49 protein-coding genes and 4 tRNA genes (2 of these 53 cut by a window edge) are annotated in these 56,452 nt (G+C 70.4%); 30 read left to right on the forward strand and 23 right to left on the reverse strand.

What is annotated here, in order from left to right:
* Together AC07DF_RS12060 and AC07DF_RS12065 are read right to left on the reverse strand one after the other, a co-directional pair.
* Window positions 1-473: the 5' portion of a DUF2797 domain-containing protein gene (locus AC07DF_RS12060; RefSeq protein WP_478969674.1), read on the reverse strand. The gene continues 400 nt to the left of window position 1, outside the view; only the first 473 of its 873 coding nucleotides appear in the window; it begins with the start codon at window positions 471-473; its stop codon lies beyond the left edge, outside the window.
* Window positions 474-619: 146 nt separating this feature from the next.
* Window positions 620-1,012: an HGxxPAAW family protein gene (locus AC07DF_RS12065; protein ID WP_478969676.1), complete on the reverse strand. Its 393-nt coding sequence runs from the start codon at window positions 1,010-1,012 to the stop codon at window positions 620-622.
* A gap of 100 nt (window positions 1,013-1,112) precedes the next feature.
* On the opposite strand from AC07DF_RS12065, the gene AC07DF_RS12070 reads away from it, so the two are divergent.
* Window positions 1,113-1,589, forward strand: coding sequence for a MarR family winged helix-turn-helix transcriptional regulator (locus AC07DF_RS12070; protein WP_478969678.1), 477 nt, complete (start codon window positions 1,113-1,115; stop codon window positions 1,587-1,589).
* 117 nt (window positions 1,590-1,706) lie between these two features.
* Here AC07DF_RS12070 and AC07DF_RS12075 read toward each other — a convergent pair whose 3' ends face one another.
* Window positions 1,707-1,973, reverse strand: coding sequence for a LapA family protein (locus AC07DF_RS12075; protein WP_478969680.1), 267 nt, complete (start codon window positions 1,971-1,973; stop codon window positions 1,707-1,709).
* 123 nt (window positions 1,974-2,096) lie between these two features.
* Window positions 2,097-4,397 (reverse strand): peptidoglycan recognition protein family protein, encoded by a 2,301-nt coding sequence (locus AC07DF_RS12080; RefSeq protein WP_478969682.1) that lies wholly within the window; start codon window positions 4,395-4,397, stop codon window positions 2,097-2,099.
* A 499-nt stretch (window positions 4,398-4,896) separates the two neighbouring features.
* Between AC07DF_RS12080 and AC07DF_RS12085 the strand changes: the two genes are divergently transcribed.
* Window positions 4,897-6,264 carry a S8 family serine peptidase gene (locus tag AC07DF_RS12085; protein WP_478969684.1) on the forward strand — a complete coding sequence of 456 codons (1,368 nt, stop codon included), beginning with the start codon at window positions 4,897-4,899 and terminating at the stop codon, window positions 6,262-6,264.
* A 25-nt stretch (window positions 6,265-6,289) separates the two neighbouring features.
* Window positions 6,290-6,556, forward strand: a complete 267-nt coding sequence (locus AC07DF_RS12090) for a hypothetical protein (RefSeq protein WP_388058093.1) — start codon at window positions 6,290-6,292, stop codon at window positions 6,554-6,556.
* Window positions 6,557-6,617: 61 nt separating this feature from the next.
* Here the strand turns inward: AC07DF_RS12090 and AC07DF_RS12095 are convergent.
* A tRNA-Arg gene (locus AC07DF_RS12095) sits at window positions 6,618-6,690 on the reverse strand.
* A 184-nt stretch (window positions 6,691-6,874) separates the two neighbouring features.
* Window positions 6,875-6,965, reverse strand: a tRNA-Ser gene (locus AC07DF_RS12100).
* Window positions 6,966-7,128: 163 nt separating this feature from the next.
* Between AC07DF_RS12100 and AC07DF_RS12105 the strand changes: the two genes are divergently transcribed.
* Both AC07DF_RS12105 and AC07DF_RS12110 read left to right on the forward strand, forming a co-directional pair.
* Window positions 7,129-7,644 carry an SSI family serine proteinase inhibitor gene (locus AC07DF_RS12105; protein WP_478969687.1) on the forward strand — a complete coding sequence of 172 codons (516 nt, stop codon included), beginning with the start codon at window positions 7,129-7,131 and terminating at the stop codon, window positions 7,642-7,644.
* 387 nt (window positions 7,645-8,031) lie between these two features.
* Window positions 8,032-12,633, forward strand: a complete 4,602-nt coding sequence (locus tag AC07DF_RS12110; protein WP_478969689.1) for a PAS domain-containing protein — start codon at window positions 8,032-8,034, stop codon at window positions 12,631-12,633.
* A gap of 70 nt (window positions 12,634-12,703) precedes the next feature.
* Here the strand turns inward: AC07DF_RS12110 and AC07DF_RS12115 are convergent, their stop codons facing one another.
* On the reverse strand, window positions 12,704-13,282 hold the full coding sequence (locus AC07DF_RS12115; protein WP_478969691.1) for a TetR/AcrR family transcriptional regulator: 579 nt from the start codon (window positions 13,280-13,282) through the stop codon (window positions 12,704-12,706).
* A 129-nt stretch (window positions 13,283-13,411) separates the two neighbouring features.
* Here AC07DF_RS12115 and AC07DF_RS12120 point away from each other — a divergent pair, with 129 nt between their 5' ends.
* The gene (locus AC07DF_RS12120; protein WP_478969693.1) at window positions 13,412-14,617 is read left to right on the forward strand and encodes an MFS transporter; all 1,206 of its coding nucleotides are present in this window, start codon (window positions 13,412-13,414) and stop codon (window positions 14,615-14,617) included.
* 180 nt (window positions 14,618-14,797) lie between these two features.
* Here the strand turns inward: AC07DF_RS12120 and AC07DF_RS12125 are convergent, their stop codons facing one another.
* Window positions 14,798-17,878: a helix-turn-helix domain-containing protein gene (locus AC07DF_RS12125; RefSeq protein ID WP_478969695.1), complete on the reverse strand. Its 3,081-nt coding sequence runs from the start codon at window positions 17,876-17,878 to the stop codon at window positions 14,798-14,800.
* A gap of 139 nt (window positions 17,879-18,017) precedes the next feature.
* On the opposite strand from AC07DF_RS12125, the gene AC07DF_RS12130 reads away from it, so the two are divergent.
* A complete protein-coding gene (locus tag AC07DF_RS12130) occupies window positions 18,018-18,560 on the forward strand; it encodes a GNAT family N-acetyltransferase (protein ID WP_478969697.1) in 543 nt (180 codons plus the stop codon).
* A gap of 39 nt (window positions 18,561-18,599) precedes the next feature.
* On the opposite strand, the gene AC07DF_RS12135 is transcribed toward AC07DF_RS12130, so the two are convergent.
* The 6 genes from AC07DF_RS12135 to AC07DF_RS12160 all read right to left on the reverse strand — a co-directional run bounded on the left by AC07DF_RS12135 (window position 18,600) and on the right by AC07DF_RS12160 (window position 24,604).
* Window positions 18,600-20,279, reverse strand: a complete 1,680-nt coding sequence (locus tag AC07DF_RS12135) for a long-chain fatty acid--CoA ligase (RefSeq protein ID WP_478969699.1) — start codon at window positions 20,277-20,279, stop codon at window positions 18,600-18,602.
* Between the two features lie 137 nt (window positions 20,280-20,416).
* On the reverse strand, window positions 20,417-20,977 hold the full coding sequence (locus AC07DF_RS12140) for a SigE family RNA polymerase sigma factor (protein WP_478969701.1): 561 nt from the start codon (window positions 20,975-20,977) through the stop codon (window positions 20,417-20,419).
* A 97-nt stretch (window positions 20,978-21,074) separates the two neighbouring features.
* Window positions 21,075-22,283 (reverse strand): lipid-transfer protein, encoded by a 1,209-nt coding sequence (locus AC07DF_RS12145; protein WP_478969703.1) that lies wholly within the window; start codon window positions 22,281-22,283, stop codon window positions 21,075-21,077.
* 466 nt (window positions 22,284-22,749) lie between these two features.
* Complete coding sequence (locus tag AC07DF_RS12150) at window positions 22,750-23,169, reverse strand: MaoC family dehydratase (protein ID WP_478969705.1); 420 nt, start codon at window positions 23,167-23,169, stop codon at window positions 22,750-22,752.
* Window positions 23,166-24,095, reverse strand: coding sequence for a bifunctional MaoC family dehydratase N-terminal/OB-fold nucleic acid binding domain-containing protein (locus AC07DF_RS12155; RefSeq protein WP_478969707.1), 930 nt, complete (start codon window positions 24,093-24,095; stop codon window positions 23,166-23,168). Before AC07DF_RS12155 ends, AC07DF_RS12150 begins: the two co-directional genes overlap by 4 nt.
* A 182-nt stretch (window positions 24,096-24,277) precedes the next feature.
* Entirely contained in the window at window positions 24,278-24,604 is a 327-nt protein-coding gene (locus AC07DF_RS12160; RefSeq protein WP_382492434.1) for a hypothetical protein, read from the reverse strand.
* Window positions 24,605-24,970: 366 nt separating this feature from the next.
* Here AC07DF_RS12160 and AC07DF_RS12165 point away from each other — a divergent pair, with 366 nt between their 5' ends.
* From AC07DF_RS12165 to AC07DF_RS12180, 4 genes are all read left to right on the forward strand, one after another.
* Entirely contained in the window at window positions 24,971-25,837 is an 867-nt protein-coding gene (locus AC07DF_RS12165; protein ID WP_478969709.1) for a bifunctional DNA primase/polymerase, read from the forward strand.
* A gap of 61 nt (window positions 25,838-25,898) precedes the next feature.
* Entirely contained in the window at window positions 25,899-26,357 is a 459-nt protein-coding gene (locus tag AC07DF_RS12170; RefSeq protein WP_478969711.1) for a hypothetical protein, read from the forward strand.
* A 9-nt stretch (window positions 26,358-26,366) separates the two neighbouring features.
* Window positions 26,367-26,891, forward strand: a complete 525-nt coding sequence (locus AC07DF_RS12175) for a DinB family protein (protein ID WP_478969713.1) — start codon at window positions 26,367-26,369, stop codon at window positions 26,889-26,891.
* Window positions 26,892-26,959: 68 nt separating this feature from the next.
* Window positions 26,960-27,532 carry a GNAT family N-acetyltransferase gene (locus tag AC07DF_RS12180; protein WP_478969715.1) on the forward strand — a complete coding sequence of 191 codons (573 nt, stop codon included), beginning with the start codon at window positions 26,960-26,962 and terminating at the stop codon, window positions 27,530-27,532.
* Window positions 27,533-27,708: 176 nt separating this feature from the next.
* Here the strand turns inward: AC07DF_RS12180 and AC07DF_RS12185 are convergent, their stop codons facing one another.
* A complete protein-coding gene (locus AC07DF_RS12185) occupies window positions 27,709-31,842 on the reverse strand; it encodes an nSTAND1 domain-containing NTPase (RefSeq protein ID WP_478969717.1) in 4,134 nt (1,377 codons plus the stop codon).
* Between the two features lie 380 nt (window positions 31,843-32,222).
* Here AC07DF_RS12185 and AC07DF_RS12190 point away from each other — a divergent pair, with 380 nt between their 5' ends.
* The 3 genes from AC07DF_RS12190 to AC07DF_RS12200 are packed head-to-tail and all read left to right on the forward strand — an operon-like array spanning window position 32,223 to window position 33,762.
* A complete protein-coding gene (locus tag AC07DF_RS12190; protein WP_478969719.1) occupies window positions 32,223-32,696 on the forward strand; it encodes a hypothetical protein in 474 nt (157 codons plus the stop codon).
* Between the two features lie 43 nt (window positions 32,697-32,739).
* Window positions 32,740-32,949: a ferredoxin gene (locus tag AC07DF_RS12195; RefSeq protein WP_478969721.1), complete on the forward strand. Its 210-nt coding sequence runs from the start codon at window positions 32,740-32,742 to the stop codon at window positions 32,947-32,949.
* Between the two features lie 15 nt (window positions 32,950-32,964).
* Window positions 32,965-33,762: a PIG-L deacetylase family protein gene (locus AC07DF_RS12200; protein ID WP_478969723.1), complete on the forward strand. Its 798-nt coding sequence runs from the start codon at window positions 32,965-32,967 to the stop codon at window positions 33,760-33,762.
* Here AC07DF_RS12200 and AC07DF_RS12205 read toward each other — a convergent pair.
* From AC07DF_RS12205 to AC07DF_RS12215, 3 genes are all read right to left on the reverse strand, one after another.
* Window positions 33,759-34,526, reverse strand: coding sequence for a glycosyltransferase family 2 protein (locus AC07DF_RS12205; RefSeq protein ID WP_478969725.1), 768 nt, complete (start codon window positions 34,524-34,526; stop codon window positions 33,759-33,761). The genes AC07DF_RS12200 and AC07DF_RS12205 overlap by 4 nt on opposite strands.
* Window positions 34,527-34,810: 284 nt before the next feature.
* Window positions 34,811-35,128: a hypothetical protein gene (locus tag AC07DF_RS12210; RefSeq protein ID WP_478969727.1), complete on the reverse strand. Its 318-nt coding sequence runs from the start codon at window positions 35,126-35,128 to the stop codon at window positions 34,811-34,813.
* A gap of 211 nt (window positions 35,129-35,339) precedes the next feature.
* Window positions 35,340-35,429 (reverse strand) — tRNA-Ser (locus tag AC07DF_RS12215).
* A gap of 690 nt (window positions 35,430-36,119) precedes the next feature.
* Here AC07DF_RS12215 and AC07DF_RS12220 point away from each other — a divergent pair.
* Together AC07DF_RS12220 and AC07DF_RS12225 are read left to right on the forward strand one after the other, a co-directional pair.
* Window positions 36,120-37,409 carry a DivIVA domain-containing protein gene (locus AC07DF_RS12220; RefSeq protein WP_478969729.1) on the forward strand — a complete coding sequence of 430 codons (1,290 nt, stop codon included), beginning with the start codon at window positions 36,120-36,122 and terminating at the stop codon, window positions 37,407-37,409.
* A 201-nt stretch (window positions 37,410-37,610) separates the two neighbouring features.
* On the forward strand, window positions 37,611-38,144 hold the full coding sequence (locus AC07DF_RS12225) for an NUDIX hydrolase (RefSeq protein WP_478969731.1): 534 nt from the start codon (window positions 37,611-37,613) through the stop codon (window positions 38,142-38,144).
* On the opposite strand, the gene AC07DF_RS12230 is transcribed toward AC07DF_RS12225, so the two are convergent.
* On the reverse strand, window positions 38,122-39,459 hold the full coding sequence (locus AC07DF_RS12230) for a helix-turn-helix domain-containing protein (RefSeq protein WP_478969733.1): 1,338 nt from the start codon (window positions 39,457-39,459) through the stop codon (window positions 38,122-38,124). The two genes, AC07DF_RS12225 and AC07DF_RS12230, sit on opposite strands and share 23 nt — an antisense overlap.
* 113 nt (window positions 39,460-39,572) lie before the next feature.
* On the opposite strand from AC07DF_RS12230, the gene AC07DF_RS12235 reads away from it, so the two are divergent.
* The 3 genes from AC07DF_RS12235 (at window position 39,573) to AC07DF_RS12245 (ending at window position 41,379) form a co-directional block, all read left to right on the forward strand.
* On the forward strand, window positions 39,573-39,815 hold the full coding sequence (locus AC07DF_RS12235) for a hypothetical protein (RefSeq protein ID WP_471954853.1): 243 nt from the start codon (window positions 39,573-39,575) through the stop codon (window positions 39,813-39,815).
* A gap of 206 nt (window positions 39,816-40,021) precedes the next feature.
* Window positions 40,022-40,465 (forward strand): glycine-rich domain-containing protein, encoded by a 444-nt coding sequence (locus AC07DF_RS12240; RefSeq protein ID WP_478969735.1) that lies wholly within the window; start codon window positions 40,022-40,024, stop codon window positions 40,463-40,465.
* A 71-nt stretch (window positions 40,466-40,536) separates the two neighbouring features.
* Window positions 40,537-41,379, forward strand: coding sequence for a protein kinase domain-containing protein (locus tag AC07DF_RS12245; RefSeq protein WP_478969737.1), 843 nt, complete (start codon window positions 40,537-40,539; stop codon window positions 41,377-41,379).
* 1,567 nt (window positions 41,380-42,946) lie between these two features.
* Here the strand turns inward: AC07DF_RS12245 and AC07DF_RS12250 are convergent.
* Window positions 42,947-43,474 (reverse strand): GntR family transcriptional regulator, encoded by a 528-nt coding sequence (locus AC07DF_RS12250; protein WP_478969739.1) that lies wholly within the window; start codon window positions 43,472-43,474, stop codon window positions 42,947-42,949.
* A 170-nt stretch (window positions 43,475-43,644) separates the two neighbouring features.
* On the opposite strand from AC07DF_RS12250, the gene AC07DF_RS12255 reads away from it, so the two are divergent.
* From AC07DF_RS12255 to AC07DF_RS12290, 8 genes are all read left to right on the forward strand, one after another.
* On the forward strand, window positions 43,645-44,004 hold the full coding sequence (locus AC07DF_RS12255) for an SCO3933 family regulatory protein (protein WP_478969741.1): 360 nt from the start codon (window positions 43,645-43,647) through the stop codon (window positions 44,002-44,004).
* Complete coding sequence (locus tag AC07DF_RS12260; protein WP_478969743.1) at window positions 44,001-44,198, forward strand: hypothetical protein; 198 nt, start codon at window positions 44,001-44,003, stop codon at window positions 44,196-44,198. Before AC07DF_RS12255 ends, AC07DF_RS12260 begins: the two co-directional genes overlap by 4 nt.
* Complete coding sequence (locus AC07DF_RS12265; protein WP_478969745.1) at window positions 44,195-45,622, forward strand: FtsK/SpoIIIE domain-containing protein; 1,428 nt, start codon at window positions 44,195-44,197, stop codon at window positions 45,620-45,622. Before AC07DF_RS12260 ends, AC07DF_RS12265 begins: the two co-directional genes overlap by 4 nt.
* 50 nt (window positions 45,623-45,672) lie before the next feature.
* On the forward strand, window positions 45,673-46,368 hold the full coding sequence (locus AC07DF_RS12270; RefSeq protein ID WP_478969747.1) for a DUF2637 domain-containing protein: 696 nt from the start codon (window positions 45,673-45,675) through the stop codon (window positions 46,366-46,368).
* Window positions 46,369-46,525: 157 nt separating this feature from the next.
* Window positions 46,526-48,013 carry a replication initiator gene (locus AC07DF_RS12275; protein WP_478969749.1) on the forward strand — a complete coding sequence of 496 codons (1,488 nt, stop codon included), beginning with the start codon at window positions 46,526-46,528 and terminating at the stop codon, window positions 48,011-48,013.
* A complete protein-coding gene (locus tag AC07DF_RS12280; RefSeq protein WP_478969751.1) occupies window positions 48,010-48,216 on the forward strand; it encodes a helix-turn-helix transcriptional regulator in 207 nt (68 codons plus the stop codon). Before AC07DF_RS12275 ends, AC07DF_RS12280 begins: the two co-directional genes overlap by 4 nt.
* The gene (locus AC07DF_RS12285; RefSeq protein WP_478969753.1) at window positions 48,210-49,604 is read left to right on the forward strand and encodes a tyrosine-type recombinase/integrase; all 1,395 of its coding nucleotides are present in this window, start codon (window positions 48,210-48,212) and stop codon (window positions 49,602-49,604) included. The genes AC07DF_RS12280 and AC07DF_RS12285 overlap by 7 nt, the downstream gene beginning before the upstream one ends.
* A 259-nt stretch (window positions 49,605-49,863) precedes the next feature.
* Window positions 49,864-51,000, forward strand: a complete 1,137-nt coding sequence (locus AC07DF_RS12290; protein ID WP_478969755.1) for an FUSC family protein — start codon at window positions 49,864-49,866, stop codon at window positions 50,998-51,000.
* Between the two features lie 323 nt (window positions 51,001-51,323).
* Here the strand turns inward: AC07DF_RS12290 and AC07DF_RS12295 are convergent.
* A tRNA-Ser gene (locus AC07DF_RS12295) sits at window positions 51,324-51,410 on the reverse strand.
* Between the two features lie 64 nt (window positions 51,411-51,474).
* Window positions 51,475-52,917: a S1C family serine protease gene (locus AC07DF_RS12300; protein WP_478969757.1), complete on the reverse strand. Its 1,443-nt coding sequence runs from the start codon at window positions 52,915-52,917 to the stop codon at window positions 51,475-51,477.
* A 288-nt stretch (window positions 52,918-53,205) separates the two neighbouring features.
* Here AC07DF_RS12300 and AC07DF_RS12305 point away from each other — a divergent pair, with 288 nt between their 5' ends.
* The 3 genes from AC07DF_RS12305 to AC07DF_RS12315 all read left to right on the forward strand — a co-directional run bounded on the left by AC07DF_RS12305 (window position 53,206) and on the right by AC07DF_RS12315 (window position 55,902).
* Entirely contained in the window at window positions 53,206-54,033 is an 828-nt protein-coding gene (locus AC07DF_RS12305; RefSeq protein WP_478969758.1) for a glycerophosphodiester phosphodiesterase, read from the forward strand.
* A 153-nt stretch (window positions 54,034-54,186) separates the two neighbouring features.
* Window positions 54,187-54,825: an ATP-binding protein gene (locus AC07DF_RS12310; RefSeq protein ID WP_478969760.1), complete on the forward strand. Its 639-nt coding sequence runs from the start codon at window positions 54,187-54,189 to the stop codon at window positions 54,823-54,825.
* A 111-nt stretch (window positions 54,826-54,936) separates the two neighbouring features.
* On the forward strand, window positions 54,937-55,902 hold the full coding sequence (locus AC07DF_RS12315; protein ID WP_478969762.1) for a DUF5926 family protein: 966 nt from the start codon (window positions 54,937-54,939) through the stop codon (window positions 55,900-55,902).
* Between the two features lie 245 nt (window positions 55,903-56,147).
* Here AC07DF_RS12315 and AC07DF_RS12320 read toward each other — a convergent pair whose 3' ends face one another.
* On the reverse strand, window positions 56,148-56,452 hold the 3' portion of the coding sequence (locus AC07DF_RS12320; protein ID WP_478969763.1) for a hypothetical protein. 340 nt of this gene lie beyond the right edge of the window; only the last 305 of its 645 coding nucleotides appear in the window; the start codon falls outside the window, past its right edge — the gene reads right to left on this strand; the stop codon is at window positions 56,148-56,150.

Here is a 56,452-nt window from a genome sequence, read left to right on the forward strand (position 1 = left end):
TACGGAATCCGGTCGGGCACCCCCAGCGCGGCCCGCAGCAGCTCCTCGGTACGCCGCGCGGCCATGAGCGGCCCGGCACCCAGCCAGCTGAAGCAGACGGCACCCTGCTCCAGCAGCCGGGCCGAGCCCCGCTCCACCGCGGTGATCCCGACCTTGGTCATGCCGGGCCCGAACCACGCCAGATATACGTGATACGGCCGGGGATCGTCCGCGATCGTGTCGGCGGCCACGGAGTGCGCCCGGTCCAGCCGCGCACACTCCTCGCACCGCGCCCCCGAACTCCGCCCCGGCACGGCCACCCGCGCCGGACACGCATGCCCCCGAGCCCCCACACATGTCCGCACGCCCCCCTCCGCGACCCCGAAGGCCACGCGTTTCCCCCAGGTCAGCGCACTGCGCCGCCCACCGTCCCACACCAGCACGGGACCGTCCGCCGACCATCGCAGCCCCGAGCACTTCCATGCCTGTGCCATCCCTGCCGAGACTAGAGGGCACCACTGACAACGGCCCGGTGGCGCCCGGCCGGGACGGTCAAGGCGGGCTGTGGCGAAACGCCGAGCAAGGGTTCAGGCGCGGAATGGGTTCACCGCGCGGAATGGGTTCACCGCGCGGAATGGGTTCACCGCGCGGAATCGGCCCCGACGGCGGCAGCGGCCGCCTCCGGCTCCCCGCCCGCGCGCACCGGCACCGCGGCACCCAGCTGGGCCGGCCGACGCCGCCGCCCGGCCAGCCGGCACCCCAGGCACTCGTCGTGCCCACCCGCCGCCGACGAGTCCCGCACCCGCCAGCCCCACTCCTCCCGAGGCCGGAGGCCGGGGCCCTTCCCCCACCCGGAGAGGTGCAGCGCCCAGGTGACGAGCAGAGCCACGATCCCGATCGCCACCCCACCGGCGATCAGCAAACCCGAGACCATGACGACCCCGGCTCCCGCCACAGCGGCCGCGACGCTGCCGATCGCGCATCCGACCCACCCCGCGAACGTGTGCCCGTGGTCATACTGATGTGCGCTCACGCGCTGCCCCCTCATCACACATGGACCCGGGGGAGCCCCCGAACCCCTTACCATCAAGCCGTTTAAGGCCCAAACATCTCACGAACTAAGGGAATTGGGAATGCAAGCCAAGCCGCGTCCGGCCGCCACGCCGGAGCAGGCACTGTCGGCGATGGACCACCTCATCGCGACCCACCTGGTCGGACAGCACGAGATCGCCCAGCAGGTCGGCATGAACGTGACCGACCTCACCTGCTTCGCCTATGTGATGGAGGCCGGCGAGAACCTCCTCACCGCGGGCGACCTGGCCGCCCGCGTCCACGTCACGACCGGCGCGGTCACCGGCATCCTCAACCGCCTGGAACGCGCCGGCTTCATCACCCGCCGCCCCGACCCGACCGACCGCCGCCGCATCCGCGTAGCCGCCCGACCGGACGCGGTCGCCCGGGTCCTCGAGGTCTACGAGCCGTACAACGCCCGCCTCAGGGAACTCTTCGCGGACTACTCCCCCGCCGAAATCGCGGTCCTGAACGACTGCTTCACCCGCGCGAGCACCCTGGCGGCGACCTACCTGGAGGAGCACTGCCGCCCCGGCTGACCGGGGACTCCCCGGCACGCGGCACCGCCTGTCAGCCAGTCGTACTGCCCCGGAAACCGAGCGCTCCACCAGTTCGCTCATGGCCCCCGGGATCTCAGCGGGGCTCCGGACCGAGAGCTACTTCGTCCTGCGTGAGTGCCGACTCGACCGGCGGCGCACGGTGAAGAGCGTGGCGAGGATGCCGAGCGCCCAGGCGATCAGGAGGGCGCCCCACAACGGCATGGTCACCATCGGGATGAGCAGACGGATCTCGACACTCGCGCGGTTCTCGAAGATGAAGATCAGAGCGACCGCGGTGATCAGAACGAACGGCAGGAAGCGGCGGACGCCCGGGCGGGAAAGGAACGGCGTGCTCGCCTTGTGGTCTGGGCTGGTCTGGGCCATGGGGTGCCTCTCCCTCACGTTGCCCCTGGCTCCAGCGTCCCCTTTCAGCCCGTAGCCCGCCACCGAGACACCCCGGGCCCCGGATCGCTCCGGAGCCCGTGATCATGATCGTTCGGGCGAGGGCTACTTGATGTGGACGAGACCGTCGGTGGTGACCGTGGGACGGCCGCTGGTCCCGACCACGACGATCTTGACGGTGTGCTTGGCACTGCTGGACCAGGTCTTCGTCCAGATCGCCTGCCGGTAGAGCGTCGCGGACGACTTCAGATCGACGGTGCTGACCTTCACGCCGTCGACGTAGACGTACGCCTGACCGGATCCGGAGGCGCGGGAGACAACCCAGGCGGCGGAGCGGCCGGTGAAGGTCCACGTGAGGGCGGCGCCCTTGGAGCCGCTGGAGTAGGACTTGCCGCCGAGATAGCTGCCGGAGGAACGGGCGGTCCAGCTGCCGGACTTGGTGGCCGAGGTCTCCTGAAGGATCACCGGCGTGTAGGAGGGGGACGACGTGCGGTAGTTGCCGGCGTAGTCATAGGCCCGCATCGACCAGGTGGTGGCCGTGCCGGACTTGGCGGTACGGCTGGAACTCGTGGTGGTCGGGCCGAAGGTGGCCGTGGTGGGGGCCAGCAGCTTCACGGAGCTCAGCGCCGCGTTGTCGGTGGCCTTCCAGCCGAGGGTGACCGGGACGGCGGTGGTGTTGACGGTTCCGGTGCGCAGCGAGAGCTTCGGGGCGGTGGTGAAGGTCGGTGCGGTCGTCTCCGCCACGACGTTCAGCGCGGCGCTGGTCGTCGTCCTGCCCGACTGGTGGACGGCCCGTACGGCGACGGTGTGGCTGCCCGAGAGCAGGGTGGTGCCGACGGAGGTGGCGGTTCCGGAGCCGGTCGCGACGGCCTTGCCGTCGACCAGCAGCTCGTACTCGGAGATGAGCGAGGCCGGTGTGGTGGCCGTCCAGCGCGCGGTGACGGCGCCCTTGGTGTAGTACGTCGAGCCGGACAGGGCCGCTCCGGAGAGCGACGTGACCTTCAGGCCCTGGACCGGGCCGGACGCCCAGGTGCGGATGGTCGGCAGCTGGGCGTAGAGGGAGTTGCCGGGGCACTGGGTGTTGTAGCCGTCGCGGTGGCCCGAAATCCGCTGGAAGGTGTACTTGCCGCCCTGGGTGAAGCCGGTGGCGAAGTAGTTCTTCTGGGTCGCTCCCGCGGTGAGCTGGACGGTTCCGGCCGGGTCGGCGCCGTACTGGCCGAGCTTCCAGGCCGCCACGCGGGCGACCGAGGCCAGAGCGGCGCTGGAGGCGGCGGTGGAGGTGTACTCACCCAGCACGGCGATGCCCGTGGACTCGCGGTTCCAGCCGTAGGTGTGGGCGCCGAGCACCGGCAGGTCGACCCCGCCCTTGCGGCCTTCGAAGATCGTGCCGCACTTGTCGACCAGGAAGTTGTAGCCGATGTCGTTCCAGCCGTTGACCTGTGTGTGGTACGCGTAGATGCCCCGCACGACCGAGGCAGACTCGGCGCAGGAGTAGTCGCTGGCCCCGTCGGTGTGGTGGACGAAGACGGCCTTCACATCGGCGTTGTACTCCGACGGGTCGGGGCTGAGCGACTCGTCGGCTCCCCAGCCGGCGCGTGAGGTGATCGGCGGTTCGGGGACGGTCGACGGCGGCGCGGTGGGCGTGGTGGCCGAGGGGCTCGGCGAGGTCGAGGGCGAGGTCGAAGGTGATGCGGATGCCGAGGCCGTCGGCGTGACGGCGGTGCCGGTCGGTGCCGGAGACGTGGTGGTCTGTCCGTCCGTCGGCGTCGCGGTCGCACCGTCGGTGGGCGCCGTCGATTCGGTGGGTGCCGTGGTCTCGACGGGTGCCGTGGTCTCGACGGGTGCCGTGGTCTCCGTGGGCGTGGCCACCGGAGTGCTCTCCTCGACAGCGAACGCCGCCGGCTCGGCCGCCCTCGTCTCGGCGTCGGTCACCACGCCCGGATCGACCAGGTTGACCTCGAGCCCCTTGGGCAGCGAGCCCGTCCCGCCGTCGTCGTGGACGACCTGGACCTGAACGCCGTCGGAGGGACCCACCCACAGCGGCTCGGACGCGCCGCGCATCCCCGCCTCCGGCTCGTCCGGCGGGTCGATGTCCACCTCGAGATCCCGCCAGGCGCTCCACTCACCGTTCTCCAGGCCGCGGGTGCGCACCTGCGCCGTGCCGTCGAGCCGCTTGACGGCCCCGGTCCAGGAGACGCCGACCAGCGAGAACTGCTCGGTGTCCGTACGCGGCAGCTCCCGCTTGGCGCCCGTGGTCCCCTTCAGCGCGAGGTCGTAGACCTTCCCGGGCCGCTTGTCCCGGCCCGGCGCACCGGAGTCGCCGGACGGGCCGGCGACCGCGTACGTCACCACGCCTCCACCCCCCAGCACCACCACGCCGAGCGTCAGCCACGCCCGTCGTTTCATGCTCAGCGGTCTGTACGCGCGAGACGCCCGACGAATCACGAAGAATCCCCCCACCGAAGACCGCGACAAGCGGCCACAGACGAAAATCACCTGAGGCACACCCGTCACAGCGGCGGCCCACACTTCCAGCGCCCCCGGCCCCGCGAACATCACGGCCGGACAGACACCTGTGACGCAGCTCACCTACGGCGTTCCCGGCAAGGCGTTCTCAGAGGGTGTGCTGGTCAGCGGCAGAACGGTGGGGGGACGGGCGCCCGTAGGTCATTCGGGGGTATCAAGGTGCGGTCACGCATCGGTGTGGTGAATATGGGCAACGGCGCCTGATCCGCATCTGCCCACCGCGCGCTCGGCCTCGGCCGATCCGCCGGCCGAGGGCAGGTCGCAGGGGAGGCCACCCATCGCCTCTCAACGGCTCCCCACCCAGCCGCACCCTCCGCGAGCCGCCGTGGACGAAACGCCGCTCGCGCGCGCTGGATCCCGTCCCCCACCGAGGAGAACCATGCGTGTCCTCATCCAGATGAAGCCCGAACGCGACGTCGTCGAGGCCGTCGCCAGTCCGCAGTTCACGGCGACCACTCAGGATGTCGCCGGGGCGATGCCCGGCGTCGAACTGGACCAGTCGTTCACACCAGTGGCGCTGCCCAGGCCGGTGCCGTCCACGACCGAAGGGGACCCGCTGTCCCTGACCCAGCCGCTCCGATTCTCCATGCGGCCGGAAGACGCCACCGTCCTGGTCCGTGGAGAGATCCACGAGTACGACGCCGCCAGCCGGCTCTCCATGCTGGCCCTCAGCCACCCGCAGATCGTCGGCATCTCCGCCGACGCGGTCATCCAGACGTCACCCACGTGTCCCGGGGACGGACCGGTCGGCAACTGGCAGGACGTGAAGAACTTCCTCGCCGAGCTCGGCGCGGACGAATTGGACGGCAGCGGTATCGCGCTGGCGATCACCGACACCGGCATCAACACCCAGCACCTGAGCAACGAACTGGACCGTCCTGTCACGGTCGACGCGGCACGGAGCTGGAACCCTCCCGGAGTCACCGGCAAACCGGGCAAGTTCCCCGTCGGCCACGGCACCATGTGCGCCTTCGACGCCCTCATCGCCGCACCGAAGGCGACGCTGATCGACGTGCCCGTCCTGCTCTCGCAACAGCAGGGCCCGACGGTCATGAGCGGGCTGCTCTCGGACGCCGTGGCGGCCTACTCCCACCTGTGGAGCGTGCTGGAGACGATGCCGGACGACAAGCGGGCCCTGGTCGTCAGCAACAGCTGGGGTTCCTTCTCGCCCCGGTGGGACTTCGCGCCCAGCCACCCCGGGAACTACTCGGACAACCCCGGTCACCCCTTCAACCTGATGGTGACCGCGCTGGAGAGCGCCGGCGCCGACGTCCTGTTCGCGGCGGGCAACTGCGGCACGGACTGCCCTGACGGCCGCTGCGAGTTCCCCGACCGGCCCATCGTCGGCGCCAACTCGCACCCCCGTGCGCTGTCCATCGGCGGTGTCGACACCCGGGGCAACCGGGTCGGCTACTCCTCGCAGGGCCCCGGCCGGCTCGACCCCAACAAACCGGACATCTGCGCTTACACCCACTTCGAGGGCTCACACGCCTTCGGCGCGGGCGAACCGGACTCCGGGACCTCGGCCGCCTGTCCGGTGGCCGCGGGCGTGGTCGCCGCCGTACGCACGCGGTGGGCGGCCAACGTCATCAAGCCGGCCGAGCTTCGCACCCTGCTGCAGCGGACGGCCGACGACCGCGGCGCCGCCGGCTTCGACCACCACTACGGCTTCGGCATCATCAACGTACCGGCGATCATGGATGCGCTGCGCCGCCGCGCCAAGAACGGGCACGGCGTCCACAGGTAGCCGCCTCGCACCGGAGGAGAGACCGATGGCTCCCGACAAGCCAACCAGCCTCATCACGGTCACGCTCCCGTCGGGAGCCACGCTCGAGGACGCCCTGCGTCAGCTCGGCATCGGCCGCGACGCGGTCGACACCGACTACGGACTCGTCGACCTGCACAACGGCACCTACGCCCTGCTCGTGACCGAGACGGTCGCCGAGCGCGTCCACGGCACCCCCGGTGCCCAGGGGCCGTACGCGAACCCGAAGATCGAACCCTTCGGTCCGCCCCAGCCCCGCCCCGACGAAGACTGAACCCAAGCCACGCACCGGAAACGCAAGAGGCCCCGGATCTCTCCGGGGCCTCTCACCTGTGTGCACTCGGCAGGATTCGAACCTGCAACCTTCTGATCCGTAGTCAGATGCTCTATCCGTTAAGCTACGAGTGCTTGTTCTGTTTTATCGCCGCTCTCGGGCCTTCCGGCTCGCTCGCGGCGACAGGAAGAACATTACATGACTGCCGCCGCCATGTGAAATCCGTTTGCCATACCCCTTGTGAGCTGCGGAAACGGCCGTTTCGGGCGGTACGACAGCGAAGCCCCGGTCGAGTGACCGGGGCTTCGTGATCAGGTGCGGAGGCGGAGGGATTTGAACCCTCGATGGGATTTAAGTCCCAAACCGCATTAGCAGTGCGGCGCCATAGACCGGACTAGGCGACGCCTCCACGCAACATCCTCGCGCGAGCGCGAGGCGGTGCTTGCCGATGATGACACAGTCGAGCGCCGTGTCACCAATCGCCCCCCACGGTACTAGGCAGGAAGGTCGCAGGGCAAAAGCCTTCTCGGGCTGTCGCGCAACGTCCCGGGGCACGCCGCGTTAGTCAGGGCATGTCGACTGCCATCTCCCGGGCCACCGCCCGAACCGCGCCCCGGACCACCCCCCGCCCCGGTCTGCGGCGCCTCGCCCTCGGTGCCGCCGCCTCCGTCGCCGCCCTCGGGTCACTGGCCGCGGTCTCCCCGGCCGCGTACGCCCAGGCCGGGCTCGGCGACGAAAAGAGCAAGGAGCGGGAACACCTCACCGTCACCGTGCGGAACGCCGGGAACGGGGCCGACGGGACCTTCGAGCTGTACTGCGGACCCGACGGCGGCAGCCATCCCGACCCGCGCGGCGCCTGTGCCGTACTGGAGCGGGACACGCGGTGGGGGCAGGAGGCCTTCGCTCCCGTCCCGAAGGGCGGCTTCTGCACCATGCAGTACGGCGGGCCGGCCACCGCGCACATCACCGGCACCTGGGCCGGGCGCCCCGTCGACGCCACGTACGACCGCCGCGACGGCTGCCAGATCTCCCGCTGGGACCGGCTCGTGCCGCTCCTGCCGGACATGGGGGGCGGGCAGCGCGCCTGAGTCCCGCAGCGGATCACGCATCGGAACCCGCGTCGCATCCCGCACCGGTTCTCCTCATGTCGCCTCCGTCACGACCCTCCGTACCTCGTCGCATCTCGTCCGGATTTCGCCCCTCCCCGTCCTCCATTCCGCCGGTCCGGCCAAAAGGTACAGAAACACCGTCGTCGTAAAGGTCCCGCGAAGGTCCCGCGACGTCGTCGCAGGAGGGCGGGCGTTTGGCGGTTACTCGGTCGTCAGTTCGGGGTCACTTGTGCGTGCGACCTCCCTCTCATCCGGCGTCGCGAGCGCAACCGCAGCCCTTAGACTCCCTCGCGTGACACGCTGCGGGACGGTTGGCAAGATGGCCCGAGCGGTCGGCAAGGTGCGGTAACAGGGAGGAAGCGTCTCGTGAGCAGCAGGCCATCCCGAGGCGCTGCTCGCCTCGCAGCCATACTGGATGCGCTCCCCGACGCGTTGGTGCTGGTCAATGCCAACGGGACGGTCGTCAACGCCAACACCATCGCCCTGGAGGCCTTCGAGACCCCGGGCACCGCTCTGGTGGGTCGCGGGCTGCTCGATCTGCTGCCGCAGTTCGACTCCAAGCTCATCCCCGGCTCCATGCGACGGCCGGAGCACCTCGATCCGCAGGGCCGGACCAAGCCGACCCGGATGATCGCGCGCAGGACCGACGGGACCGAGTTCCCCGTCGAGGTCACCAGTGCGAATCTGGAGAACGGGCAGCAGGCCTACGACGGTTACGGCTACAGCGGTGACGAGCTGCTCATGCTCGTCGTGCGGGACCTGACCGGGACCGTCGACACCGAGGCGGAGCTCGCGCGGTCGCAGCGGCAGACCGAGATGATTCTGCGGGCCGCCTCCGAGGGTGTCGTCGGGACCGACACCGACGGGCGGATCGTGCTCGTCAATCCGGCCGCCGCTCAGATACTGGGTTTCCGGGCCAGCGATCTCGGCGGGCGGGAACTGCACGAACTCGTGCTGCACTCGCGTGCCGACGGATCGGCCTTCCCGTACGAGGAGTCGCCGCTCGCCGACACCCTGCGCTCCGGGCGCAAGCACCGGGTGCGCGGGCAGGTGCTGTACGCCAAGGACGGCGGCAAGGTTCCGGTCGATCTGACGACCGCGCCCGTGCGGGACGGCGACCAGCTCGTCGGCGCCGTGATGACCTTCACCGACCGGCGGCCGTACGACGCGGTCGTCGAGGAGAAGGAAGCGGCGGACAAGCGCCACGCGGAGGAGCTGGAGCGGGTCGCCGAGGAGCACGCCTCCGAGCTGACCGCGCTGCGCCAGAAGCACGTCACCGAGCTGGAGGAGCTGAGCGAGCGGCACGCCGAGGAACTCGGCGCGAACGAGGACCGGTACGCCGCGCTCGGGGAGCGGGAGAAGGACCGGTACGAGGCGCTCGCCGCCCGGCACGAGCAGCTGCTGACCCTGCTGGGGCGGTCGCTGCGCGGGCCGCTCGAGGAACTGCGCCGCGAGCTGGCCGCGCTGGCCGCCGACGACGCCGGGCAGCTGTGGCCCGAGGCCAACCAGGTGCTGCACCACCTCTCCGCGGGCTACTCGCGGATCACGACGCTCATCGACAACGTCCTCGGCTACCAGCGGCTCGACACGGGCAGCGAGAACGTCGCCCGTACGAAGGTGATGCTGGACGCCGTCGTCGCCTCCGGGGTCGACGGGGCCGTCGAGCTCATCGGGCCCGGGCGGGTGCAGTTCGCCGTGCACGCGCCGCCCATCGAGGCCGAGGTCGATCCCCGGCTGCTCGCCACTGCCCTCGCGCATCTCGTCGCGGACGTGGCCGGGGTCGACGCGACCGGCAACACGCCCCTGTCGGCGGGCGGTTATCTGGACAACACCGTGGTCGTGGCGGCGGCGCAGCGCGGCGAGGTCGTGCGCATCGAGGTCCGGGGGCCGTACGCCGGTGGCGACACCGTGCACGAGCCGATCGTGCGGGGGATCGTCCGGGCGCACGGCGGTGTGCTGCAGACGCATGACGTGCCGGGGATGAGCGGGAGCGCGTACGTCCTCGAGGTGCCGATCGGCGGCGGGGCCGGGGCGGTTGCCGCGGATGCCGCCGCCGGGGCTGCCGACGATGGCCTCGCCGGGGCCCCGGGTGAGCAGACCTTGGGTGGGGGGCGGCGGCGGGCGCGGCGCGCCACCACCGATGCCTTCCTGGACGGGGATGTTCCCAGTGAGGGCGACGAGGCCGATGGTTCCGTCGGGGCCGGTGGGTCCGGGCGGCGCAGGAGGCGGACCGCCGGGGAACCGGCCGCTCTTCCGGCGCGGGTTTCCGGTGAGGCCGCCGGGTCGGGCGGTACCGGGCGGCGGCGCGGGCGTCCTGCCGAGGGTGCGGCTGCGGAGGCCGTCCCCGCCCAGGGCGTGGGGAGTGCCGTCCAGGGTGTCGCCGAGGGGGCCGTCGTCACGGCAGCCGAGCACGCGGCCGGGACCGCCGCCTCGGGTACGGGGCTGGGCGGGACCGTCCCGCCGCAGGGCGTGCCCGAGGCCTCCGGACAGCGGGCCCGGCGTGAAGCCGGTGAGCAGCGCGCGCTGCCGCCGGCGCTGCCCGCGCCGTCCGGTGAGGCCGGCTCCGGTTCGGACGGCGCGGCACCGGGACAGGCCCAGCAGCCGACCGGGCGCCGGCGGCGTGCGCTGGCCGCCGCCAATGAGCGGGCGGCGCAGCAGGCCGCGGGGCCGCGTCCGGTGTTCGCCCTGCCGCCGGCCGAGGCCGATCAGACGCCCCTGAACGAACCGGCCCACCAGGGCGCTCAGGCCGGACAGCCCGGACAGGGCCAGAGGACCGAGGCGGTCGCCGCGTCGGCCGCCGCAGGTGACGGGGTGGCCGTGGAGGGGCGGCACGACGCCGTACCGCATGACCAGTCCGCCGATCACACCCCGCCGCAGCCGCATCCCACCAGTGCGCCGACGGGCCGTCGGCGGCGGGCCGTGGTGCCGCAGCAGGGCGAGCAGGCACCGGGGCAGGCGCCCGGTGGTGCGGCTGGTGCCGCGCCGGCAGGTGCCGTGCCGGGTGCCGCCGTACCGCCTGGTTCCGTGCCCGCGGGGCACGGGCAGGGCATTCCCGCACAGCAGGACGCCCCGGGTCAGGTCCCGCCGGGGCAGGGCGCGCCCGTCCAGGTCGCAGTGGCCGCCGCGCAGGCCGCGCCGGGTGCGGCCGTGCCGCCGCAGGGCAACGCCGTTCAGCCTCAGGGGAACGCCCCGCAGGGCAGCGTCCCCCAGCCGCAGGGTGTGTCCGTCCCCGCGCAGGGCGGGCTCGGGCACAGCGTGCAGGCGGCCCTCCCCGGGCAGGCGCTGCGGCCTCCGGCCCAGGGCGCGCAGCCCCTGCCGCAGCAGGGCGTCGCCACACCGGCGCAGCAGCCCTCCGCCGGGCAGCCGCTGCCCGCCGAGGCCGCACCCGGGCAGGGCACCCCGGCCCACGGCAGCCCGGCTCAGGGCACTCCCGCCCAGGGGACCCCGGCTCAGGGCGGCACCCCCGCCCCCCAGTCCTGGCCCGCCGCCGACGACAGCACGGGGGCCGGTGTCGCCGTACCCCCGAACGGCACGCCCCCTCAGGCCCCGCAGTCGAACGCTCAGGCCTCGAACACCCCGGCCCCGAACACCCCGGCCCCGGGCACCCCGTTGCCGCCGGAGGGCGCGGCGCAGGCGCAGCGGGCGGCTCAGCCGTTGCCCGCGGAGGCTTCGGCGCCCGTCGATCCGAACTCGACGCAGGGGCGGGCGATCAGCGTGCGGACGCTGGGTCAGGGCGTGCCGTTCAACCGGCAGGCGGCCCAGGTCCAGCAGCCGGCGGCCCTGTCCGTCCCCCTGCCGACGGCGACGCCTCCCCCGCACCAGCCGGGCGGATCGGGCCGGCGCCGCAAGCTCGGCACACCGCCCGACCCGGCCACGCGTACCGACCAGGCCACGCGTACGGAACCGGCGTCCCGCCCGGACCAGGGACAGCGCCCCGAGCAGGCGGCACGTCCCGAGCAGGCGGCACGTCCCGAGCAGGCCGCACGTCCACATCCGGCCGAGTCGACGCCCCCGCCGGTCGCCGCCCAGGTGCCCGCCCCGGCGTCCGCGCCCGTGCCGGCTCAGCCGTCCCTCGCCGGTCAGTCCCGGCTCACGCAGCTGACCGAGGGCGGCGGCCGGTCGTACGCCATAGGCGCGCCCGACGAGAACGCCGCCGAGGGGCCCGAGCCGCTGGACGGGCCCGGGGGTGCCGTCGAGGTGGCCGATCCGCCGCGGCCGCAGCCGATGGACGACGAGTTGCCGCCGGAGCCGCTGGACAACCCGCGGCGGCTGCTGGTGTGGCCCGCGCCGGACGTCAGCACCCAGCAGGCGCTGAGCGACCGCGGCTACCGGCCGGTGATCGTGAACTCGCGCGAGGAGGTCGACGCCCAGATCGCGGCCTTCCCCGCCGCGCTGTTCGTCGACCCGCTGACCGGGCCGATCACCCGTACGGCGCTGCAGTCGCTGCGGCAGGCCGCCGTTGCCGCCGAGGTGCCCGTCCTCGTCACGGCCGGGCTCGGACAGGCCTCGCGGGACGCGGCCTACGGTGCCGATCCGGCCGTGCTGCTGAAGGCGCTGGCGCCGCGCGACAGTGAGCAGCACCCGCCGCGGGTGCTGCTGATCGAGGAGCACGCGGAGATCGCGCTGGCGCTGACGGCGACGCTGGAGCGGCGCGGGATGCAGGTCGCGCGGGCCGCGAGCGACGCGGACGCGGTGACGCTGGCGAGCGACTTCCGGCCGAACCTGGTCGTGATGGACCTGATGCAGGTGCATCAGCGGCAGGCCGGGTTCGCCGGGATCGTGGACTGGCTGCGCGCGAACGGGCAGCTGAACCGCACCCCGCTCGTCGTCTACACCGCCGCCGTCGACCAGGCCGACCTGCCGCGGCTGGCGTCCGGGGAAACGGTGCTGTTCCTCGCGGAGCGGTCCACCAGCGGCGATGTCCAGAGCCGGATCGTCGAGCTGCTGAGCCGGATCGGGACCAACTGAACCGGATCGGGACCAGCTGAACCGGATCGGTACCGGCTGAGCAGGCGGCCGGGCGGACGGGTGGCCGGTCCTACCGGGCCGTCAGCCTGCGCGCCGCCTCCTTGACCGACTCGCGCAGGCGGTCCTGGGCGTCCTCTCCCTCGCCGACCAGGATGCGCCGCATCTGTGGGACGACGGCGGTCCAGTTGGCCAGGGCGGTGAGCAGGAACAGCAGGTCGGCCGCGGGGAGGGCGTCCGTGATGACGCCCCGGTCCTGGCCGTCCTTGAGTGCGGCGACCTTGCGTACGTAGTGCTCCTGGCGGGCGGACTCGTGGGGCAGTTCGGCGCTGCCGTACTCCAGGCCCTCCCAGAAGAGCAGGCGCAGCAGCTCCGGGTGGGCGGCGTGGTAGTCCATGACGCGGTCGATCCAGCTCTCGATGTCGTCCGGGACGACGGGGACGTCCTCGGCGAGGTGGAGCATCTTCTTCTCGAGGACGATCGCGAAGAGCTCCGCCTTGTTGCCGAAGTAGGCGTAGATCAGCTGCTTGTTGGCCTTCGCCTCGGCGGCGATGCGGTCGATGCGGGCGCCGGCGATGCCGTGCCGGGCGAACTCGGCGACCGCCGCCTCGAAGATCCGGGCCTTGGTGGCCTCGGGGTCCCTTGGTGCCATGGGGGAGAGGGTAGCGCGCCGGGTAACCAACCGTTTGGTTGACAGGGAATCGAAGGGCGGCTCACACTGTTGCCCCATTATCCAACCAACCAGTTAGTTTCTAGAGCCGACTCCAAGGAGTCCCCCTCAATGCCGTCAGCGACCACCACCACGTCCCGCCGGGCCAGCCAGGCCCCTCCGCGGCAGGCGGGCACGCCCGCCCCCGGCCTCTTCCTCACCCTGATCGCCGTGTGCAGCGCGGTCACGGCCGCCAACATCTACCTCGCCGCACCGCTGCTCTCGCTCATGGCCCACGACTTCGGCTCGACCCCCTCGGCCGTCGCCTGGATCGCCTCGGTCGCCCAGCTCGGCTATGCGGTCGGCCTGCTCTTCTTCGCCCCGCTCGGCGACATCGCGAACCGTCGCCGGCTGGTCGCCGGGCTCACGCTCGTCACCGCGGTCGCGCTGGGCGCCAGTGCGGCCGCCCCGGGCGCCACCGCCCTCGCGGTCGCCATGTTCGTCGCCTCCGCCACGACCGTCATCCCCCAGTTGCTCGTCCCGCTGGTCGCCGAACGCGCCCCCGCCGACCGGCGTGCCCGTCATGTCGCGGCCGTCATCGCGGGCCTGTTCACCGGCATCGTCGGGGCCCGTGTCCTGGGCGGACTGGCCGGGCAGGCCTTCGGCTGGCGCTGGGTGTTCGCGGGCGCGGCCCTGCTCACCCTGGTCCTGGGGCTCGCGACCGCGCTCGTCCTGCCGTCGCGGCGGCGGCGGGAGGGCCCGTTGTTCGCCGGCCTCGTCGCGCTGCCGTCGGTGCTGCGCCAGTCGCCCGACCTGTGGCGGGCCTGCGTGCGGCAGGCCGGGATGTTCGGTGCGTGGAGCGCGCTGTGGACCGCGCTCTCACTGCTGCTGACTGGGCCGGAGTACGGGCTGTCCACCGCGACCGCCGGGCTCTTCGGGCTCTTCGGGCTGACGGCGAGTGCGGTGGCTCCGCTGGCCGGCGGGTTCGTGGACCGGTTCGGCGCGGCGCGTGTCGTGCGCTCCGCGTATCTGCTCGCGGCCGTGTCCGTGCCGCTGTTCTGGCTGGGTGGGCACGCTCTGGCCGCCCTGTTCGCCGCCGCGATCGCGATCCACGCGGCGCTCGTCGCCTCCCATGTCGCCAACCAGACCCTCGCCCTGACCGCGACCTCCACCCCCGCCACGGCCAACACCGCCTATGTGGTCGCCGGCTTCGCGGGCGGCGCCGCCGCCTCGGCTCTCGGCGGGGCCGCCTTCAGCCACTTCGGCTGGGTCGGGGTGTGCGCGGTGGCCGGTGTGTGGCTGGTGCTGGGGTGGGGGCTGACCTCGGTACGGCGGTGAGGCCCTTCCGTAGGGCAAGAAGCGCGGTGCGCCGGGCGGTACGGGTGAAGTCCGGCCCGGCGTATGTGATGTGGCCAGGACTTGGCCGGGTCGTTCAGACGGCCTCAACTCTCCGCGATGCGGAGGGCATCGCCCATGGCCGACTGGGCGAAGCGGCGACCGCAGAATCCTTGATCACACTCAGTGGGGAGGAGCCCAGGGGGCAGAGGGCGTGCCATCGGGGTCGAGCCCGTACTGCCACAATCCGTCGTCGCCCGTTCCGGCCTTCCGCCTCACACCGGCGAGCCAGCCGAGGCAGCTGGTATCCCCGGCATCGGCGGCCTGCCGGGCGAACTGCTCGGCTCCTTCACGGTCCCCGGCCTTCTCCCGCAAGCCGGCGAGCGAGGCCAGAACCTGAGGATTCGCAATGCCGCCGGCCTGCCGGTAAAGACGCTGTGCGCCCTCGCGGTCCCCGCTCTTCTCCCGCAGGTCGGTGAGCCAGGCCATGACCTCCGTGTTGCCGGCGTCGGCCGCCCGCCGGGCGAATTGCTCGGCTCCTTCGTGATCGCCGGCGTCTTCCCGTTCTCTGGCAAGTCGGAGCAGAGCCAAGGTCCCACCCGCATCGGCGGACTGCCGATAGAGGATCGCCGCTGCCTCTTGGTCCCCCGCTCGCTCCCGCTGCTCGGCGAGCCGGAAGAGCACAAGGCTTCCGCCAGCGTCAGCGGCCTGCCGGTACAGGGTCTTCGCGTCTTCGTGGTCTCCGGCTTCCTCTCGCCGGCCGGCGAGCCAGAGCAGAGCATCAGGGTCGCCCGCGTCGGCGGCTTGGCGGTACAGGCAGTCCGCCCCCTCCTGATCCGTGGCCCACTCCCGGCCCCTGGCGAGCCGGTACAGGACGTCGGTGTCGCCGGCGCCGGCTGCCTGTTGCGCGAACTGCTCGGCGCCCTTGCGGTCTCCGTTCTTCTCCCGCAGTTCGGCGAGCCGGAGGAGAGCCAAGGTCCCCCCTTCCTTGGCAGCCTGCTGGTACAGGGTCTCGGCGCCGTCGTAGTCCCCGGCCTCCTCCCGAATCCTGCCGAGGCGGAGCAATGCGTCGATGTTCCCGGCATCGGCAGCCCGTTGGTACAGGGCTTCCGCGCCCGCTTGGTCTCCGTTCTTCTCCCGCAGTTCAGCGAGCCGGAAGAAAGCCAGGGTTCCGCCGCCCGCCTCTGCGGCCTGCCGGTACAGGAGTTCTGCTCCCTCGTGGTCGTCGGCCCACTGTCGGTCCCTGGCCAGGTAGAGGAGCGCACCTGGGTTGCCGGCGTCCGCGGCCTGTTGGGCGAGTGCTTCGGCCCCCTCGCGATCTCCGGCTCTTTCCCGAAGCTCGGCGAGACGCTGCACCGCGTCGGCGTTCCCCGCTGATCGTGCTTGGTGGTAGAGGGCCTCCGCGCTTTCGTAGTCCCCGGCTGCTTCACGCCCTCGGGCGAGTTGGTACAGGGCCCAGCTGTTTCCGGCGTCAGCGGCTTGCCGTGCGAGTCGTTCGGCCGCCTCATGGTCGCCCGCCGTTTCCTGCATGCCGGCGAGTTGAACGAGGGCATCACTGCTGCCTGCCTCGGCAGCCTTGTGCCATAGGTGATAGGCCCAGCGGGTGCGATGGCGACGTCTGGCGGCGACAGCGATGTTGGCGAGACTGTCGGGACGGGTGAGGCAGTCATGTGCCGCTTGCCAGAACGAAGCGGGGGGACACAGCATCCGCCGCTGATGGTGTCCATGCTGTTCGAGGTAGTCGGCCAGCCGGTAAGAGGGTTGGTCGGGCTCTGCGGATGTCGAGATCCCGTGGGTGGAGCGTGGGCGAATGTGCCGCAGCGGGGCGAGATTGCCGTGGACCGGGGCGCCGATCTCAGCGAGTGCCTGTTCGAGCCAGTGATCGGCAAGCGTGTCGTACTCGTCGTTGGTGAGATAGTCCGCCGCCGCGTACTCGAGGAACGAGCGGGGCAGGTGGGGGCCGGCACCGAGGCGGCGGGCGTCCATGGCGGCATGCAGCAGCGCCCGCGCCGGCGGGGTGGCGACCTCGTAGCGGTGCAACAGTTCCGGCGCCCCGGCCAGGAATTGCGTAAGCCGCCCGCCACGCACGTGTTCCAGGGCGTGGGCGAGCTGCCGGTCGCCTTTGTCTGCCAGCTTCTTCGTGATGTTGGTCGCGGCATCGTCAAAGCTGTCCGGGAGGGGGATCTGCCGCCCTGACAGCAGCTGCCGCACCTGGAAGTGCGCGTCTTCCATCCCGGGTTTGGGCAAAGCGTTGTAAGCGGCGGCGTACTCCGGCCACAGAGTGCCCAGAATCAGGACAGGTCCACGCTTGCGGTCGGTGAGCAGCGAAGACAGAGCGGCAGCGATCAGCTCCCCGACCCCCTCGCCGGCGCCGAGGTAGTGCTGGGCTTCGTTCAGCCACACGACCGTGCGTGGGGCGACGTGCTCGATGTCGGTCAGGGCTGCTTTGGCGCGATACGGATCGAACGGATGCCACAGTCGCCACCCCCGAGACGCGAGCGGCTGCACGGCCTCCCAGCAGGCACGGGTCTTACCTGTCGACGACGAACCGACCAGCACCGCCATGTCACTGGCTCCCTCCCCGGCGGAGGCGACAACCGCGGCCAGTTCGTCGTCGTGCGGGCGACGCACATAGCTCGGCAGTACGGCTGCTCGTCCCCTGCCACCCCGGCCACGTTCACCGCTGCTGAACACATCGACGGCTGGGTGGACTTCGAGGTCGAGGGGAGCCCAGTCGGAGATCGGCCGCCCCAGCGGCCGACCACCGGACTCGGCTGTACCGGATGCGGTGGCCAACAGGTCCAGCAAGGGCCGGACCTCGAGAGCGAGGGCTCGCGCGAGTGCACCTACGGTCTGCGCCGAGGGGGCAGACGCCGCGTCGCTGAGGGCCTGGCTGACGACCGTGCGGCTCAGGCCGGCGCGGCCGGCCAGCTGGGTCTTGCTGAATTTCTGTGCGACCCGTTCCGCCTCCAGCCGGGCACGCAGTTCGGCGAGCGCGGCCTTCGGATCTCGAGGTTGGTCCGTACCCACGCCGCCCCTGCCCGTGCCGTGTGACTGTTCGTCATTGTTCATCTTCGGCCAGTCGCACCACGGCGAACACTGCTTTCGCGAGATTCGGCAGCGGACCCAACGCCCGTTTCGTTCGAAGGGGAACACACCACCATGTCGGATCGGACCGCCGTGATCCTGCTCGCCTGGACCGTTGTGATCGTGATCGCCGTCCTCGTCGGCGTCGGGGCCGGCTACCTCGCCCGCTGCGACCATGCCTCATATCCAACGGCCCTTACCCGTGCCGCCATCGCCTTCAGCGGAACTCTGACTCTCGCCGCTGTCCTCTCCACTGCCCTCGGGTCACTCATCCAATAGGGCCAGGACCGTGTCAGGGAGCGGACATGATCGTCCCATGCAGCGCGATCCCGTGACCCTCGATGAGATAACCCCCGACGACTGGCCCGCCGTTCACTCATGGGCCTCTCTGGCCGAGGCCTGTCGCTACCAGCCGTGGGGGCCGAACACGCCGGACGAGACGCGGGAGTTCGTGGCGGGCGCGGTCGCCGCCTGGTCGGAGCGGCCCCAGCGTCGGTTCCCCTTTGTGGCCCGTCTCGGGCAGGAGGTCGTGGGGATGGGGGAGCTGCGGGTGCGCAGTGCACCTCGGCGCCAGGGCGAGATCTCCTACGTCGTGCATCCGCGCGTCTGGGGGCGGGGCATCGCCACGGAGATCGGGCGGCTGCTTCTCGCGCACGCCTTCGACGGGATGCGGCTGCATCGCGTCCATGCCACCTGCGATCCGCGCAACGTCGGCTCCGCGCGGGTGCTGGCCAAACTCGGCATGACGCTGGAGGGACGCCTGCGGCACACCCAGCTCATTCGTGACGGCTGGCGGGACTCGCTGGTCTTCGGCCTGCTCGAGGACGAGTGGGACCCGGGGAGCGCCGTGCGGGAGTGAGCCCCTGGCGGTGGCCAGGGGCTCCGGGGGGCGGCGGGGTCAGCCGAGCTTGGTGATGTCCAGGTCGCCCTCCGCGTACTGCCTGCGCAGTACCTTCTTGTCGAACTTGCCGACGCTCGTCTTCGGGACCGCCTCGATGAGAGTCCAGCGCTCCGGAAGCTGCCACTTGGCGATGTGGCCCTCGTCGGCGAGGAAGGCGCGCAGGGTCTCGAAGGTGGCGGTGGCTCCCTCCTTGAGGACGACCGTGGCCAGGGGGCGCTCGCCCCACTTCTCGTCGGGGACGGCGACGACGGCCGCCTCAGCCACGTCGGGGTGTGCCATGAGCGCGTTCTCCAGATCCACCGACGAGATCCACTCGCCGCCGGACTTGATGACGTCCTTGGCCCGGTCGGTGAGGGTGAGGTAGCCGTCGGCGGAGATGGTCCCCACGTCACCCGTCTTGAGCCAGCCGTCCTCGCTGAACTTGTCGGCCGGGCGGAGCGGGTCGGCGTCCGGGCCGTTGTAGTAGGCACCGGCGATCCACGGGCCGCGCACCTCCAGCTCACCGGCCGACTCGCCGTCCCAGGGGAGGCGTTCGCCGCCGGGGCCGGTCAGGCGGCCCTCGACGCCGGCCGGGAAGCGGCCCTGGGTGAGGCGGTAGGCGAGCTCCTCCGCCGTGCCGACCACGCTGGCCGGGGGACGGGCGATCGTGCCGAGCGGGGACGTCTCCGTCATGCCCCAGGCGTGGCAGACCCGCATGCCCAGCTTGTCGAAGGCCTCCATGAGGGAGGGCGGACAGGCCGCGCCGCCGATGGTGACCTGGCCGAGGAAGGAGACGTCACGCGGGTTCGCGGTCAGCTCGGCGAGCAGGCCCTGCCAGATGGTGGGGACGGCGGCCGCGTGGGTGGGCTTCTCGCTCTCGATCATCGCGGCGAGCGGGGCCGGCTGGAGGAAGCGGTCCGGCATCAGCATGTTCACGCCGGTCATGAAGGTCGCGTGCGGCAGACCCCACGCGTTCACATGGAACTGGGGCACGACGACCAGCGAGGTGTCCCCGTCGGTCAGCCCCATCGACTGGGCCATGTTGACCTGCATGGAGTGCAGATAGATCGAGCGGTGGCTGTAGACCACGCCCTTGGGGTCGCCGGTGGTGCCGGAGGTGTAGCACATGGCGGCGGCCTGGCGTTCGTCCAGCTCGGGCCAGTCGTACGACGTCGGCTTGCCGGCGATCAGGTCCTCGTACTCGTGCACCCGCGCGGTGGCGTCCGCGAGCAGGGAGCGGTCCCCGGGGCCGGTGACGACCACGTGCTCGACCGTCTTGAGGTGCGGGAGCAGCGGGGCGAGCAGGGGGAGCAGCGAACCGTTGGCGATGATCACGCGGTCGGCGGCGTGGTTGACGATCCAGGCCAGCTGCTCGGGCGGGAGGCGGAGGTTCAGGGTGTGCAGGACCGCGCCCATGGACGGGATCGCGAAGTAGGCCTCCACATGCTCCGCGTTGTTCCAGGCCAGAGTCGCGACGCGCTCGTCGCCTGCGACGTCGAGGTCTTCCCGGAGCGCGTGGGCCAGCTGGGCGGCGCGGGCGCCGATCTCCGCGAAGGAGCGGCGGTGCGGCTCGTCCTCACCGGTCCAGGTGGTCACCTGTGATGTCCCGTGGATCGTCGACCCGTGGGTCAGGATCCTCGAGATCAGCAGCGGTACGTCCTGCATGGTGCTCAGCACGGCGTCCTCCCGGGGCGACATTGCCAACGCGGTGGTAAAGGTTGCGCTGATTCTGCGCACATACCGCGTGGTATGTCACTAGGACCGGGCGATCGATCACATCACGCCAAGCGGAACGAGAGGTTCAGTGGCGGCCGAGATGGCGTGCGAGGCCGGGCTCAGCTGCGGACAAGTCCCAGCTCAGCGTCCTCGCGGAGCTTTCCCAGCGCGCGTGAGACGGCCGACTTCACCGTGCCCACCGAGACACCGAGCACTTCGGCCGTCTGGACCTCGCTGAGGTCCTCGTAGTACCTGAGGACTACCATCGCCCGCTGCCGGGCGGGCAGCCGCATGATCGCCCGCCACATCGCGTCGCGCAGCGCCTGCTGCTCGGCCGGGTCGTCGCTGCCGGTCACCGGCTCCGGCTCGGGCAGCTCGTCGCAGGCGAACTCGTCGACCTTGCGCTTGCGCCACTGCGACGTCCGCGTGTTCAGCAGCGCCCGGCGCACATAGCCGTCGAGGGCGCGGTGGTCCTCGATACGCTCCCAGGCGACGTACGTCTTGGTGAGCGCGGTCTGCAGCAGGTCCTCCGCGTCGCTCGGGTTACCGGTGAGCGAGCGGGCGGTACGCAGCAGGACCGGCTGGCGAGCCCTGACGTACGACGAGAACGACGGGTACGGAAGAGTCTGCGCCGCTGGTGAAGCGGCCTTCGACGCGCTGGTGCAGACGAGTGTGGTCATGGCTCAACGCTATGAGCGGGGCCGGGTCCGGCGGATCGGCCGCAGGTCCCGAAGCGGGGTCCCCCTCAGGTTGTAGGGGTAGGGCCGGCTGCACCTCCTAGAGGTGGAGCGGAGGGACCGGGGTACTGCGGGTTGTCCCCTCCGGGTCGCCTGTGAGTACGAGTCCCGACGTAGGCACGCCCGTCCCCGCCGTCACCAGGACCCGCTCCGCTCCGGGGACCGGGTTCACCGCCGTCCCCCTGATCTGCCGGACGGCCTCCGCCACCCCGTTCATCCCGTGCAGGTACGCCTCCCCCAGCTGTCCCCCGTGCGTGTTGAGCGGCAGGCGCCTCTCGGCCACGAAGTCCGGTGCCTCGCCGGGGCCGCAGAAACCGAACTCCTCCAGCTGCATGAGCACGAATGGCGTGAAGTGGTCGTAGAGGATCCCCACGTCGATGTCGGCCGGTGCGAGTCCGGAGGTCCGCCAGAGCTGCCGGGCCACCACCGCCGTCTCGGGCAGGCCGGTCAGGTCGTCGCGGTAGAAGCTGGTCATCTGCTCCTGCGCGCGTCCCGCGCCCTGGGCCGCCGCCGCGATCACGGCCGGCGGGTGGGGCAGGTCGCGGGCCCGCTCCACCGAGGTGACCACGAGGGCCTGGCCGCCGTCGGTCTCCTGGCAGCAGTCCAGCAGCCGCAGCGGCTCGACGATCCAGCGGGACGCGGCGTGGTCGGCCAGGGTGATGGGCCGGTTGTGGAAGTACGCCGCCGGGTTGGTCGCCGCGTACGCGCGGTCGACCACGGCCACGTGCCCGAACACCTCCGGCGGCAGCCCGTACGTGTGGAGGTACCGCTGGGCCGCCATCGCCACCCAGGATGCCGGGGTGAGCAGGCCGAACGGCAGCGACCAGCCGAGCGCCGCGCCCTCGGCCGACGGCTCGCGGTGCCGGACCCCGGAGCCGAAGCGGCGGCCCGAGCGCTCGTTGAACGCCCGGTAGCAGACGACCACGTCCGCCACGCCCGCGGCGATCGCGAGGGCCGCCTGCTGGACGGTGGCGCAGGCCGCGCCGCCGCCGTAGTGGATCCGGGAGAAGAAGGAGAGCTCGCCGATGCCCGCCGCCTGGGCCACGGTGATCTCGGGGCTGGTGTCCATGGTGAACGTGACCATCCCGTCGACGTCGGCCGGGACGAGCCCGGCGTCCGCCAGCGCGGCCCGCACCGCCTCGACGGCCAGCCGCAGCTCGCTGCGGCCCGAGTCCTTGGAGAACTCGGTGGCCCCGATCCCGACGATGGCCGCCCGCCCACCGAGGCTGTCGTGCCGACGCGCACTCATGCCGGGCCCGCTGGGGTCATTGCCGGGCCTGCCGGAGCCATCGCCCCGCCCTCTGGGGCCATTGCCGCGCCTGCTGGCGTCATTGCCCGGCCTTCCGGGGCCATTGCCGTACCCGCCGGAGCCATCGCCCGGCCCACCGGAGTCACCGCCCGGCCCGCCGGAGCCATCGCCGTACCCGCCGGAGTCACCGCCCGGCCCACCGGAGACCTAGCCCGGCCCACCGGAGCCATCGCCGTACCCGCCGGAGCCATCGCCCGGCCCACCGGAGCCATCGCCCGGCCCTCTAGGGCCATCGCCGGGCCGGCCGGAGCCATCACCCCGGCCATCGCCGGGCCCGCCGGAGCCATCACCCCGCCCGCCCGAGCCATCACCCCGCCCACCGGAGCCGTAGCCCGGCCTCCTCGACTCATGCCGGGCCGTTGCCCGGGGTTCCCGCGCCGGAGGGCGACCAGCAATCCGTGGCCGGTCATGACGGTCCGCCGGGAGCCGTCGTCGTCCCGGCTCCCGCCGGGACCATGACGGTCACCGTGCCGGTGACGTGCTTGCCGAGACCGTTCGCGCCGACGATCCGGACCGTCACCATGTCGCCGTCGATCTCCTCGACCGTGCCCGTCAGCACCATCGTGTCGCCGGGGTGGTTGGGCGCGCCGAGCCGGATGGCCACCCGGCGCAGCGCGGCCCGTGGACCGAAGTGGTCCGTGATGTACCGGCCGACCAGGCCGTTGGTCGTCAGGATGTTCATGAAGATGTCGGGGGAGCCCTTCCGCCGGGCCAGCTCCGGGTCGTGGTGCACGTCCTGGTAGTCGCGGGACGCGATCGCACCGGCGACGATCAGGGTGCGGGTGACCGGGATCTCCAGGGGCGGGAGCCGGTCGCCGGCGTTCACCGCGTCACCCCCTGGAAGACGGGCAGGACCAGTTCGTCGTCGTAGCGCCGGAACTCGAGCCGGACGGGCATGCCGATCCGCACCTTGTCGTACGGCACCCCCACCACGTCGCTGACGATCCGCACGCCCTCCGCGAGCTCGATCAGCCCGACCGCGTAGGGCGGCTCGAAGGCCGGGAAGGGCGGATGGTGCATGACGACGTACGAATAGACCGTGCCCTCGCCGCTCGCCTCGACGGTGTCCCACTCCGGGGAGCCGCAGCTGTTGCAGCCCGGCAGCCAGGGGAAGCGCAGGTCGCCGCAGCCGGTGCAGCGCTGGATGAGCAGCTCGTGGCGGGCCACGCCCTCCCAGAAGCCGGCGTTGTCGCGGTTGACGACCGGGCGGGGGCGGCGCTCCTCGGGCGGTTCGGGCGCCTGCTTCCTCGGCCGCCGTGCCGGGGCGTACTTGAGGATGCGGAAGCGGTGGGTGCCGGCGAGTTCGCCGCCGGTCCGGATGTCCGTACGCGTCGTGACGAAGTAACCCGCGCCCAGTTTCGTGGTCTTGCGGTCCGAGACCGACTCGATCACCGAATCGAAGGTGATCTCGTCGCCGGGGCGCAGGGGGCGCGGATACTCCTGCTCGCAATCGGTGGCGACGACCGCGTCGTAGCCCGACTCGTCGAGCAGGCGCAGGAGTTCGTCGTAGGCCGCCGTGCGTTCCGGGCGGCGGGTGAGGCCCGCCATGGTCCATGCCTGGAGCATCGTGGGGGGAGCGATGGCGTCCGGACCGGTGTAGGCCGGGCTGGTGTCGCCCATGGCCTCGCACCAGTGCCTGATCATCGGCTGGTTGACGGGGTCCCGGCCGACCCCGGTGGCGGCGGCCGGGCGGCCCTCGTAGGCCTTCAGGCGCGCCTCGAACTCCTCGTGGACCTCCGGCTCACCGTTCACGGTTTCTGACTGTCCGTCAGATTCAGGCCGGCGTCAAGACATACGGCGTCAAGGCATCGCACCCCACGGACGCCGAAACGCCTGCGCGGCGGTACCGAAGCACCGCCGCTCAGACGCTTGTCACCCCACGAAGCACACCCACTCGGACGGCGGGCCGATGCCGGTACACCGGCCCGCTCAGCTCACCACCACAGCGGGGTGAAGCTGACGGCGGTGTTGTCGTTGCCCTGGTTGACGGCCGTGAAGGCGGAGCCGTTGACCTGGGCGGTGTTGCTCTGGTTCGAGGCACCGTCGCCGACGGCCTGCTGATTCGTGGTGGACGAGGTGCCGAAGTTGTCACCGCCGACACCGCTGCCGAGGACACCCGCCTCGGCCTCCGTGACGGACGCGATCGATCCGTTGTCCGCGAAGGAGCCGTTGTCCGCCGTCGCGATGCCGCTGAAGAGGGCGGCCGCGAGCGGAAGGGCGGAGACGGCGGCGATGACGCGGGCGGTACGGATGCTTGCCATGTTGTTGTCCCTCCAAGGACTTCAGAGACTCAGAGACTTCAGAACCAAGGACTGCGTGGAGAAGTACTGCTGCTTCCAGGGAAGTTGGCCGACCGCCCTGGTCCGTTGCTCGACGTCGCGAGTCCAGAGTTGCCCACCGAATCCCCGGCGAACCACACCGGAAGCCCCTATTCGCACTCAAGCGTGATGACATGTCGATAAACCCCTTTGCGTCACTTCAGTACCGGACTGGGGTGGAAGAGGCGGTTCGAACCCTGGTGCGCAAGGGCGGAAGCGTTCCAGCACTTTTCGCACACAGGCCTCAGACCCGGCGCGTCGCACCCGACCCCTCTTTCCTTTTTCGAACGTACGTACGAAACTAGAGGCATGGCCACCACCGACCGGCAGGCCACGACGCTGGCCCTCGCACACGCCCTGTCAGCCGCCGAACGCGGACTGGCCGTCATCCCCCTGTCCCGCACCAAGCTCCCGGCCCTGCGCTCCCCGCACCGCGACGACCCCACGCCCTCCCACTGCCACGGCGCGTGCGGCCGCCTCGGACACGGCGTGTACGACGCCTCCAGCGACCCGGCCCGCATCCGCGAACTCTTCGCCGCCGCCCCCTGGGCGACCGGCTACGGCATCGCCTGCGGCCTGCCCCCGCACCAGCTGATCGGCATCGACCTGGACGTGAAGACCGGCACGGACTCCTCGGCCGCCCTGCGCGAGCTGGCCCTGCGGCATCTGTTCACCATCCCGCCGACGGTGGTGGTCCTGACCCCCTCCGGCGGGCGTCATCTCTGGCTGAGCGGCCCGCCCGACGTGGTGGTCCCCAACTCGGCCGGCCGTCTCGCCCCCGGCATCGACATCCGGGGCGCCGGCGGCTACCTCGTCGGCCCCGGCTCCCGCACGGGCCAGGGGGTGTACGCCGCCGCCCCCGGGACCGCGCACCTGCCGCCCGCGCCTTGCCCGCGCTCACTCCTGAGGCTGCTGCTCCCACCGCCCCGTGCCCACCACCCCACGCCCCCGTCGGCCGGCGGGCACGGCCAGGGCCTGGTCCAGTTCGTCCTCGCCGCGCACGAGGGCCAGCGCAACACACGGCTGTTCTGGGCGGCCTGCCGGGCCTACGAGGACGGCTTCGGCCCGCCGCTCGTGGATCCCCTGGTCGAAGCGGCCCGGAGCGCCGGACTGTCCGAGCGTGAGGCCCGGGCGACGATCGCGTCGGCGGCCCGCATGACGGGGCACCGGCCATGAGCAGGGCCTCGTCCACCAGCACCGAAAGACCTCCATGCACCAGTACGCCAAACCGCCGGCCATGGCGCTCGCACGCCTCGTCCTCGCCTCCGGCCGCTCGGTGGACCTCGCCGAACTGCGGTTCTCGTCGACGTACGGCGACCTGCTCTCGACCTACGGCGGGCCGGTGGAGGGCTATCCGTGCAAGCCGGTCAACGATCTGCGCATCCGCGAGCTGCTGCGCGCCGCCGAGCGGTCCCACCCCGGCACGCCCGTCCACCTCGTCCCGCCCCCGCGCGAGCGCCCCGACCAGTACGCGGGCGGACTCGGTCCCGTCGAGGTCCTGCCCGCCGTGGCCTGCCTCGGTACGTTCCATTCGGCCGCCCTCGATCCGGCCCGCGACCCGGTCCTGTACCGCTCGCGCCTGGCCGTGGTCTGGTTCCAGTCGGCCCCGCGCCTGCCGTCGGGCTGCGACACGGAACGGGCGCTGCGGGACATCGACTGGCCGGGACTCGCCCGGGACGCCCGGGCGCTTGCGTAGGGTCGCCCGATGAGCGTTTCCCGTACGGAACTGCCGCGCTGGCAGTTCGAGTTCACCTGGTCGCTGTTCGAGTACCACCTGGAGCGGCTGGAGCCCGAGGACTTCCTCTGGGAGCCCGCGCCCCTCTGCTGGACGATGCGCCGGGCGTCCGACGGCACCTGGGTACCGGACTGGGCGGACACCGAACCCGACCCGGTGCCCGTCCCCACGATCGCCTGGGTGAGCTGGCACATCGGCTGGTGGTGGAGCGTCACCCTGGACCACGCGAAGGGCCGGCCGCCCCGCGACCGCACGGAGATCGCCTGGCCGGGCGAGGGCGCCCCGACCGTCGAGTGGCTGCGCGACCTGCGCACGCAGTGGCTGGCGGTCCTGGACGACCTCACCGACACCGACCTGGACGCCACGGCTTCGTTCCCGTCGCAGGGCGACCCCCAGTACACCGTCGCGCACATGGTGGCCTGGGTGAACGCCGAGCTGATGAAGAACGTGACCGAGATCGGCCAGCTGCGGATGCTGCGGGCGGCGTCGGCGTAGGGGCAGGCCTCCCCGGCTCCGTCCACCGTGTAGCGGCGAAGGCGCCAGGGGCGTGACATCGTGGTGGCATGAGCATCGACGTCCGTCCGGCCACGGATTTCGAGGACGTCCGGGCCGTGCTCGGGCCGAAGTCGCCCGGGGCGAATGTCTGCTGGTGCCTGAGCTACCGGATCCCCTCGAAGCTCAACAGGGAACTGCGCGGCCCGGCCCGCGGTGACTACGTCGCGGAGCTGTGCGCTGCGGACCCTCCCCCGGGTGTGCTCGCCTACGACGGTGACGAACCGGTCGGCTGGGCCGCCGTCGCACCGCGCTCGGACACCTCCTTCGCCCGCAACCGCAAGATCCCGCACGTCGACGATCTGCCCGTCTGGTCCCTGTGGTGCGTCCGGGTCCGCCCCGGCCACCGCAGGCAGGGCATCTCGCACGCGCTCATCGCCGGAGCGGTCGACTTCGCGCGCGCCCGGGGCGCACCGGCGATCGAGGCGTACCCCCTCGACAACGGCGACGCCAAGGTCGACCTGACCATGGCCTACGCCGGTTTGCGGAAGAACTTCGAGCGAGCCGGCTTCTCCTGCGCGGCACCGACCACATCGGTGCTGGCGGGCCATCCCCGCGTCCTGATGCGCCTCGACCTGCGCTGAGCGGACCGGCATGCGAATGCCCGACCGCTGGCGACGGGGGATGCACCAGCGGTCGGGCTATGGCCAAGGGTAACAAGCGCTTGCCCGGGAAGAGCCGACTGACCGTCAGGAAGGCCGGGTTGTGACTCGTATCACTCAACTTCCCTGTGGTTCCGCCCTGTTGCCGTACACCGGTCTCACCGGTCGGCGCACGGAGCGTCATAGGAGAGCCGGGGCAGGTACTCGCGCCAGGTGTCCGGCGTCAGAACACCCCGGGTCATCGAGCAGATGCGGCGTACGGCCTCCTCGGTGTCCAGGTTCCAGAGCCGGATGCTGTCGGCGCCGCTCGACACTCCGAGCATGTGGCTGTTCGGGCTGAACGCCAGGAAGTTGCCGGTCTTGGCGTTGGGGCTCATCGACTGGCCGATCGCGGTGGCCCCGGCGGGGTCGGAGACGTTCCACAGCCGGACGGTGCTGTCGTTTCCCCCGCTGGCCAGGGTGCGGCCGCTCCGGCTGAACGTCAGGGACACGACCGCTTCCGTGTGCCCCCTGAGGCGCTCCGGCTCGGAAACCTCGGCGGGGCCCTCGATGTCCCAGAGGCGCACCGAGCTGTCGTCACCGGCACTGGCCAGCGTCCGGCCGTCGGGGCTGTAGGCGAGGGCGTTGACGGCTCCGAGATGACCCCGCAGAGGTGCGCGCAGCAGGGTCGGCCGGCCGGGATGGGCCGCGTTCCACAGCCTGATGGTGCCGTCCGCGCTGCCGCTGGCGAGCGTACGGCCGTCCGGGCTGAAGACGACGGCGTTGACGTACCCCTTGTGACCGGTGAGAGGCTCGCCCAGCCGGCGGGGCCGGGACGGATCGCCGATGTTCCACAGCTGGATGGTGCGGTCGTCGGAGGCGGTCACCAGGACCTGCCCGTCCGGGCTGAAGGCCAGCGGGTCGGCGAACTTGATGCGCAGGGGAATGGCGGACCCGTGCGGAACTGGGTGTTCCGGATCGCGTAGGTTCCACAGCTGCAGCGCCCGGCTGCCCGTCACCACCGCGAGGGTGCGGCCGTCCGGGGAGAACTCCAGGGAGCGGACGCCGCCGTCCGGCCGGAACGGCCGGCCCATCCGCACCGGCCTGCCGGGAGTCCGCACGTCCCACAGCCGCACCCGCCCGTCGAGCGCCGCCGTCACCAGCACCCGCCCGTCCGGGCGGAACACTCCGGTCCGGCCGATCATGTCCGACCTCGGCAGCGACCACAGGCGGACCTTGTTGTCGCCCGCCCCGGTGGCGAGGGTGCGCCCGTCGGGGCTGAAGCCGAGCGCGTACATCTCGCCGCTGCTGCCCGCCAGGGGCCCGCCGACCTGCGACGGGTACGCCGGATCACTGACCTTCCACAGGCTCGCGGTGCTGTCCGCGCTGGCTGCGGCGAGCATGTTCCCGTCAGGACTGAAGGCCACGGACCACACCGGCCCGGTATGGCCGGTGAGCGGCGTACCGATCGGTTCCGGGTGATGGGAATCGGCCATGTTCCACAGCCGCACGGTGTTGTCCGAGCTGCCGCTGGCGAGCGTACGGCCGTCAGGGCTGAAGGCCACCGAGTGCACGGTGGCGGTGTGGCCGGTCAGCTGCTCCCCGGCCCGCTCCGGGCGCCGGGGGTCGGTCACGTCCCACAGCCGGATCGCCCCGTCGTCGCCCCCGGCCGCCAGGGTCTTGCCGTCCGGGCTGAACGCCACTGAGCGCACGGGGGCCTTGTGCCCGGTCAGGGGCTTGCCCAGGGCCCGCGGCCGGCGCGGATCGGCCACGTCCCACAGCCGGACGGTGTGATCGTCGCCGACGGAGGCCAGCGTCTTGCCGTCAGGGCTGAAGGCGACCAGGTAGATCGTGCCGTCATGGCCGGTCAGCGGCTTGCCGAGCCGCTTCGGCCGGCCGGGGTCCGTCATGTCCCACAGCCGGATCGTGCCGTCGTCGGACGCGCTGGCGAGGGTACGGCCGTCCGGGCTGAAGACCGCGCTGCTCACCCAGCTGGTGTGGCCGGTGAGAGGCTCGCCCAAGGGCTTCGGGCGCTTCGGGTCGGCCACGTCCCACAGCCGTACGGTCCGGTCGTAGCTGGCCGTGGCCAGGGTCCGCCCGTCCGGGCTGAACGTCGTGAGGTAGACGGCGCCCGCGTGGCCGACCAGCGGCGTGGCCAGCGGGGCGTTCACTATGGAGATCAGGCGGCTGTTCGCGCCCTTGTCGTCCGGCCGCAGCCGGTGCGCCACCAGGTCGAGCTGCGCGGACAGCGACGGATCCGTGTCCTGGACCCGGTCGGCCTGGGCCAGCACCTGCTCGAACACGGCCTCGTCCCGCTGCTTCGAGGCGATGACGGCCGACCCCACGGCCAGCATCGCCAGGACGACCAGCGTCGCCACCGCGCCCCGGCTGATCCAGGTCACGCGCCGGCGCAGCCGGACCGAGGCGGCCAGGAACTCCACCGCGCTCCGGGTCAGGAACCTGTCCCCGGCGGATTTCGCCCAGCCGTGGGCCTGTTCCAGCCGCGAGCCCCGGTACAGCAGTGACGTGTCGCGGTTCGACTCCTCCCAGGCCCGGCCGTCCTCCTCCAGGCGCTGACGCAGCAGATTGCCCTGGCGATCGTCGTCTATCCAGTCACGCAGGCGCGGCCAGGCGTGCAGCAGCGCCTCATGGGTGATCTCCACCGTCTCCGCGTCCAGGGTCACCAGCCGGGCGCGGACCAGCGCCTCCAGGGACTCCTCGGTCTTGCCGGGGTCGGTCGACTCCTCCGCCAGCTTCCGCCGGGTCCCCCGCCTGCGGGTGGCCTGGGTGTCCTCACCGAGCCGGACCAGCCGGAGCAGGAGCAGCCGGGCCGCCGTGCGCGCCGCCGGGTCGAGGCCGGACCAGGCCCGCTCCGCGGTCGCCGCGACGGCGCCCTGGATGCCGCCGGCCGCGCGGTAGCCGGCGAGCGTCAGCCGGCCCGCCTTCCTGCGCTGCCAGGTGGCGAGCAGGGCGTGCGAGAGGAGCGGCAGTACCCCCGCGTCATGCGCCCCGCGCGGGCCGTCGGCGCTGACCTCCCTCACGATCAGCTCCGCCAGTCCCGGCTCCAGCTCCAGGCCGACGGCCTTGGCCGGTCCCGTCACCGCCTCGCGCAGCTCCGCGGTGGTCAGCGGCCCGAGCACCATGTGCCGGTGCTGGAGCGCGTCGGCCAGTTCGGGATACCTGAGGCACCGGTCGTAGAAGTCGGCGCGGATGCCCAGGACCACGACCGCCGGGGCCGGTTCGTCCGGTCCGGTGGGTGAGCACGCGGCGTGCAGGGCCTCGATGAAGGCACGCCGGTCCGCCTCGTCGGGGCAGAGGGTGAACGTCTCCTCGAACTGGTCCACGATGAGGACGGGACGCGCGCCGGAGGGCGCCTCGCGCCGCGCCCAGGCGGCGACGGCGGCACGGACGGCGTCCGCGGAGAGGGGAACGCCGGGTCCGCCCTGTTCCGCGGCGCCGACGTCCGGCTCCTCTGCCCTCAGCGCCGGTCCCGCATCCGGTCCCGCATCCGGTTCCGGTTCCGTTCCCCTTTCGGCTTCCGCGGCAGACGGGATGTCAGGCAGCTCTCCCGCCTCGGACAGGAGGACGGGCCCCAGTTCGGGGATGCGGCGGCTCAGCTCCGCCAGCGGGTCACCGCCCGGGACGAGTTGCACGACCGTCCGCGCCCGGCCCTGCTCCGCGCCGTCGTCACCGCCCAGCGCGCCGTCCCGCAGGGCGGGCACCAGACCGGCGTTCAGCAGCGAGGACTTGCCCGCTCCCGACGCGCCCACCAGCATGACCAGGCCGCCTGCCTGCGCCGCGGCCCCGAGCTGCGCGACGATCGCGTCCGTGCTCCGCTCCCGGCCGAAGAACCAACGGGCGTCCTCCCGGCGGTAGGAGGCCAGCCCGCGATACGGGCACACCACGCCGGGCGCGGGCGAGGCCTCGGCCGGGGTCCCCTCCTGTTGCGGAGAGCCCGCGGGTCGCTCCGCCACCGGGTCGGCCACGGCCCGTTCCCACAGCCGCTGCCACTGGCCGAGGTCGTACAGGCCCGGGGACACCGGAGTGGGCCGCGAACGCCGCGCCTCGGGTATCAGCACGAGCAGCACGGCCGCGAGGGCGGCGAACTGGGCGGGTACGTTCCGGGCCCGCCGCCAGTCGCTGATGCGCTGGGCGGACACCCGCACGGGCCGCCCGCGTTCGTCGACCCGCTGGAGCCGGACGACCGCCTCGGACACACGCTTGAGGGGAGGGTTCCCCGCTTCCTTGTACAGCAGTGCGAGGCGTTCCGCGAAGGCGGTGCGTGCCCCCGAGTCGGAACTCAAGGTCTCCACTCCTTACTTGTCACACCTGGACGTCCGGACCGGAAAACTCACTCTATACGGCTGACCTGCGGTAATACCGTCCGTCCGGCACCGGATTCTCCTCGTGGGCAGCCGGAAATGGCAGGATCCGGAAGCAGCAACGGACCATTCCGGTCAGCTTCCATCCGCTTCCGTCCGCTGCCATCCGCGCCGGACGGCGGTAGCTCCACCGTTCGGCACCGGTCCCCACGAGGGGAGGGACCGGTGTCGGACGACGTGGTCCGCCTCGATGATCCTCCCCGCCGTGACGCGCCTTGCACCCCTGGATAACTGACGGGTCGTCAGCTATGGTCGGCGCCTGCCGTACCGCTTCCGGAGCGACGTACCAGCGACGTACAGGGGTGAGCGCGATGGAGACACGTCCCGAGAGCCCGGAGCCGCAGGGCGACCCACGCTGGGTGGCGATGCTCTACCGGCCGGCCGCGAAGTCCTGGCGGGCGGCCGCGGAGTCACCCCACCGCTCGTCCGTGCTGTACGCGCTCGGGGAGATGACCCAGACCATGCGCGCGCGGGGCGACGAGGTGACCGTCGCGCTCTGGGGGCCGAAGGACGGCGCGTGGCACCTGTTCGGCACCCCGCCGACGCAGGCGGCCCCACCCGCACCTCAGCCGAGCGCGGGCGTGGCGTCCCCCGGCGAACCGACCGTGCTCGCCGAGCGGATGACCGGCCGCCGCCACCAGGTCCTCATGGCCGGGCTGAGCAAGGCGGGCCTCTACGACCTCACCCCCGAGGACGAGACGGCCGTCCAGGCCCTCGCCGAACGGCTCGACGAGCCCGCCGTCCGCCGGGTCGCCCACTGGCTCGCCGCGGCCGGCACCCGCTAGCCGGGCCGGTTCAGCCGGCGGCGCGCTGGGCAGAGGAAGGGTCATGAAGGTCTCTGTCGACCGCGACCTCTGTTACGGCTCCGCCGAGTGCGCCCACCGGGCCCCGGCGGTCTTCGAGTTCGTCGACGGATTCGGCGTCGTCCGCCCGGGCCGGGACCGTACGGACGACCCGGGCATCCTGGAAGCGGCGGAGAAGTGCCCCAGCCAGGCCATCACGATCACTGACACGCCCTCGTCGCCGGGCCGGCCGTAGCGAGGGCGGTTGCCGATGCCCCTGCCGCCGCCGTCGCCGTCGCCCTCGCCCTCGCCCTCGCCGAGTCTGCTCGCGGTCTTCGCCCACCCGGACGACGAGTCCCTGGTGGCGGGCGGCGTCCTCGCCCGGCACGCGTCCGCGGGCGCTCGCACGGCGGTCGTCACCGCGACCTGGGCGTCGGACACCCCACGTGCCACGGAACTGGCCGAGGCGTGCCACCTCCTCGGCGCCGGCAAGCCACGCATGCTCGGTCACGCCGACTCTCGCGTGCCGCACTCGGCGCCCGGCAGACCCCGCTGGTGCGACGCCCCGCTCGAGGAGGCGGTGGGGGAACTGGTCGCGGAGATCCGCGACTTCCGCCCGGAGATCGTCGTCACCCACGACGGTTACGGCGGTCTGACCGGGCACGAGGACCATGTGCACACCCACCGCGTGACCCTGCTCGCGGTCCACGCCGCCGGACTGGAACGCCTCTATCCGGAGGCCGGGGAACCCTGGCAGCCGAGCGCCCTGTACCTGGCCACGCACCCGCACTCCGCCCTCCGGGCGTGGGTCGGGCAGTGGGCCCCGACGGGCAAGGCGATGCGCACCGTCCCCGACGACCGGATCACGGCGACCGTCGACGTCACCCCCTGGCTGGAGCAGAAGACCGCCGCCATCCTGGCCCACCGCACCGAGGTGGAACGGGGAGCCGCCCCGGGCCTGATCGCCGCCCTCCCGGCACCCGAGCGGGAGCGGCTGCTCGGCACCGAGTGGTACATCCGCCACGACCCCGTCACCACGGCGCCGCCACAGACAGAACTCCAGCCCTAGGCCGGCGCCCCGCCGGAGTCAGTGCCCCACCGCAGCCCCGACAGCGCCCGGGCCCGGGCCTCCACGACGGCCATCCGGGCATCCCGCTCGGCCCGGTCCACATGGGCCGCCTGCCCGGTCACCTGGCCCTCCCACTTCCGGTACAGCAGCCCCACCTCCCCCGAGAACCACCCGCGACTCACGGCGTTCAGAGCGAGCAACAGCCCCGTGTCCTCCGAAGCGGGCAGGGCCATCCATCCGCCCAGGGCCAGCAGCAACTCCCGCCGCACACACAGCGACGCCGGATGGACCTGCGCGAGGAAACCGTTCGCCCTCCAGTGATCGAGCACGGCCCCGCGCTCGATCGGCCCCTGGTCGGGGTCGCCCGCGAACCCCACCGTCGACCCGTCCGGCAGGAGATCCAGCACCCGCGAGGTCGCCCAGCCCAGGGTGCGGTCGCCCTCCAGCACCGCCAAGTCCCGCGCGAGCGCGCCCGTCGGCAGCTGGTCGTCGGCGTCCAGAACCTTCACATACGCGCCCTCGGCATGCGCCAGCGCGATGGTGCGAGCCACCCCGGGCCCACCGGCCCGGCCCTGCCGGAACGTCACCCGCGCGTCATCGGGCACATACGGCGCTACGTCCCGGCCCTCCCCGTCCTCCTGGATCACCCAGTGCCACTCCCAGCCCTCCGGCAGCCGCTGCTCGCACAGAGACCTGTGGGCGTCCGGCAGAAACCGGGCCGACGGGCCGTGCACAGCGGTGACGACGACGATGCGCCGACTCACGCGTCCCCTCTCCACGACGAACACACGCACGGCCAGCATGACAGCCGGCCACAGGTCAGGCGGGTATGGGCGTCACCTACAGCGACGACGCCCAGACGACAACCCCGATCGGGACGAGCGCACAGGCAAGGCCGAAGCTGAGGCATGCGTAGGCCAGCGCCTTGAGGGCTTTGTGCCGGAAACTACAGCACCTGCCGGTGACCATGAGCCGAGAACCGCGGGCGGGCGGCAAGGTTAAAAAGCATGCCTCCGGCGGGGGCGCTCAGGCTCCGGGCAGGCGCGCGCTATCCACCGGCAGGAAGTGAAGAGACCAGCACCGCCCCGCCTCCGAGGACGACCAACTGCACGACGCCGGGGATGCGCCATCCCAATGCGAGGAGGCCACCACCTGTGAGCACTGCACCGCCTCCCAGAAGCCACAATGCCTGCGACGCCGCCCTCGACGCACTCGAAGGAACGACGCCGTCGCTTTCGTAGCTGTCGGCCCATCCCGCCATCCCCACGCCGTACACCGACCAAGCGATGAGCATGAAATCGATGACGAGCAGTGCCACGCTGACCCCGATTTGCCGGCCGGCCGAAGGCTCATTCGTCTGTCTCATGCCCACTGTCGTCCCGTCCGCAGATGACGCTCCACTAAGTGCATGCGATCAGCGTGGTGTTGCAGCGGGCACCGCACATCAGTACAGGTACTCAAACCGTGCCCGATCGAGCGGGAAACCACGGGGCACACTGGGCAGCCACAGTCACCGGACATGCGAACGGCCCCCGACCAAGAACCCAGGTCGGGGGCCGTTCTCACTGCTCATCGCGCGGAGGCGGTGGGATTTGAACCCACGGTGACATCGCTGCCACGACGGTTTTCAAGACCGTTCCCTTCGGCCGCTGGGGCTGCCTGCCTCCTGCTCCGTCCACCAGGGGCGGAGCGGGTACAGCGTACCGGTCTCATTCATGAGTTGAGCTTCGTGGTCCACTCAGGGTCCACTGCCTCCGGTACGCGTCACCCTTGGCTGGGGCTGCCCAGCGCACGGATGGCGACGTCGTACGCCATGCCCGCGATCGCGAGAACAACAGCAGGCCAAACGACACCAGCCTGGACGTGGCCAGTGGCGATCGCAGCGGTCAGACCCCCACCTCCGCCGACAGCTGTCACTGTGGCGATCGTGGGCAACTTGGGCGCCGGCAACTCAAGCCGCCAGACGCCACGGCGCTTTGTGACCGTACGGTCGGCCAGCCGGTAGGTGTCATCGTGACCCTGCATGGTCTCGTCCGTGCGAGGCCGGGAAGGCATCATTGGCTCCAGTGACTATCTGCTGGCCCGTGGCGGTTCCAGCGATGGACTTGGCAGGACGGTGCGCGGCGCAACCTTTCGAGATCATCAGGTGTGCACCGAGCTGCGAATCCGGCACCTGACGGGATTGCGCAAAGCCACCATGCCTTGACACCCGGTCTGCTTTCATCACGCTATGTGTTGTTCTTCGAACAACGCGGGGTTGTTGGGAAAAACAGGGGGAGCGAGTGCCGAGAGGAACCAAGCGGCAAGGACGACCATGGGCACAGCCCCGTGGGCGCAGCGCTGAGGCCAACGCCCTGGTGGAGCTGGTGCGCTCGTGGTTGGACAACACGGCGGTAAGAGTGCCGACCCTCCATGAGAGGTTATTGCCGGAACACTTCAGGGACGGCCAGGTTCCGCCGCTACACAAGCTCAGGTCACGTCTCAACGGTGAGGGCCTGGACTGGGACCTCGTGGAAGCCGTCCTGGACGTCTGCTTTCCCACTGAACCGCCGGACCTCACTCAGCAACGGCTGCTGCAGGCTAAGAGACTGTGGGACGCATCCCAGAGCAATCACCACTCTCATGCCCACCGCACGGAGCCACCCTCTGAGGAGGGCAAACTGCTCGCTGCCCAGCAGTACGCCTTGGAAGCACAGAGCGAACGAGCGATTGCTCAAGCTCAGGCCCTAGAGGCCTATCGAGAGCTCAACGAGGCTCGTCAGGCCCTCGAAGCGAGCGAACGGGGGCGCCAACAGGCACTCCGGGTCGGGACCATGCTCTTCGCAATGCTGGGCACGACCGAGGCCACGGTATTCGATCTTGAACGTCGCATCGGAGCCCACGAGCATTCTCCTGCTACGCACCCGTCTGACGAGTTGGAGGCCCTCCGACAGCAGTTGCGCCACGCGGAACAACATGAGCGTGATCTTCGTACACAGCTGGCCCAAGCGGAAGCTGACAGGATCAGAGCGCAGCGGGTAGCGGGGTATGCCGCTCGGCGTATCCAACTCTTGGAGGGGGAGCTAAGCCACTACCAACAGATCACCGATCAGCCGGGGGCAGCCGCAGAGCCGAGCTACGTGCCACAATCAGCCCTCGACCTGCGCACGCTCGGTGCGGACCTCTTCGACATCGATCAAGCTCAGCAGCAGGCGCGTTCGTTGCTGGAGCAAGAACGGGAAGCGGTCGCGGCTGCGGCTTCGGAACTTGGTGCACCGCCACCTCTGAGTGACGTGGGTGGCACGGCATACGTCACTCAGTTCCCCCAAGAAAGCCACACGAATTTCGGACCAGATCCCTTCGGCGGCCCGCTCGGTGGCAACCTCGAAGCCCCTTTGTTTGAAACAACTCAGAACAACTCAGCCGCACGGGTTCTCAGCCTGGCCCAACAGACCGCTGATCAAGCAATCGCAGAGGCTAGGTCAGAGGCAAACAAGATCGTTGCTGAGGCACGCAAGGAGGCAAGGAGAACAGTCGAAGAGGGAAGGCAGGAGCTAGCCAATCTGCAGCACGATCAGCACATGAGCCAACGTGAGCTTGCAGAACGACGATCTGACCACGATGCGGATACGCGTGAGGAACTTCGGACTCACAGTCAGGCACCCTGAGACAACCCAACGCATCACGGCGCCCCCCCGAGAGGTCAGGTTCTCTTCGTCTGCTCCGCCCGATGTTCAAGCAGGGCGAGGCACCTGTCACTGTACGGTCTGCGGGAGGCCATCTCGTCAACTTGACACGAAAAGGATCGAACCTGCGTCCCCCGCGCCTCGGTCTGAGATCCTGGAGACCGATCGAGAGGGGCCGCAGGTATGGAGTGGAAGACCCACGGTGAGCGACAGGTCTACACGAACAAGTGGGTGAATCTGTGTTTGGTCGACGTCCAGCAGCCTGACGGACGCAGGTGGGAGTACCACGTCGTCCGCCTCCGGCACCTGGCCGTGGCCGCCGTGGTCAACGATCGGCAAGAGGTCCTGATGATGTGGCGACACCGCTTCATCACGACCTCATGGGCCTGGGAACTGCCCATGGGCCTGGTCGAGGACGGCGAGACACCGGAGGAGGCGGCGGCCCGCGAGGTTCTCGAAGAGACCGGCTGGCGCCCCGGCCCCATCAAGCCCCTGATCTACGCCGAGCCGGCGAACGGCATCACCGACTCGCAGCACCACGTCTTCCGCATCGACGGCGCTACCTACGCAGGGCCGCCCACGGAGAAGAACGAATCCGACCGCATCGAGTGGATCCCCCTCTCAGAGATCCGCGGGATGATAGACCGCCGCGAGATCGTGAGCAGCGGGTCACTCGTGGGTCTGCTCTACCTGCTCATGGACGAAACGATCCGCTGACCGGCGGGAGGAGTTCCCGTAGCCGTGCCTCGAAGGCCAGGGCCACGGGCTCCTGCCTGTGCGGAGCCAACTGCTCGTAGAACTCCCTGAGATGCCCTGATACCCGCTCGGAGGCCACCGCTGACGCGGGCACCAGAGCTTGCGTCGCGGTGTGGCACGCCTGGTCAAGCTTGCCCTGGTCCAACTGCGTGCGGGCCAGCCAGAACGTATGGAACGCGCGGCCCCGTTGGTTGGTGTGGTCCTCCCGTCGCAAGGCATCTGCGATCAAAGGCTCGGCGGTAGCCGCTTCGCCCAGTCGGCCATGGGCAATGCCCGTGTCGACGATGAGCTTCGGCTCTTCGAAGTAGGTCACCCAGGACGGGTCCGGATCGCTCGCCCCGACCTGCTCGAAATGGCGATGCGCGTCTCCGATAGCCCGGTGAGTGTTGTCCCGGTGGCCGAGTGTGGCGTGAGCAAAAGCTTCCCGCATGGACAGCATCGACAGGACGCGCGGTGTGCTCCCGAAGGCTGAGCGGGCCTGGTCCTGAGCGGCGGTGACGAGTGCCAGAGAGTCCGCGGGCTTGTCCTGGTAGGTCGCCTGCAAGCTCATGCAGGCGAGGACGTTGGCCATGAACTGCCGGTCGTCGATCTCCTTCGCCAGTTGCAGGGCCTCGGTGAAGTACGCGCGGGCCTGGTTGTACTGGCGGGCGTCGAAGTAGGTCCAGCCGGTGAGGCGTGCCAGCTCGGCCGCGACTCCGTACAGGCCGTTCTGGATGGACGGCGGTCGGCTCTCCTTCAAGAGTCCGACGACATAGCGGAGCTGGCCGACGATGGCCGGCCTCAGAGCCTCGCCGCCGTGCTGGTCGTCTCGTCGCCAGTAGTCCTCAATGGAGGAGCGAAAGGCTTCCAGCGTTGCCGTGTTCAGGCTCGTCCGCGTGGCCAGTGCCAAGATGCCGTCCACATCGGGACCCGGTAGAGACGCGGGGGTCTGCTGTACCGGCTCCTGTTGGGGCGCCTCACGCTCGTTGACCTGGAGGGCCTGGGGCGTCTCCCACGCTCGCCGGGCAAGCCCGAGCATGCCTCCTGGGATGCGCAAGCCGTCCGCGATGCGCTCGACAACGTCCATGTGCTGCAACTGTCGTCGGCCTGCGATCACTTCGCCCACGCGGCTCGGCGTCAGGTCACAGCGTCGGGCGATCATCGACGGGTAGATCCCGGCCCTGACCTTCACCAGCCGGAAGACTCTGGCGAAGTCCCGGACCCGACACGCATCGATCATCTCGGGATCGGTGAGCAGCCTGGCCGGCAGTTCCTGCGGCCGGTCCGGGTCGGGCATTGGCAAGCTCCCACACTGCGAGGGCTACGCAACGTCGCTGGTTCTCTACTTCCCGCGATGTTACCCAAGTTGGGTAATCAGCCTGACCTTTTAGCAGGGGCCCTCCGGTCGCGATGCTCCTATGCATGGCGAGCAATCAGCAGACCAGACCAGGCATCGGTGAACTGGCGAAGGACACCGCCAAGGGACGTATCGGCATCGTCATGGGGAAGCTCGGCGGCCGAGTGCAGATACGGCCCATCGGCGGTGGCCGGGAGTGGGATGCCATGCCGGACAAGGTGGTGCCGCCGAGCCCTCGGGAGGAACTGAGCGCCCGCCTGGCCATCAAGAACGGCAACAGCAGGGACGGGCTGTGATGCGCGCCATCGGCCGATACGCGGGAGTCCTTTTCATCATCATGATCAGCGGGTCGTGCGGCCTGGTGATCGGCATGGCTCTCGCTGTCGGCCAGTAGACCGGCCGCCCTGGACGGGGGCCTACTCCCTGGTTCCCCCACCCCCCGTTCGGGGCGGCCTCCCAATCCCGTAAGTGCCACGCTCCACTATCCAGAAGGAGTACTCGCATGACGGCAACGGCGAACGACCAGAAGACCGGCCGCGCGGTGGTTGGCGAAGAGCTGTTCCAGAGCCTCGCCCACTTCGTCGTCACCCACGACGGGCAGTCACCCGAGCGTGCCGAGCGGATCGCGGACCAGGCGGTCGCCTTCGTGGTCACCGCAGCCACCGCGATCGTCCCCATGGTCCCGTCGGACGACGTGGATCTCGGCCTGCACGCGCTCATCCTGCACACGAAGGAGTACGCCGAGCTGTGCGACCGGTTTGCGGGCCGCTTCCTGCACCACAACCCGAAGCCCGGTGGCGGCGCCCGCGACCCGAAGCAGGTCGCCGCTGCGGCACGCGCCATGAAGACGGCGGGGTTCATGGTCTTCGACGACCTGTGGACCGTTGACGGCACGAACCTCGCGCAGTGCGATGCGGACTGCGGCCGACCGTACGGTCAGGCGTAGCAACACGACAGCAGCGACGCGGCCGGCCTCGACTCGTAGTCGGCCGCGTTCGCCCGGAAGGAGAACAGACGTTGTCCGGGTCACCCTCTGAACTGCCGATCGTGGTGCTCGACGCGCTCATGCCCACGGCTCAGCGCCTGGTCGTGAACCGCCGGGGCTCTGTGGTCTGGGACGTGGAGAGCCATCGAGGCCATTACGCCGTGAAGGTCGGCTATCCGATCGAGGCTACGGCCGACTGGTCCGCCCAGCCCTGGACCGCCCTCGCGCCCGCCCGCGAAGGTGCCGTGCTGCACCGCCTCGGCTTCGACGACTTCGCCTACGGCGAGTGGGAGCGTGGGACGTGGAACTTTCAGCCGTGGCACGAAGGGCCGGACCTGTACCGGCTATGGGAACCCTGCCGCAAGCAGGACTCGTCCATCGCACCGCTGGCCAACGTGGCACTGGGGTGCGTCGAGGCCCTGGCCGAACTGCACGCCAGGGGCTGGGCCCACGGCGACGTACAACCCGCCCACTTCATCATCGGTCCGCAGCGGACGCACCTCATCGACCTCGCCCTGGCCCGAGGCGGCCACGTGCCCGAGGGATACGACTTCCCGTTCCGCGGCTGCCTCGTCCACTACGAAGCACCGGAGATCGCGCGCAGCGTCCTCGACACGGGTGAAGCCGAGCCCACGCCGGTAGCCGACGTCTACGCCCTCGGCGCCTCCCTGCTCATTTCCGCCACCGGCTGGCGGGCTGTCGAGTACCCGGATGACGCTCCACGCTCCATCCAGAGAGAAGCCGTGGCCAACGGCAGACGTCGCCCTGTGAAGGCGCCCGGTGAGCTGGGCGAGTTGATCGAGGCGATGCTCAGCCACACTCCCGAAGACCGTCCGACCATCTACGAGGTGGGCAAGGCCCTGAGCTGTCTCTGAGGCCCGGTTCACCCGGCGTCGTCCCACACATCCAAGACCAACAACAAGAGACCGGACCACCCCTCAGCCTGGACAGCATTCCGGGTGGTCCGGTCGCGGAAGCCCTGATCAGGACCCCGGTGCCGATGGTAGCCGGGGCAGTTGGCGTGCTCGGATGCGGGTGCAGATCCGCCCCGGCCTCATGTTGTCGAACAGAGAAGGGCCTTGACCTGAGCCACCGAAAGTCAGCCACTACGGCGGGTGAGCCGAACGAGCACCCGCCACGTGTGCTTCCAGCAACCACCCGCCGGCCTCAACCACGCTTCCTCCATACGTCACGGCCCAACCCTCGATCCTGCCTGGGCGTTGCTGATGTGGGGTGTCAGCTGGGCCCGGCTGGGGCTCTTCGAGCCACGCGGAAGTGAACGACGGGCGGTTGGGTGGCGCGGTCGCGCTTGGTGCGTACCGGCTTGGTCCTGGCGCTCGAAGTGGTCGTGTTGCCTCCTGGTCTGGCTGTCCGCCTTGGTGGTTCTGCGCGCTGAGCGGCGGGGGGCCGCCGGAGCGGTGGCGGAGACAAGGAGCGGCGGCGGCCACGGGCCGCCAGCGCGCGCGGCCCGCCGCAGGCGGGCCGCCTTGATCCAGTAGAGAAACTCTGAACAGCTTCGCTCCGCTGGACCCATGGCCGGTCACGCGGCATGCGATGACGTCGACTTCCCACCCGCTCATCGGCTCATGTGCCGCATCGGCCCGATAGGTCCACATTCACGCCCATTCGCTTTGGAGGTCGCCGGAATTTATCCACAGGCCGGGGATTGCAGGATGCCGTCGCGAGGTTGGTCTGGCCCGACCACGCCACTTCGTTACCTTCTCGTGATCCATGGTCGGGGTTGGTGGTCTGCTCCTCGGTCGGGGGTGACTGGTGCGCTGTTTTCTACCCGGCACTGTCACACCGCCAGGGATTCCGACACCTGTAGCAGGTGAAGGCAGCGCACGGCCGGCAGATGGAGGAGCTATGTGGATCAAACGAAGAGGGTCACCCCGACGCGGATTTCGGCACCTCTACGGGCGGCCTCCGAGGGACCGAGCGACGCAACATAGCCCGGAAGTGCCGGTTAGCCAAACCGGCGACTCTCCGGAGCATTGATGGCCCCACCGACGAACGGAAGGACGGCTGACCTGAGCGCACAGAGGCGCGGGTCCGCCTGGCGGGACGCGAAAGGAGGTTCCTGCCCGTCTGGCGAGAGCGCCGCGCCGCCCGCCTCTCACGTGTCCGGTAGGGCCGGTAGACCTAGCTCACCAACCGCGAGGACGGCTTGCCGGGAGGTACGGGCGAGGACGGATCCGGCGGCACATGACCGCTGGGCCAGCCTTCGGGTACGGCCTCGGCGGTTGGGTGACGGCAGTACGCAACAAGAGCACGGCAGCGGACGGGGAGAGATGACCGAGCAGATACGCAACGCAGAAGGGGAGTTGATCGGCATTCCCACGCGGGAGTCGGCGGACGTGGCCGCGCTGGTCCGTGAGATGACGGCCATGGTGGCGAGGCTCAGTCGCGAAACGCGGGAAATGCGCCGGGAGGTGGCTCGACTCAGGAACGCGGCTCCTGCCGCTGAGCCTTCTTCAGGTCTTCGACCTCCCGACGCAACGCCTGATGCTCCGCGCTGAGCTCTCGGATCTCGTCGCGCAATGCAGTAAGCACTTCGGTAAGGGTGAGGTCGGCGGCGTCGGGACTGCCGGGCCCACCCTCACCGGAGAGGCTGAAAGCGATCTTCGTGCTTCCAGGCGCCCCGCCAGCAGAGGCAGTATCGGCAGCGCCCTCGTTCGCCGACTTGCCGAGGTACCAGGCGGGCGGGGTGTAGTCGACGCCTTTGCCGTCGTAGTCGGCGACGAAGCTGCCTCGGCCCTGGATGGTGTAGATCAGCCCTTCCTCGCGTAGGAGGTTGAGGGCGGCACGGGCGGTCATGTTGGCGACGCCAAACCGCTCTTGCAGCTCCCGGTAGGAAGGGAGCTGGTCGCCCGGCTTGTAGCGGCCTGCCTTGATCTCGCGCCGAAGCTCGTCGGCTGCGTGCCGATAGGGCGGCCGGCGGTCGGGCTTCGCGGAACTAGCAGGCGTCATACCTATCAGAGTAGCCAGAGCTAGCAGCCTTAGCACACCCCTCTGACAAACCCCCACCCATGACCACACACAACTAGCAGTCTTCGTTCACTTGACATTGCTAGGTGAGCGAGGTTCTATTGATCACGCCCCGCCACCCGGCGGAGCGCTACTGAAAGGACGTAACACCCATGGCCCGTATCCGTGTTGGTCTGCTCCCCACCGCGTCGTTCATGGTCGGCACCATGCCGGTGCCGAAGTACGCGGACGCCGAGAAGACCCAGTTCGCAGTGGACCGTGAGACCGGCGTGAAGCTGATGACGATCACCCTCTTCTTCATGGAGGAGGACCGTGCGGACGCGCTGAAGATCACGGTCCCGGAGACCGGTCTTCCCAACGGCCTCAAGCCTGGCCTTCCCGTGATGCCGGTGGAGCTGTTCGCCACACCGTGGGCCCGGATCTTCAACGGCCAGCTTGCCGACGGCATCGCCTACCGCGCCGACCGCCTGGACCTGGCCAACGGCCCGGCGGCGACCGCTGAGGCAGCGTGAGCAGCACCGCTTTCCGGTCCGGCGTCGAGCACTCATCGGCTCACGCCGGGCCGGATGCCCGGCTCTGCGAATCGCTCGCCCACCAAACCGGGCTCACCAGCTATGGCTACGACCGCCCGGGCGTCCTGGACCGGACGTTCCTCGAATCGGCCCCCAGCGCCTTCCTCTACAGCCCGCAGGAGAACGACATATGAAGGACCTCAACGACGCATTGGAAGGGGCCTTCGGCTACGGCCGATTGGTCGCCGCCGTGGCACTGGCCGTGCTGGTCGGATGGTCGGTGTGGTGGGTGGCCCGCTACCTACACGCAGACGCCATGACCCGGCAGTCCATCCGGCAGGCAGTGCGCGTGCGACGGACCTGGAAGCGGCTGGCTCCAATGCTGAAGCTGTCGGCTACGGACAAGACGCCAACCGCTATGGCGTCGCTGGCGAACTCGGACAGCAAGCCCATCAAGCCTCGCGTCCTTGTCCCAGCCCTGAAGGTCACGCACGACGCCTACGGGGTGATCGCGCGGGCGACCTGCCTGCCCGGTGTCGGCTTGGAGCAGTTCCAGAAGGCAGCCCCGCACCTGGCCGACGCCTGGAAGTGCACGCGGGTCGCCGTGACCCAGGACAAGCCCGGACAGGTGGTGATCCGCGGTGTACGGCTCGATCCGCTGAAGTTCACCACCGAGCATCACCCCACAGGTGAGGAACCGGACGAGATCGCCTGGTGGGACCTGGGATTGGACGAGTACGCACAGCCGGTGTCCGTCGACCTGACGCAGGTGCCCGGCGTGACCGTGGCGGGCCTTCCCGGCTTCGGCAAGACATCGCTCATCAACCGGCTGATCTGCGACTGGGCCCCCTCGCCCGCCATTCAGTTCGTCTGTGCCGACGGCAAGGTGTCGACTGCCAGGGAGGGCGACTATGCCCACCTCGTGAAGCGGATGTTCGCCTTCGTCGGCGATGACCTTGAAGAGGCCAACGCCCTGTTCAAACGACTGGTGGAACTGCGCCGCGCCCGTGTCACGGCTGCTGAGAGCGTCCTCGGTGCGGGTGTACAGGACATGTGGCAAGTCGGCCCGTCCGCAGCGTGGCCGCTCCTCGTCGTGATCATTGATGAAGCGCACACCTACTTCCGCGACCACAAGGGCAGCGACCCCAAGACGAAGAAGCTCGCCGCACTCGCCGCCGAGAACGCCCGGTTGGTTGAGGACCTGGTGAAGAAGGGCCGCAGCATGGGCATCCTCGTCATCCTCGCCACCCAGAAGTCCACCGGCGACGCGATCCCGACCTTCATCCGCGACGTGTGCCCCATCGGTCTGTCCTTCGCGCAGAAGACCGCCGAGGCGGCCGTCGCCGCGCTCGGTGACGACATCCGGGAATGGCCCGACGCCAACCCGATCAACCTCCAGGACCGCGCTTACGTCGGGGTCGCCTCCATGAACCACCAGTCACAGCCCGGCTTCACCCGCATCCGCACGCCCTACGTCTCCGGCTCAGACAGCGCGGCCATCGCCCAGCAGACCGCCCATCTCACCACCGATCCGGCCGACCTGCTCACCGCCCAACTCCCCGGCGTCGATCTCACCAAGAACGACCCGGACGACACCACCCCGCCCCTGGCGGCCTGACCCGTCAGGCTCACCGCTCGTGCCCTCGCCCGGAAAGGAGGTGAACACTCATGACTGAGGACCGGATCACTCAGCGCACCGTTACCGCCGTGATGATCGTCATCGCTGCACTGGCGTTCGTCTTCTCCTTCGGCAACGTCTGGGCCCTGGCCCTGCGCCTGGGCGTCCCCGCTCCCATCGCACCGCTCATCGCCCCGATGGTGGACCTGTCCGTGGTCGGCCTCCTGGTGGCCCTGCGATTCCTGTCCCTGCGCGGCGTCCCGGCCGAGCAGATGAAGGCCGCAACGCGCCTGATGCACATCTCCGGCATGCTCACCCTGGCCCTCAACGTCGCAGAGCCGATCGTCGCCGAGCACTACGGCCGCGCTGCCGTCGACGCCGTGGCACCTCTGCTGCTCCTCGGCTGGGGAGCCGTCGGCCCGCAGCTCCTGCGTTCCTTCAACCTGGTCGCCACCGGCACAACCGCCCAGACGACCGTCGCCGAGCCTGCACCGGCCCCCGCCCAGACGGAACCCGTCTCAACACCAGCCCAGACCGTCACGCCGGATCCGGCCCAGGTAGCTCCGCAGACTGCCCCGGCCCCTGCAACGCCTGCGCCGAAGGTGCCTGAACCGTTGCTGGCCGAGGCACGCTCGATCGCCGCATCGCACCCCCCCGAGCACGGCGAACCCATCACGGCGGTTCAGCTCAAGAGGCGGCTCGCCATTGGCCTGCCGATGGCCACCGCGCTCCACGCCTCGCTGTAGCGCCGCACTCTCCCCGCCGGCCTCTCCGGCACATTCCACCCTCGCCCGCCCCTGGGCTCGACCTGCCATGCCTCCGGACAGCAGCCCGAACGCCTTCGCCCGCGAACGGCTGCTGCCCATCGGCCTCCCCCTCACGCCAGAAAGGAGCCCTGCCCCCATGCGCCGCCCCCTCGACCTACGCCACGTGATCAGCCCCGGCCTGCGGGACTTGATCGAGCTGGCCAACACCCACGACTTCGACAGGGTGAGCGAACAGGTCCGCGACCTGCGCGGCTGCACCCGCCCTGTGAACCTCCATGGCTGGACGGTCACCACCGACGAGACCACCAAGCAGGTGGTCCGCTCGTACCGCTCCGAGGACGAGCCCTCCGGACGCCTGCTGACCACCTGCGGCAACCGCCGCGCCACACGCTGTCCGGCCTGCTCACGGGTGTACGCCGCCGACACCTACCACCTGATCAAGGCCGGACTCTCCGGCGGCAAGAACGTCGCCGAGACCGTCCGCGACCACCCCCGAGCCTTCGTCACCCTCACCGCCCCCTCATTCGGCCCCGTCCACAACCGCAAGACCGACCAGGCGGGCAAGCCCCGCCCCTGCCGCTGCGGCGCCCACCACGTAGAGGACGACCCGGTATTGGGGACCCCGCTGGACCCAGCCACGTACGACTACACCGGCGCCGTGCTGTGGAACGCCCACGCCGGACAACTCTGGGCACGCTTCACCACCTACCTGCGCCGCGCCCTGGCCGAGCGCCTCGGCATGACGCAGAAGGCGCTGAACGCCGCTCTGCGCGTCTCGTTCGCCAAGGTCGCCGAGTACCAGAAGCGCGGCCTGGTCCACTTCCACGCCGTGATCCGCTTCGACGGACCCGACGGCCACACCGCCGCGCCCCCGTCCTGGGCCACCTTCGACGCCCTCAGCTCCGCCGTGGGCATCGCCGTCCAGCGCGCCCGGCTCACCGTCGAGTCCGACTCCATCGGCGAGCGGGTCATCGCCTGGGGCGGCCGGTACAAAGTGGATCCCATCTCCGCCTTGGGCGACGGCGAACTCACCGATGCCAGGGTCGCCGAGTACACCGACGCCAAGGTCGCCGGATACGTCGCCAAGTACGCCACGAAGAACGCCGAAGGCGCGGGCACTGTAGACCGCACCCTGATGTGCAGCCCTTGCAAGGGACGCGGCTACGTACGTGGCCCCGACCAGTTCCACGACCGGTGCACCGACTGCGACGGCACCGGACAAGCCGAACCCATCAAGGACCTGCCTGTTCAGCAGCACGTGCGCCAGATGATCCGTACCGCCTGGGCCCTCGGTCACCTGCCGGAATTCGCCGATCTCAAGCTCTGGAAGTGGGCCCACATGCTCGGCTTCCGCGGCCACTTCTCCACCAAGTCCCGCGCCTACTCCACCACCCTCGGCGCCCTCCGCGACGTACGACGTGCCTGGCGCCTCGCCCAGGCCGAAGCCGCCCGTGCCCGCGCCGGCCAACCCGTCGACGACGAGAACACCACCCTCGTCACCGCCTCCTCGTGGACCTACCTCTCCAGCGGCTACCGCCCCGGTGAAGAACTCCTCGCCGCCCAGGTGCGCCACGACATTGCTCACGCCCAACACACCAAGTCCGAAGGAGAGCCCTGGCTGTGACCACTCCGACCAAGACCGAGAGGCAGACACTGAAGCTGGTCGATGCACTGGCTGAGATCGGGGTGTCCCGCGCTGCCTTCTACCGCATGCGGGCTCGGGGCCAGGCTCCCAGGCACCTGAAGCTCCCCAACGGTCAGATACGCATACGCCGGGCCGACCTCGACGCCTGGTTCGACGCCTGCGAGGTGCAGGAAGCGTGCTGACCTACGACGTTCAGATCTGGGGCATCCGCAAGCGGCCCAACCGTGCGGCGGCCTACCAGCTCCGGTGGCGCGTCGGTTCCCGGCCTTTCTCCAAGAGCTACAAGATCAAGGCTCAGGCCGACGGTCGCCGCTCGGAACTGCTGACCGCGCTGCGCAACCGCGAGCAGTTCGACACGGAAACCGGCCTGCCCGCCTCGGAGGTACAGGCGCTCAACTCCACCACTTGGTACGCCCATACTCGTGCCTACGCGGCGATGAAGTGGCCCGGCGCCTCAGCCAAGCACCGCGCGAGCATCGCCGACACGCTGGCCACCATCACGCCGAAGCTGGTCAAGGACAACCGCGGGGCTCCGGCTCCGAAGGTGCTCCGGATTGCGCTCTACTCGTGGGTCTACCGGTTCGTCATCGCCGACGACGGGACGTTGAAGGCCCGTCTCGACGTCGAAGAGCCGCCCGCCGACATCGTGGCTGCGTTGGACTGGATCGGGCGGAAGTCCGTGGATGCCGCCGACCTCAACACGCCCTCGGTGGTGCGGACGGCACTCGACGCGCTGAAGCTGAAGCAGGACGGCATGTCCGCCGCCGAGAACACGGTGAACCGCAAGCGGACGGTGTTCAGCAACTGTCTCCGGTACGCGGTTGAGCGAGGATTGCTGACGACCCTGCCCTTTCACAAGGTCGACTGGAGCCCGCCCGAAACTGACGACGAGATTGACTTCCGGTTCGTACCCGGCCCGAAGCTGGCCAAGGCGCTGATCGACGCTGTAGGCGGGCAGGGAGCACGAGGACGCCACCTGATGGCGTTCTTCGGCTGCCTCTACTACGCGGCCAACCGCCCTGGGGAGGCGGCCAGTCTCCGAGAAGGCGATTTCACCCTGCCCCAAGAGGGATGGGGAGAGGTGTTGCTCTCGACCAGCACGCCCCGCGTCGGCTCCGGGTGGACTGACACAGGCGAGTCGTTTGATACGCGTGGCCTGAAGAAGCGGGCACGTAAGGCGACTCGACCTGTACCGATTCCCCCCGTACTCGTGCGCCTGGTCCGCGAGCACATCAAGGAGTTTGGTGCCGCTGAAGATGGCAGGCTGTTCCGTGCGGCCCAGGGTGGCGGCCTCCTGTCCAAGGAGTACGGCGAGGTTTGGAAGGCGGCTCGGATCGCGGTGCTGACCGAATCAGAAGCGGCCTCCCTCTTGGCTGACGTGCCGTACTCCCTGCGTCACGCCGGCGTCTCGCTCTGGCTTGAGTCCGGCGTCTCTCCTGCCGAGGTCGCGCGGCGAGCTGGCCACAGCATCGCGGTTCTGTTTCGTTTCTACGCAAAGTCCATTCACCGTGGTCAGCAGCACGCGAATGAACAGATCGCTCGAGCGCTAGAGGCTGCCGACGAGAAGTAAGCCACGCTCGAAGCACAGACAGCGCCCGCTCTGCCACCGCCAGGCAGAGCGGGCGCCTTCACGCGCAGTGACCCGCACCCTCGCTGAGCGAAGCCCACGCGAGCTTAAGACGTCATCCGGTACGCCTGCTGCGCCGTACGGCTGATGGGCCGGCTGTCCTCGATCGGGAGTCTGCGGGTCGCTTCGCGGCAGTCTCGGTCACGTCGCAGAATGCGGGACTGAGCGGCACAACCTGCGATCAGGGCAAGCGAGGACGACCATGGCTGGCGTGAGCGAACACGGGGGAAAGCCCACGCTTGCTGGCAAGGCCATGGGCTGGCTGGCCAAGGTGTTCCAGCTGAACCCGGCGGGACTCAACTGGCCGCGAGGCGTGGTGGTCCTGGACCTCGCGTTGGTGCCGTTGATCGTCTTCTGGGCGATCGGCCATGAACAGTACCTGCTCAGCGCGTTGTTCGGCCTGCTGCTCACGGGCCTGGCTGACCCGGGAGGCAGCTTCGGGTTCCGGTCCTTGCGCCTCGCTGCCTTCGGACTGCTCGGGGCAGGGCTGACCGCGCTGGCCTTCGGCATCGGAGGGGAGGCGTGGGGCTGGTTCGTGCTCGCGACCTTCCTGGTCACGCTGGCGAGCGGCCTGGCCGTCGCCTTCGGCGTCCGCAGGTTCCTTGCCGCCTTGTTCCTGAACGTCTGGTTCATTGTCGCCCTCGGGCTCGCCTTCAACCTTCACCAGCACGCACACATCTCCAGCTACACATGGGCTCAGGTGGCCTCATGGGCTGGGGGTTCGGCGCTCTGGATCGCGTTCGCGTTCGCATGGTGGCTGATCCGCGGCCGCCGCGACTCGCCCCAGCCGGTTCCGGAACTTCCCGGCGATACGTCACGGCGCAAGCTGACCCCGCCGCTGGCCGCGTTTGCCCTGCTGCGCGCGGTGGCCATGGCCGGGGCTGTCGCGCTTGCCTTCGGCCTCGACCTGTCGCACGGCTACTGGCTGCCCATCGCGACCATGGTCGCCATGAAGCCGAGCCTGGAGCAGGCCACCCTCACCGCCGTGCAGCGCCTGGCCGGTGCGGTGATCGGCGCTGGGGCAGCAGCGCTGCTGCTGCTGATCCCCGCGAGTGAAACCGGACGCGAGCTGTTCGCAGTCGATCGAGGGCTCGAAGTGGTCGCCCTCGTGCTGCTGATGCACGGGGTCGCGACGCAAGCCTGGAACTACGCGCTCTACACCGCAGCCATCGCCGCGGCAGCACTGATCCTGGCGGACCTTCCGCAGCCCTCCGACTACGGCGCCGAGGGCTACCGGATGCTGTGGACCCTGTGTGGCGTGGCAATCGGCCTGTTCACCATCGCTCTGGCCGGTCTGCTCGCCAAGCTGGGCACCAAAGCGCCGTCGCAACCAGCTTGAGGGACGTGCTGATGGGGGTGCTACTTCCGTAGAAGCTCCCGCAGGAGAGTCACATCCGCTGCTGCCGTGCCGAGCCGAGCGTCTGCCCCTATCGCCGGGTCTCTCAAGACCAAGTAGACCGTCATGACACCAACGAACACTCCCCCGGCCCCCCGGAACACCTGATCAGCGGGAAGAGGCCAGGTAGAGATCTGGTCCACGCATGGTCCACACGCAGTGATCCACCACGCGACAGACGCGGATCCAGGTGAGACAGGACCCATGCAGAAGGGGTGTCTCTGGCGAGAGACACCCCTTCTGACCTGCTCTTACCCTGACCTACGCGGAGGCGGTGGGATTTGAACCCACGGTGACATCGCTGCCACGACGGTTTTCAAGACCGTTCCCTTCGGCCGCTCGGGCACGCCTCCCCGCGCCGGCCGGTGATCGGCGGCGCGGGGACAAGGGTAACGGGTCGGTGCGCGCGGGTGGGGATCAGTTGTCGCCGGTGCGCGAACCCAGGGTGACGTCGACGGTCTGCTGCTTGCCGCCGCGCTCGTAGGTGATGGTGACCTTGTCACCGGGCTTGTGGGTCCAGATCTCGCCGATCAGGGTGGGGCCGGAGTCGATCACCCGGTCGTCGAGCTTGGTGATGACGTCGCCGGGCTTGAGGCCTGCCTTGGCGGCCGGGCCGCCGGGCTCGACCGGTGCGGCGCCGCCCGCGCCCTGGTCGGTGATCTGCGCGCCGTCCGAGCTGTCGTCCAGGGAGACGGACGCGCCGATCTTCGCGTACACCGGCTTGCCGGTCTTGATCAGCTCCTGGGCGACGTACTCGGCCTGGTTGATCGGGATGGCGAAGCCCAGGCCGATCGAGCCGGACTGGCCGGTGCCGAAGCCGCCGTTGCCGGTGGACTGGATCGCGGAGTTGATGCCGATGACGTTGCCCTGCGCGTCCAGCAGCGGGCCGCCGGAGTTGCCCGGGTTGATCGAGGCGTCGGTCTGCAGGGCGCTCATGTACGACGCCTGGCTGCCGCTGCCGTCGCTGGAGGCCACCGGGCGGTTCTTGGCGCTGATGATGCCCGTCGTCACCGTGTCGGACAGCCCGAAGGGGGCGCCGATGGCGATGGTCGAGTCGCCGACGGCCACCTTGTCCGAGTCGCCGAGGGTGAGGGGCTTCAGGTCCGAGGGGGCGTCCTTGAGCTTCACGACCGCCACGTCGTAGCCCTGCGCGTGGCCGACCACCTCGGCGTCGTACTTCTTGCCGCTCGGGAAGGTCGCGGTCAGCTTGCCGCCGTCCACCGCGCCCGCCACCACGTGGTTGTTGGTGACGATGTGGCCCTGCTTGTCGAAGACGAAGCCCGTGCCGGTGCCGCCCTCGCCGCTGTTGCTCTCGGCCTCGATCGTGACGGTGCTCGGCAGCGCCTTGGCGGCCACGCCCGCGACCGTGCCCGGGTCGCGCTTGAGGTCGCCGCCGCTGGTGGAGGCGGAGACCGTCGTGGAGCCGGAGTTCTCGTCGTTGTTCTTCGCCAGGGTGTAGCCGAGGCCGCCTCCCAGGCCGCCCGCGAGCAGCGCGGCCGCCAGGATCCCGACGACCAGACCGCTGCGGCCGCGGCCGGGCTTCGGCGCCGGCTGCTGGTAGGAGGAACCCCAGCCGCCCGCTCCGTAACCGGCACCGCCGTCGCCGTACGACGATCCGGCACCGCCGTCGCCGTGCGACGGGGTGGCCGGGGGCGGGGGCGGCGGCCAGGACGGGGCGGGGGCGGAGGAGGAACCGCCGGGCTGACCGGCGCCGCCGGAAGCACCCTCTCCGTGGGCGGCCTGCCCCTGGGCGTCCTGCCCGTACGGCCCCTGGGGCGCCGGAGCAGCGGGAGCATCCACCGGCACGGGCGGTACGGACGGGGCGGGGGGTACCGCGGTGCCCTCGTTCTCGGTGCTCACAGCTTCTCTCCTCGATCCACGGCTGCTTTTCCTGGGTCGCACTCGGTCACGCTTTTTCACGCTGGCGACGGTCCGGCGCGATACAGCTGTGCTTGTCCCTTTGTATGCCGTCAGCTTTTCCCACGAGACGTCAGAGCACCATAAGCGGTGGCTGTGGGTCCGCGGCCATTCTTTATATAGGTCATTACTGGTTAAAACTATGCAATTCCAGCACCTCCGTACGGGCCTGCGCATCCGTCGGGTCCGTACGACCGGACGCGTACCCGGACTCGGTGGCACCATGACGCGGTGACCCACGCACGGCAGCATGTGATTCAAGTCGTCGCCCACCGCGGAGCCTCCGAGGACGCCCCGGAGCACACCCTGGCCGCGTACACCAAGGCGATCGAGGACGGCGCGGACGCCCTCGAGTGCGATGTGCGCCTCACCGCCGACGGCCACCTCGTCTGCGTGCACGACCGCCGGATCAACCGTACGTCCAACGGCCGGGGCGCGGTCTCCGCCCTGGAGCTCGCCGACCTCGCCGCCCTGGACTTCGGCTCCTGGAAGACGCGCGAGGCCTGGAAGGGACGTGACGAGGAACCCGACTGGGAGCACCCCCCGGAGGACCGCGAGGCGACCTCCGTACTCACCCTGGAGCGGCTGCTCGGACTGGTCGCCGACGCCGGGCGCCCGGTGGAACTGGCCATCGAGACCAAGCACCCCACACGCTGGGCGGGACAGGTCGAGGAGCGGCTGCTGACCCTGCTGAAGCGGTTCGGCCTCGACGCCCCGGCCGCAGCCGAGGAGTCCCGGGTACGGGTGATGAGCTTCTCGGCCCGCTCCCTGCACCGGGTGCGGGCCGCCTCCCCGACCCTGCCGACGGTCTATCTGACGCAGTTCGTCTCGCCGCGGCTGCGCGACGGGCGGCTGCCCCTGGGCGTGGGGATCGCGGGTCCCTCGATCCGGATCGTGCGCAACCACCCCGTCTATGTGGAGCGCCTGAAGCGGGCCGGCCACCAGGTGCACGTGTGGACCGTGAACGAGCCGGAGGACGTGGATCTGTGCATCGACCTCGGTATCGACGCCATCATCACCAATCGTCCGCGCGCCGTACTGGACCGCCTCGGCCGCTGAGGCCGGCCACACAAGTCGCACCAGACCCACGCACACCTCTTGACCCCACACCTTGACGGGCGGGATCCTCCCGTCTCGGCCACACCGACGAAATCAAGCCATGCGATTACGGGGAGTGCTCCGGCGCGTTCGGTCCGTATTCGATCGTGGTGAATGCGTCACAGGACGTTGATTGGCCGGTTTCCGGTTCAGGCCAATGGGGCATCCACACCGTGGCGTGGGGCGAAGGAGGTCTCGGGGGTGGCGTTGGTGGTGGCACAGGAGGTGCCCACGTCGTCGAGCATGGCCGTACCCCATGGCCCTGCGGGCGTGGGGGAAGCAAGGCACCGTATGCGTGCACAGTTGCGCAGGGGTGGCGTAGCGGATTCGGTCATCGACGACGCCGTACTGATCCTTTCCGAACTTTTGAGCAACGCGTGCAAACACGGCAGGCCGCTCGGCGATGCCCTGTCCGGTGACGGGGACGTCCGTGCCGCGTGGCGTGTGGACCCGGCCGGGCGGCTCGTCGTCGAGGTCACGGACGGCGGCGGCCCGACCCGCCCCGCCCCGGCGACCCCGTCGGTCACGGCACACGGCGGCCGCGGGCTGAACATCATCACCGCGCTGGCCGACGACTGGGGCGTCCGCGACGACATCCGCGGCGAGGTCACCGTGTGGGTCATCGTCCACGACGACGTGTACGACCCGGACGCCGGCCACCGGCGCGACGACTTCGTGACGCGCGTCGCGGCCCCCGCGGTGTCCCAGATACCCGGGCTCGACTTCGCGGACGCCTTCGACGACATGGACTGAGCGCCCGTACGCCGCACCGGACCGAGTGTTGTCCACAGGATCCCGTCGCCCGAGGCCCGAACGGCTAGGCTCGCGAACGTACGAGACGAGCCGTAACCGGGAGACCCATCGATGGCCAAGAAGCGACCCCAGACGAAGGCCAAGCGCCCGCAGATCACGGATGGCGAGGTCCCGGTCGTAGGCGCCCGTGAGCCCTGCCCCTGCGGCAGCGGCCGCCGCTACAAGGCCTGTCACGGCCGGGCCGCCTCGCACGCCGCGACCGAGCTGGTGCACCGCCCCTTCGAGGGCCTGCCCGGCGAGTGCGACTGGGTGGCCCTGCGCGAGCTGGTCCCGGCGGCCACGGTCGAACTGCCCCTGAAGGACGGCCTGCCCGAGGGCGTCCCCGCGGTCACGCTGGCCACGGTCCTGCCGATGGCCTGGCCCGCCCTGCGCCGCGACGACGGCTCGGTCCTGCTCGGCCTGCAGAACGACACCTCGTCCGGCGACATCAGCCGCGACCTGGCCGACACCCTCCAGCGCGCCCTCGAGGCCCAGCCCGGTACGCCCGTGCAGGGCCGCCGCGCCCCGGCCGGCGGTCCGCGGCTGCAGGATCTGCTCGACCCGGAGGGCACCTTCGAGCCAGAAGTGCACAGCGGCTTCGAGTTCTGGGTCCCGGACACGGAGAACGCCACGCCGGAGGTGACCGCCTCCCTGGAGCGGGCCAACGCCGCGGCCATCCCGACCGTCAAGCTCCAGAGCGTGGATGCCGCTTACTGGTGCGAGACGCCGGAGAAGAACCATTTGCGGTGGGTCATGCCCCACGCCGAGGAGCAGCTTCTGGACGCTCTCGCGCGGCTGCACGCCGCGGGCCGTTCCAGCCTCGGCGAGGGCACCCGCCTGGTGGGCTCCTTCCGCGCTCACGGGCTCACGGTGCCGGTGTGGGACCTGCCGAGCGGGGTCACGGCCGAGGACGTGGAGAAGCCGGCGGCGGAGTTCGCCGAGCGCCTCGCCGCCGCCCTGGCCGCGGACGCGCCGCTCACCCCGGACGAGCGCCGCGCCCGCGGCGGCCTCACCAACCGGCAGGTCACGCTCAGCTGACGTGCCCCACCGGGTCCGGACGGCCGCCGCCCCGGCCGGCCGGGCCCGCGCACCTCGGGACGGATGACTCTCCCCTCACAACTCCCGCTGGAGACAAGCCAGTCGGTGACTGGAAAGGGCGAGATCGAATTTGCGAACCGCCGATCTCTTGTTACCGTTCCAATAGCCCGGTTGCTGGTGCATCCCCCGTCGCCAGCAACCGGGTCTTTTCGTCTCCGCGACCGTTCACGGAACGCAGCCGCTCGTCAACTACTCATCCACGCAGGCGAGTTGCTCCCCGAGCGCAGCAGCAGCGGCCCCTGGCCCGCGCGCCGGGCGAACTCCGCGACCGCCGTGTACGCGGCCAGATTCCCGCGCACCGGCTCCCGGGGCGTCTCGCACGTCCGCGGCTCATCCTCGGCGCTCACCGCACACGTCATCCGCACGGTCCGGGCGCCGGGCTCCATCAGGGTCAGTACGGCGTCCAGCGCCTCGCCGGTCGCGTTGCGGTAGTAGGTCCGTGCCCAGGTATGCGCACCCTGCGTCACGACACAGGTCTGCGCCTCGATGC

This window comes from Streptomyces sp. NPDC044719 (genome assembly GCF_056433405.1).

Bases quoted from the DNA above. Each gene is read 5' to 3' on its own strand.
- AC07DF_RS12070 (WP_478969678.1), top strand. From the start codon at position 1,113: ATGCAAGCCAAGCCGCGTCCGGCCGCCACGCCGGAGCAGGCACTGTCG.
- AC07DF_RS12075 (WP_478969680.1), bottom strand. From the start codon at position 1,973: ATGGCCCAGACCAGCCCAGACCACAAGGCGAGCACGCCGTTCCTTTCC.
- AC07DF_RS12080 (WP_478969682.1), bottom strand. From the start codon at position 4,397: ATGAAACGACGGGCGTGGCTGACGCTCGGCGTGGTGGTGCTGGGGGGT.
- AC07DF_RS12085 (WP_478969684.1), top strand. From the start codon at position 4,897: ATGCGTGTCCTCATCCAGATGAAGCCCGAACGCGACGTCGTCGAGGCC.
- AC07DF_RS12090 (WP_388058093.1), top strand. From the start codon at position 6,290: ATGGCTCCCGACAAGCCAACCAGCCTCATCACGGTCACGCTCCCGTCG.
- AC07DF_RS12105 (WP_478969687.1), top strand. From the start codon at position 7,129: ATGTCGACTGCCATCTCCCGGGCCACCGCCCGAACCGCGCCCCGGACC.
- AC07DF_RS12115 (WP_478969691.1), bottom strand. From the start codon at position 13,282: ATGGCACCAAGGGACCCCGAGGCCACCAAGGCCCGGATCTTCGAGGCG.
- AC07DF_RS12120 (WP_478969693.1), top strand. From the start codon at position 13,412: ATGCCGTCAGCGACCACCACCACGTCCCGCCGGGCCAGCCAGGCCCCT.
- AC07DF_RS12125 (WP_478969695.1), bottom strand. From the start codon at position 17,878: ATGGTCGCAGCGGGCGAGGTAGCCGGCCCCGACGCCGACGAGGACGGC.
- AC07DF_RS12130 (WP_478969697.1), top strand. From the start codon at position 18,018: ATGCAGCGCGATCCCGTGACCCTCGATGAGATAACCCCCGACGACTGG.
- AC07DF_RS12135 (WP_478969699.1), bottom strand. From the start codon at position 20,279: ATGTCGCCCCGGGAGGACGCCGTGCTGAGCACCATGCAGGACGTACCG.
- AC07DF_RS12140 (WP_478969701.1), bottom strand. From the start codon at position 20,977: ATGACCACACTCGTCTGCACCAGCGCGTCGAAGGCCGCTTCACCAGCG.
- AC07DF_RS12145 (WP_478969703.1), bottom strand. From the start codon at position 22,283: ATGAGTGCGCGTCGGCACGACAGCCTCGGTGGGCGGGCGGCCATCGTC.
- AC07DF_RS12160 (WP_382492434.1), bottom strand. From the start codon at position 24,604: ATGGCAAGCATCCGTACCGCCCGCGTCATCGCCGCCGTCTCCGCCCTT.
- AC07DF_RS12165 (WP_478969709.1), top strand. From the start codon at position 24,971: ATGGCCACCACCGACCGGCAGGCCACGACGCTGGCCCTCGCACACGCC.
- AC07DF_RS12170 (WP_478969711.1), top strand. From the start codon at position 25,899: ATGGCGCTCGCACGCCTCGTCCTCGCCTCCGGCCGCTCGGTGGACCTC.
- AC07DF_RS12175 (WP_478969713.1), top strand. From the start codon at position 26,367: ATGAGCGTTTCCCGTACGGAACTGCCGCGCTGGCAGTTCGAGTTCACC.
- AC07DF_RS12180 (WP_478969715.1), top strand. From the start codon at position 26,960: ATGAGCATCGACGTCCGTCCGGCCACGGATTTCGAGGACGTCCGGGCC.
- AC07DF_RS12190 (WP_478969719.1), top strand. From the start codon at position 32,223: ATGGAGACACGTCCCGAGAGCCCGGAGCCGCAGGGCGACCCACGCTGG.
- AC07DF_RS12195 (WP_478969721.1), top strand. From the start codon at position 32,740: ATGAAGGTCTCTGTCGACCGCGACCTCTGTTACGGCTCCGCCGAGTGC.
- AC07DF_RS12200 (WP_478969723.1), top strand. From the start codon at position 32,965: ATGCCCCTGCCGCCGCCGTCGCCGTCGCCCTCGCCCTCGCCCTCGCCG.
- AC07DF_RS12210 (WP_478969727.1), bottom strand. From the start codon at position 35,128: ATGAGACAGACGAATGAGCCTTCGGCCGGCCGGCAAATCGGGGTCAGC.
- AC07DF_RS12225 (WP_478969731.1), top strand. From the start codon at position 37,611: ATGGAGTGGAAGACCCACGGTGAGCGACAGGTCTACACGAACAAGTGG.
- AC07DF_RS12230 (WP_478969733.1), bottom strand. From the start codon at position 39,459: ATGCCCGACCCGGACCGGCCGCAGGAACTGCCGGCCAGGCTGCTCACC.
- AC07DF_RS12235 (WP_471954853.1), top strand. From the start codon at position 39,573: ATGCTCCTATGCATGGCGAGCAATCAGCAGACCAGACCAGGCATCGGT.
- AC07DF_RS12240 (WP_478969735.1), top strand. From the start codon at position 40,022: ATGACGGCAACGGCGAACGACCAGAAGACCGGCCGCGCGGTGGTTGGC.
- AC07DF_RS12250 (WP_478969739.1), bottom strand. From the start codon at position 43,474: ATGACGCCTGCTAGTTCCGCGAAGCCCGACCGCCGGCCGCCCTATCGG.
- AC07DF_RS12255 (WP_478969741.1), top strand. From the start codon at position 43,645: ATGGCCCGTATCCGTGTTGGTCTGCTCCCCACCGCGTCGTTCATGGTC.
- AC07DF_RS12265 (WP_478969745.1), top strand. From the start codon at position 44,195: ATGAAGGACCTCAACGACGCATTGGAAGGGGCCTTCGGCTACGGCCGA.
- AC07DF_RS12270 (WP_478969747.1), top strand. From the start codon at position 45,673: ATGACTGAGGACCGGATCACTCAGCGCACCGTTACCGCCGTGATGATC.
- AC07DF_RS12275 (WP_478969749.1), top strand. From the start codon at position 46,526: ATGCGCCGCCCCCTCGACCTACGCCACGTGATCAGCCCCGGCCTGCGG.
- AC07DF_RS12290 (WP_478969755.1), top strand. From the start codon at position 49,864: ATGGCTGGCGTGAGCGAACACGGGGGAAAGCCCACGCTTGCTGGCAAG.
- AC07DF_RS12310 (WP_478969760.1), top strand. From the start codon at position 54,187: ATGCGTCACAGGACGTTGATTGGCCGGTTTCCGGTTCAGGCCAATGGG.
- AC07DF_RS12315 (WP_478969762.1), top strand. From the start codon at position 54,937: ATGGCCAAGAAGCGACCCCAGACGAAGGCCAAGCGCCCGCAGATCACG.